Origin of the sequence: Mycobacterium sp. ACS4054, from assembly GCF_001667275.1 — a bacterium.
Lineage (GTDB): Bacteria > Actinomycetota > Actinomycetes > Mycobacteriales > Mycobacteriaceae > Mycobacterium.
In genome coordinates this window covers 1-46944 of sequence record NZ_LZHV01000008.1, presented here as the reverse complement: position 1 = coordinate 46944, position 46944 = coordinate 1, and the positions used below count along the sequence as shown (strand labels likewise).

38 protein-coding genes are annotated in these 46944 nt (G+C 70.0%); 17 read left to right on the top strand and 21 right to left on the bottom strand.

Annotation, left to right across the window (positions count from 1 at the left end):
* From A5730_RS01210 to A5730_RS01190, 5 genes are all read left to right on the top strand, one after another.
* Positions 1-1060: hypothetical protein (locus tag A5730_RS01210; RefSeq protein WP_067894507.1), on the top strand; the 1060-nt coding region annotated here is incomplete at its 5' end.
* A gap of 14 nt (positions 1061-1074) precedes the next feature.
* A complete protein-coding gene (locus A5730_RS01205; protein ID WP_067894496.1) occupies positions 1075-1728 on the top strand; it encodes a DUF4129 domain-containing protein in 654 nt (217 codons plus the stop codon).
* The gene (locus tag A5730_RS01200; protein WP_067894493.1) at positions 1728-2873 is read left to right on the top strand and encodes a DUF4350 domain-containing protein; all 1146 of its coding nucleotides are present in this window, start codon (positions 1728-1730) and stop codon (positions 2871-2873) included. The genes A5730_RS01205 and A5730_RS01200 overlap by 1 nt, the downstream gene beginning before the upstream one ends.
* Positions 2870-3850, top strand: a complete 981-nt coding sequence (locus A5730_RS01195; RefSeq protein ID WP_055399904.1) for a MoxR family ATPase — start codon at positions 2870-2872, stop codon at positions 3848-3850. Before A5730_RS01200 ends, A5730_RS01195 begins: the two co-directional genes overlap by 4 nt.
* Positions 3851-3899: 49 nt before the next feature.
* A complete protein-coding gene (locus A5730_RS01190) occupies positions 3900-5222 on the top strand; it encodes a DUF58 domain-containing protein (protein WP_067894486.1) in 1323 nt (440 codons plus the stop codon).
* A gap of 5 nt (positions 5223-5227) precedes the next feature.
* Here A5730_RS01190 and A5730_RS01185 read toward each other — a convergent pair whose 3' ends face one another.
* Positions 5228-6220 (bottom strand): stage II sporulation protein M, encoded by a 993-nt coding sequence (locus A5730_RS01185; RefSeq protein ID WP_055399900.1) that lies wholly within the window; start codon positions 6218-6220, stop codon positions 5228-5230.
* A gap of 36 nt (positions 6221-6256) precedes the next feature.
* Here A5730_RS01185 and A5730_RS01180 point away from each other — a divergent pair, with 36 nt between their 5' ends.
* Positions 6257-7123 (top strand): RDD family protein, encoded by an 867-nt coding sequence (locus A5730_RS01180; RefSeq protein WP_067894482.1) that lies wholly within the window; start codon positions 6257-6259, stop codon positions 7121-7123.
* Between the two features lie 6 nt (positions 7124-7129).
* Here the strand turns inward: A5730_RS01180 and A5730_RS01175 are convergent, their stop codons facing one another.
* Entirely contained in the window at positions 7130-7531 is a 402-nt protein-coding gene (locus A5730_RS01175) for a hypothetical protein (RefSeq protein ID WP_067894480.1), read from the bottom strand.
* Positions 7532-7738: 207 nt separating this feature from the next.
* Between A5730_RS01175 and A5730_RS01170 the strand changes: the two genes are divergently transcribed.
* The gene (locus A5730_RS01170) at positions 7739-8443 is read left to right on the top strand and encodes a PadR family transcriptional regulator (protein ID WP_067894478.1); all 705 of its coding nucleotides are present in this window, start codon (positions 7739-7741) and stop codon (positions 8441-8443) included.
* Between the two features lie 24 nt (positions 8444-8467).
* Here A5730_RS01170 and glpK read toward each other — a convergent pair whose 3' ends face one another.
* Positions 8468-9985, bottom strand: a complete 1518-nt coding sequence (gene glpK, locus A5730_RS01165) for a glycerol kinase GlpK (protein ID WP_082946661.1) — start codon at positions 9983-9985, stop codon at positions 8468-8470.
* An 84-nt stretch (positions 9986-10069) separates the two neighbouring features.
* On the opposite strand from glpK, the gene A5730_RS01160 reads away from it, so the two are divergent.
* Positions 10070-11551 carry a glutamate-cysteine ligase family protein gene (locus A5730_RS01160; protein WP_067894476.1) on the top strand — a complete coding sequence of 494 codons (1482 nt, stop codon included), beginning with the start codon at positions 10070-10072 and terminating at the stop codon, positions 11549-11551.
* Positions 11552-11555: 4 nt separating this feature from the next.
* Positions 11556-12236 (top strand): class I SAM-dependent methyltransferase, encoded by a 681-nt coding sequence (locus A5730_RS01155; protein WP_067894474.1) that lies wholly within the window; start codon positions 11556-11558, stop codon positions 12234-12236.
* A 4-nt stretch (positions 12237-12240) separates the two neighbouring features.
* Here A5730_RS01155 and egtE read toward each other — a convergent pair whose 3' ends face one another.
* From egtE to A5730_RS01110, 9 genes are all read right to left on the bottom strand, one after another.
* Positions 12241-13389, bottom strand: a complete 1149-nt coding sequence (gene egtE, locus A5730_RS01150) for an ergothioneine biosynthesis PLP-dependent enzyme EgtE (protein ID WP_067894472.1) — start codon at positions 13387-13389, stop codon at positions 12241-12243.
* Positions 13386-14351, bottom strand: coding sequence for an L-histidine N(alpha)-methyltransferase (egtD, locus tag A5730_RS01145; protein WP_067894471.1), 966 nt, complete (start codon positions 14349-14351; stop codon positions 13386-13388). Before egtD ends, egtE begins: the two co-directional genes overlap by 4 nt.
* Entirely contained in the window at positions 14348-15049 is a 702-nt protein-coding gene (egtC, locus tag A5730_RS01140; RefSeq protein WP_067894469.1) for an ergothioneine biosynthesis protein EgtC, read from the bottom strand. The genes egtD and egtC overlap by 4 nt, the downstream gene beginning before the upstream one ends.
* Positions 15049-16338 carry an ergothioneine biosynthesis protein EgtB gene (gene egtB, locus A5730_RS01135; protein WP_067894467.1) on the bottom strand — a complete coding sequence of 430 codons (1290 nt, stop codon included), beginning with the start codon at positions 16336-16338 and terminating at the stop codon, positions 15049-15051. The genes egtC and egtB overlap by 1 nt, the downstream gene beginning before the upstream one ends.
* Entirely contained in the window at positions 16335-17609 is a 1275-nt protein-coding gene (egtA, locus tag A5730_RS01130) for an ergothioneine biosynthesis glutamate--cysteine ligase EgtA (RefSeq protein ID WP_067894465.1), read from the bottom strand. Before egtA ends, egtB begins: the two co-directional genes overlap by 4 nt.
* A gap of 168 nt (positions 17610-17777) precedes the next feature.
* Complete coding sequence (locus A5730_RS01125; RefSeq protein WP_156745638.1) at positions 17778-18425, bottom strand: sensor domain-containing protein; 648 nt, start codon at positions 18423-18425, stop codon at positions 17778-17780.
* Between the two features lie 39 nt (positions 18426-18464).
* Positions 18465-19913 (bottom strand): catalase, encoded by a 1449-nt coding sequence (locus A5730_RS01120; protein WP_067894447.1) that lies wholly within the window; start codon positions 19911-19913, stop codon positions 18465-18467.
* 50 nt (positions 19914-19963) lie between these two features.
* On the bottom strand, positions 19964-20392 hold the full coding sequence (locus tag A5730_RS01115; RefSeq protein ID WP_067894501.1) for a hypothetical protein: 429 nt from the start codon (positions 20390-20392) through the stop codon (positions 19964-19966).
* Between the two features lie 153 nt (positions 20393-20545).
* Positions 20546-20926: a hypothetical protein gene (locus A5730_RS01110; protein WP_067894444.1), complete on the bottom strand. Its 381-nt coding sequence runs from the start codon at positions 20924-20926 to the stop codon at positions 20546-20548.
* 254 nt (positions 20927-21180) lie between these two features.
* On the opposite strand from A5730_RS01110, the gene A5730_RS01105 reads away from it, so the two are divergent.
* Positions 21181-22551 (top strand): hypothetical protein, encoded by a 1371-nt coding sequence (locus A5730_RS01105; RefSeq protein ID WP_067894439.1) that lies wholly within the window; start codon positions 21181-21183, stop codon positions 22549-22551.
* 23 nt (positions 22552-22574) lie between these two features.
* Here the strand turns inward: A5730_RS01105 and A5730_RS01100 are convergent, their stop codons facing one another.
* From A5730_RS01100 to A5730_RS01085, 4 genes are all read right to left on the bottom strand, one after another.
* Positions 22575-23735 (bottom strand): DUF4185 domain-containing protein, encoded by a 1161-nt coding sequence (locus tag A5730_RS01100; RefSeq protein WP_197506088.1) that lies wholly within the window; start codon positions 23733-23735, stop codon positions 22575-22577.
* Positions 23736-23743: 8 nt separating this feature from the next.
* Entirely contained in the window at positions 23744-24778 is a 1035-nt protein-coding gene (locus A5730_RS01095) for an aspartate-semialdehyde dehydrogenase (RefSeq protein ID WP_067894433.1), read from the bottom strand.
* Complete coding sequence (locus A5730_RS01090) at positions 24779-26044, bottom strand: aspartate kinase (RefSeq protein WP_055399861.1); 1266 nt, start codon at positions 26042-26044, stop codon at positions 24779-24781.
* A gap of 94 nt (positions 26045-26138) precedes the next feature.
* The gene (locus A5730_RS01085) at positions 26139-26936 is read right to left on the bottom strand and encodes a C1 family peptidase (protein ID WP_067894430.1); all 798 of its coding nucleotides are present in this window, start codon (positions 26934-26936) and stop codon (positions 26139-26141) included.
* Positions 26937-27283: 347 nt separating this feature from the next.
* On the opposite strand from A5730_RS01085, the gene leuA reads away from it, so the two are divergent.
* A complete protein-coding gene (gene leuA, locus A5730_RS01080) occupies positions 27284-29083 on the top strand; it encodes a 2-isopropylmalate synthase (RefSeq protein ID WP_067894428.1) in 1800 nt (599 codons plus the stop codon).
* On the opposite strand, the gene A5730_RS01075 is transcribed toward leuA, so the two are convergent.
* Genes A5730_RS01075 through A5730_RS01065 form a run of 3 tightly spaced genes read right to left on the bottom strand, consistent with a single transcriptional unit; the run spans position 29080 to position 31131 of the window.
* A complete protein-coding gene (locus A5730_RS01075; protein ID WP_067894425.1) occupies positions 29080-29646 on the bottom strand; it encodes a TetR/AcrR family transcriptional regulator in 567 nt (188 codons plus the stop codon). The genes leuA and A5730_RS01075 overlap by 4 nt on opposite strands.
* The gene (locus tag A5730_RS01070) at positions 29646-30095 is read right to left on the bottom strand and encodes a hypothetical protein (RefSeq protein ID WP_067894423.1); all 450 of its coding nucleotides are present in this window, start codon (positions 30093-30095) and stop codon (positions 29646-29648) included. The genes A5730_RS01075 and A5730_RS01070 overlap by 1 nt, the downstream gene beginning before the upstream one ends.
* A gap of 43 nt (positions 30096-30138) precedes the next feature.
* Entirely contained in the window at positions 30139-31131 is a 993-nt protein-coding gene (locus A5730_RS01065) for a DEDDh family exonuclease (RefSeq protein WP_067894421.1), read from the bottom strand.
* 215 nt (positions 31132-31346) lie between these two features.
* Between A5730_RS01065 and A5730_RS01060 the strand changes: the two genes are divergently transcribed.
* The 3 genes from A5730_RS01060 to A5730_RS01050 are packed head-to-tail and all read left to right on the top strand — an operon-like array spanning position 31347 to position 33715.
* The gene (locus tag A5730_RS01060) at positions 31347-32576 is read left to right on the top strand and encodes a Mur ligase family protein (protein WP_067894420.1); all 1230 of its coding nucleotides are present in this window, start codon (positions 31347-31349) and stop codon (positions 32574-32576) included.
* Positions 32569-33276: a type 1 glutamine amidotransferase gene (locus tag A5730_RS01055; protein WP_067894417.1), complete on the top strand. Its 708-nt coding sequence runs from the start codon at positions 32569-32571 to the stop codon at positions 33274-33276. Before A5730_RS01060 ends, A5730_RS01055 begins: the two co-directional genes overlap by 8 nt.
* Before the next feature lies 1 nt (position 33277).
* On the top strand, positions 33278-33715 hold the full coding sequence (locus A5730_RS01050; RefSeq protein WP_082946660.1) for a hypothetical protein: 438 nt from the start codon (positions 33278-33280) through the stop codon (positions 33713-33715).
* 6 nt (positions 33716-33721) lie between these two features.
* Here A5730_RS01050 and recR read toward each other — a convergent pair whose 3' ends face one another.
* Together recR and A5730_RS01040 are read right to left on the bottom strand one after the other, a co-directional pair.
* Complete coding sequence (recR, locus tag A5730_RS01045; RefSeq protein WP_067894414.1) at positions 33722-34333, bottom strand: recombination mediator RecR; 612 nt, start codon at positions 34331-34333, stop codon at positions 33722-33724.
* A gap of 7 nt (positions 34334-34340) precedes the next feature.
* Entirely contained in the window at positions 34341-34688 is a 348-nt protein-coding gene (locus A5730_RS01040; protein WP_067894411.1) for a YbaB/EbfC family nucleoid-associated protein, read from the bottom strand.
* A gap of 98 nt (positions 34689-34786) precedes the next feature.
* Here A5730_RS01040 and A5730_RS01035 point away from each other — a divergent pair, with 98 nt between their 5' ends.
* The 3 genes from A5730_RS01035 to A5730_RS01025 all read left to right on the top strand — a co-directional run.
* On the top strand, positions 34787-35560 hold the full coding sequence (locus A5730_RS01035; RefSeq protein WP_082946659.1) for an Rv3717 family N-acetylmuramoyl-L-alanine amidase: 774 nt from the start codon (positions 34787-34789) through the stop codon (positions 35558-35560).
* A 658-nt stretch (positions 35561-36218) separates the two neighbouring features.
* Positions 36219-42431, top strand: coding sequence for a type I polyketide synthase (gene pks2 / locus A5730_RS01030; protein ID WP_067894404.1), 6213 nt, complete (start codon positions 36219-36221; stop codon positions 42429-42431).
* Between the two features lie 14 nt (positions 42432-42445).
* Positions 42446-46944: non-ribosomal peptide synthetase (locus tag A5730_RS01025; RefSeq protein ID WP_156745636.1), on the top strand; the 4499-nt coding region annotated here is incomplete at its 3' end.

Sequence of the window (46944 nt, the reverse complement as noted above, 5' to 3'; positions counted from 1 at the left end):
TAAGAGACAGGGTTACGGCCCACCCCCCGGCTACGGCCCCCCGCCGGGCTATGGTCCGCCGCCGAGTTACGGTCCGCCGCAACTGGTTCCGGGAGCGGTCAAGCCCGGCATCATCCCGCTGCGACCGCTGACCTTGGGTGACATCTTCAACGGCGCGGTCGGCTACGTCCGGGCCAACCCCAAGGCGACGTTGGGGCTGACCGCCATCGTGGTGGTGATCATCCAGATCGTCACGAAGGTGGCCGTCTTCGGGCCGTTGGCGGCCTACGGCCGGTTTTCGAGCGGCCACGGCAAGGAGCTGACCACTGGAGTGATCGGCGCCTGGTTCACGTCGATGGGCGCCGGCGTGGTGGTCGCCTGGCTGGGCGGCATGCTGCTGTCGGGCATGCTCACCGTCATCGTCGGGCGGGCGGTGTTCGGGTCGCCGATCACCATCGGGGAGACCTGGGCCAAAATCCGGGGCCGGCTGCTGCCGTTGTTCGGTCTGGCCGTGCTGGAAGGCGCCGCATTGGCGGTGGTCGCGGGCCTGGTGGCGGTGATCGTCGCCGTGCTGGCGGCGATCGGCAGCGCCGCGGCGGTGATCGTCCTGGGGCTGCCACTCGCACTCGCCGTGATCGCGCTGGTGGTGTGCCTGTACACGCTGGTGTTGTTCGCGCCCGTGCTGATCGTGCTGGAGCGGCTACCGGTCCTCGACGCCATCACCCGATCGTTCGCGTTGGTCCGCAACGGCTTCTGGCGGGTGCTCGGCATCCGGGTGCTGACCCTGCTGGTGACATCCGTTATCGCCGGCGCGGTCGCGGTGCCGTTCAACATCGCCAGCCAGGTCTTCCTGGTCAGCACGTCCACCGCGGGTTTCGTGGTGAGCACGGCGATCGCGTCGGTGGGCGCGGCGATCGGCGAGATCATCACCGCGCCTTTCAATGCCGGCGTCATCGCGCTGCTCTACACCGACCGCCGCATACGCGCGGAGGCCTTCGACCTGGTGTTGCAGACCGGCGCGGCCGGCGGACCGTACGCGGCCGCCTCCACCGACGACCTCTGGCTGACCCGGCCGGTCTGAGGACGAGTGACACGGTGCCCTCCATCGACATCGACCACGATGCCGCCCATCAGGCCGCCCAGGACGAGCTCAACAAGCCGATCTATGCGAAGGGCTCGGTCGGCCAACAGGTAGCCGAATGGCTGAACGAGGTGCTTTATCGGCTGCTGCAGAAGACCGCCCAGCTGCCGGGCGGATGGCTCACGGCCACGGTGCTTTTCATCCTGCTGGGGATCGCGCTGGTGGCCGCCGTTTACGTCGGGCGGCGCACGATGCGCACCAACCGCGGCGGCGACTACCAGCTGTTCGAAGCCGCCCAGCTCACCGCGGCCCAGCATCGCGCGACCGCCGAAAACTATGCGGCACAAGGTGACTGGGCCGCGGCGATCCGGCACCGGCTGCGCGCGGTCGCGCGCCAGCTCGAGGAGACCGGGATCCTCAACCCGGCGCCCGGCCGCACCGCCAACGAACTGGCCTCCGACGCCGGTGCCGTGTTGCCCCATCTTGCCGGTGAATTATCCGGGGCCGCAACGGCTTTCAACGACGTCACCTACGGGGAGCGACCCGGCACGCAGGGCGCATACCAGATGATCGCCGACCTCGACGATCATCTGCGGTTCCGCTCGGCGGCCGGGCCCGGCGCACCGGGGCAAACCGCCACGCCCGACTCGTGGGCGCAGGTGCGGTGATGGCCACCATCGGCCGTCGCGAACCCACCGCCTCAACGGCGGTGCAGCGCTGGCGATCCGGGCGCTGGGTGGTCCTCACGCTGATCGTCCTCGCCGTCATCGCCGGCGTCGATGCCTACCTGACCGCCCCGCGACCCGGCCCGCGGATGGATCCGGCGTCGACGAGTCCCGACGGCACCCATGCGCTGGTGGCGCTCCTGCGCGACGGCGGCGTCGACGTCGTGGTCGCCGGCAGCATCGCCGACGTCGAACGGGCGGCACGCCCCGACGCGCTGATCCTCGTGGCCCAGAGCCAGTATCTGACCGACCCGCTGCTGGACCGGCTGGCGAAGGCGCCCGGCGACCTGCTGCTGGTGGAACCGACGGCGCGCACCCGCAAGGCACTGCTGCCCGGCGTACGCGTCTCGGCCGCGGACACCTTCGACTCCGACCCCGACTGCACGCTGCGCGAGGCCACCCGGGCCGGGCCGGTTCACTTCGGGCCCAGCGACACCTACCACGCCACCGACGGCCGGGCGATGACCCGCTGCTACGGCGGGGCGCTGATCCGCTTCCGCGACGGCGGGCGGACCGTCACCGCGGTCGGCAGCACCGACTTCCTTACCAACGGCGCGCTGTTGGAGGCCGGCAACGCCGCCCTGGCGATGAACCTCGCGGGCGCGCGGCCGCGGCTGGTCTGGTACGCGCCGCACCGGGTCGAGGGTGAATCACCGCCACCGGGTTCGATTTCCGACCTCATCCCGGCGAACGTCACGTGGATCGTCTGGCAGCTGTGCCTGGTGGTGCTGCTGGTCGCGCTGTGGCGGGGCCGCCGGCCCGGCCCGCTGGTCGCCGAGGAGCTGCCCGTCGTGGTGCGCGCGTCGGAGACCGTCGAGGGCCGCGGCCGGCTGTACCGTTCGCGCCGCGCCCGCGACCGCGCCGCCGCGGCGCTGCGCACCGCCACCTTGCAGCGGCTGCTGCCCCGGCTGGGCCTGAATCTCGGGGCGTCGCCGCCCGCGGTGGCGGCCGCGGTGGCCGGCCGCAGCGGGGCCGATCCCGCATTCGTTTCCTACCAGCTGTTCGGGCCACCCCCGGCGACGGACCACGACCTGCTACAACTTGCCCGTGCGCTCGACGACATCGAAAGGCAGGTCACACGGACGTGACACAGTCTCCTTCCCCCGCCCAGACCCCCACCGCCGAGGCGGCGCGAGATGCGCTGCTGGCGTTGCGCGGTGAGCTCGCCAAGGCCGTCGTCGGACAGGAGGGGGTGGTCAGCGGCCTGGTGATCGCGCTGCTCTGCCGAGGCCACGTGCTGCTGGAAGGCGTTCCGGGAGTGGCGAAGACGCTGCTGGTGCGGGCGCTGGCCGCCGCGCTGCAATTGGAGTTCAAGCGCGTGCAGTTCACCCCCGACCTGATGCCCGGCGACGTCACGGGCTCACTGGTGTACGACGCGCGCACCGCCGCGTTCGCGTTCCGGCCCGGGCCCGTGTTCACCAACCTGCTGTTGGCCGACGAGATCAACCGAACCCCGCCGAAAACCCAGGCCGCGCTGCTCGAGGCGATGGAAGAGCGTCAGGTCAGCGTGGACGGGGTGCCGCAGCCCCTCCCCGACCCGTTCATCGTCGCCGCGACCCAGAACCCCGTCGAGTACGAGGGCACCTACCAGCTGCCCGAGGCACAGCTGGATCGCTTCCTGCTGAAACTGAATGTGACTCTGCCGCCCCGTGATTCGGAAATCGCCATCCTCGGTCGGCACGCCCAGGGTTTCGACCCCCGCGACCTGTCGGCGATCAAGCCGGTGGCCGGGCCCACCGAGCTGTCGGCCGGGCGCGACGCGGTGCGGCAGGTGCTGGTCGCCGACGAGGTGCTGGGCTACATCGTCGACATCGTCGGGGCCACCCGCTCGTCGCCCGCGCTGCAGCTGGGCGTGTCGCCGCGCGGGGCGACCGCGCTGCTGGCCACGGCCCGGTCCTGGGCCTGGCTGTCCGGCCGCAACTACGTCACCCCCGACGACGTCAAGGCGATGGCCCGGCCGACGTTGCGGCACCGGGTGATGCTGCGCCCCGAGGCGGAGCTCGAAGGGGCCACCCCCGACGGCGTGCTCGACGGAATATTGGCGTCGGTCCCGGTGCCGCGCTAGTGATCGCGCCGGCGACGATGCAGAGCGGAGCGATGAGGAGCGGCGCCCAGTGATCCTGACCGGACGCACCGGGCTGGTCGCGCTGATGTGCGTCCTGCCCATCGCGTTGTCGCCTTGGCCGGCAAGGACTTTCGGCGTTCTGTTCGTCGCGCTGGCGATTGCGGTGGCCGCGGACGTCGCGCTGGCGGCCAGCACCCGCAAACTGCGCTACATTCGGTCCCCGGACCGCTCCGCCCGGCTCGCCCAGCAGGTGGACGTCGGGCTGTTGATCCACAATGACGGCGGGCGGCGGTTTCGCGGCCAGGTTCGCGACGCCTGGCCGCCCAGCGCCGGCGCGCAGCCCCGCATCCATCCCGTGCGCATCCCGGCGGGGCAGCACCAGCACGTCCAGTCCCAGCTGCGACCCGTCCGCCGCGGCGAGCAGCGCGCGAAGGTGGTCACCGCCCGGTCCATCGGCCCGCTGGGGCTGGCGGGACGGCAGGGCTCGCAGGCGGTTCCGGGCCTGCTGCGGGTGCTGCCGCCCTTCCTGTCGCGCAAGCACCTGCCGGCGCGGCTGGCCAAACTGCGCGAGATCGACGGCCTGCTGCCGACGCTGATCCGCGGGCAGGGCACCGAATTCGACTCGCTGCGCGAGTATGTCGTCGGGGACGACGTGCGGTCGATCGACTGGCGTGCCACCGCGCGCCGCGCCGACGTCGTCGTCCGCACCTGGCGTCCTGAACGCGACCGGCGCGTGGTGATCGTGCTCGACACGGGCCGCACCGCCGCGGGCCGTGTCGGCGTCGACCCGACCGCCTCCGACCCCGCGGGCTGGCCCCGGCTGGACTGGTCGATGGATGCCGCCCTGCTGCTGGCGGCGCTCGCGTCGCGGGCCGGCGACCACGTTGACTTCCTCGCCCACGACCGGGTCACCCGGGCCGGCGTGTTCGGCGCCTCGCGCACCGAGCTGCTCGCCCAGCTCGTCGAAGCGATGGCTCCCTTGCAGCCGGCACTGCTCGAACCCGACTGGACCGCAATGGTTTCCGCCATTTCGCGGCGGGCGCGCCGCCGGTCGCTGGTGGTGCTGCTGACCGACCTGAACGCGACCGCCCTCGACGAGGGGCTGCTGCCGGTGCTGCCGCAGCTGTCGGCGAAACACCACCTGATGGTGGCCGCGGTCGCCGACCCGCGGGTCGACCAGATGGCCGCGGGGCGTTCGGATCCGGCCGCGGTGTACGACGCGGCGGCCGCCGAACGGTCCCGCAACGACCGCCGCGCGATCGCCACGCGGCTGCGTCGCGGTGGGGTGGAGGTCGTCGACGCCCCGCCCACCGAGCTCGCGCCCGCCCTGGCCGACCGCTACCTGGCGATGAAGGCCACCGGGCGGTTGTAACCGCTTCAGCCCGTGGGGATCACGTCGGGCGCGTCTTCGATGTCGCCGGTCTCACCGGCCCTGGCCGCGCGGCGACCGAAGTACACGATGTAGAACAAAAACGCCGCCTCGGCGACGATCCCGATGCCGACCCGAACGAAGGTGGGCAGCGGCGAAGGCGTCACCAACGCCTCGATCAACCCCGAGACCAGCAGGACGCCCACCAGCCCGATCGCCACCGAAACGACGGCGCGGCCCTGTTCGGCCAGCACCTGTCCGCGGGGCCGGTCGCCGGGCGAAATCACCGACCAGCCCAGCCGCATCCCCGCCGCCCCCGCCAAGAACACCGCGGTCAGCTCCAGCAGCCCGTGCGGCAGCAGCAGCCCGAGCAGCAGGCCGCCCTTGCCGGCCTGGAACATCAGCCCGGAGATCAGCCCCAGATTGGCGGCGTTCTGGAACAGCACGATCGGGATCGGCAGCCCCAACAGGACGGCCAACGCGATGCATTGCGCGGCCACCCAGGAGTTGTTCACCCAGATCTGCAGGGCGAACGCCGCGGCGGGGTGTTCGCTGTAGTAGGAGGCGATGTCGTGGTTGACCAATTGCTCGATGTCGCTTGGCGTTCCGACGACCGACTGCACCTCGGGACTGCCGGCCACCCAGAACGCGATGACGACGACCACGGCGTAGAAGGCCACCGCGGTGCCCAGCCACCACCGCCAGGACCGGTACGCGACCACCGGGAAGGACACCGTCCAAAACCGCGTGAAGGTGCGGGTCAACGGCGCGTGGGCGCCGGTCACGACAGATCGGGCGCGCGCGACCAGGCTGGAGAGCCGACCGATCAGCAGCGAGTCCGAGGAGGCCGAGCGCAGCATCGACAGGTGGGTGGACACCCGCTGGTACAGCTCGACGAGTTCGTCGACCTCGGCGCCGGTCAGCGAGCGACGCCTCCCGACCAGCCGGTCGAGGCGGTCCCAGGTACCGCGATGGGCCAGCACGAATGCGTCGACGTCCACCCTGCGCAGCCTAATCGCCCTGTACCGTTCGGTGTTATGTCGGAGGTGGTGACCGGCGACGCCGTCGTGCTCGATGTACAGATCGCCCAGTTGCCGGTGCGGACGCTGAGCGCGCTGATCGATATCGCCGTGCTCGTCGTCTGTTACGTCCTCGGGCTGATGTTGTGGGCCGCCACGCTGACCGAGTTCGACCCGGCGCTGAGCACCGCGGTGCTGCTCATCTTCACGGTGGTGGTGATCGTCGGTTACCCCGTGGTGCTCGAAACGGCAACGCGCGGACGCTCGGTGGGCAAGATCGCGATGGGCCTGCGGGTGGTGTCCGACGACGGCGGCCCAGAACGCTTCCGGCAGGCCCTGTTTCGGGCGCTCGCGTCGGTGGTGGAGATCTGGATGCTGTTCGGGAGTCCCGCCGTCATCTGTAGCCTGCTGTCGCCCAAGGCCAAGCGGGTCGGCGACATCTTCGCCGGCACCATCGTCGTCAACGAACGCGGACCCCGGCTGGGTCCCCCGCCGATGATGCCACCCGCGTTGGCCTGGTGGGCCTCGTCGCTGCAGCTGTCCGGGCTGTCCCCCGGGCAAGCCGAGGTCGCGCGCCAATTCCTCTCGCGCGCAACACAACTCGATCGGCAGTTACGCCAGCAGATGGCATATCGCATCGCCGGAGACGTGATGTCCCGCGTCGCCCCGCCCCCGCCGCCCGGCGCCCCGCCTGAGCTGGTGCTCGCGGCCGTCCTCGCCGAACGGCACCGCCGCGAGCTGGCCCGGCTTCGGCCCGCCACGCCGCCGGGCCCCGCGCCGTGGCCATCCTGGCCGCAACCGCAGGCGGTCCCGTGGCCGGAGCAGGCGCCACCCGCGCAGGCGCCCCCCAATCCCACGCCGGGCGGTTTTTCGCCCCCGGGGTGACGCCCGCTAACCGGAGACGCTGAGCGCCATCAGGGCGACGTCGGCGATCAGCAGCGCCCACCCGAACAGCGGAACGGCAATGCCGCCGCGGCGCTTCGCGGTGAACAGCGAGATGACGATCACCACGACGGCGACCGCGGGTGCGCCGTAGAACGCCACCCCGAAATCGATGCCGCCGCGGCCCAGGTTGGGGCAACTGCGGTCGGCGCAGCCGGCGGTACTCATCACCGCGCCGAGCGCGAACAGCATCACGATGGCGGCGGCGGGCACGGTGGCCAGCGCCAACGCCCAGTTGACCCACGACCACGCGTTGCGGCTACCACTTCCGCGACCGCTGTCACCCCGCCCGGGGCCGGTCGCGGCGGAGGTCCCGCCGCCCACCGTCAGGTTGGAGTTATCGGCGTTCATCCCACAGTTCCTACCCGCCGCCTGGGCGGCGCAAACCGGCCCGGCCATCACAGCCGCAAGTGCGTCGGCGCAGGTCAACGGGATCGCGGCGGCGGCGCGCGGCGGCTGCCGCAACTCAGACGTTGCATCGCGATAGTTTCCGATATATCGTGATATTCCGTAAGCGCGCAGATCGCGCGCTTCCCCGAGAACGTGAGGACTACAACCATGAGCAACCCATTCACACCCCCCAACGGACCGTTCGTCGGCGGATTCGGCTTCGCCCCCGGCCCGGCGCAACGGCGCGCCCTGCACGGCGCCGGGCAGCAGGCCCGGCGCGAATTCTTGGAAAACCTCCGCGACCAGGCGGGTGACCACGGCTTCGGCCCGGGTTTCGGCCCTGGCTTCGGCCCCGGCTTCGGACCCGGGTTCGGCCCGGGATTCGGCTTCGGGCCGGGCGGCCGGCGCGGCGGATGGCGCCGTGGCGGCCCCGGCCGCGGTAAGCGCGGCGACGTCCGCGCGGCCATCCTGGCGCTGCTGGCCGAGCGGCCGATGCACGGCTACGAGATGATCCAGCAGATCGCCGAACGCAGCAACGGGCTCTGGAAGCCGAGCCCCGGCTCGGTCTATCCGACGCTGCAGCTGCTGACCGACGAGGGGCTGATCACCGCCAGCGAGAGTGAGGGCAGCAAGAAGCTGTTCGAGCTCACCGACGAGGGTCGCGCGGCGGCCGAGAAGATCGAGACCCTGCCGTGGGACGAGATCGCCGAAGGCGCCGACCCGGGTCAGATGAACCTACGGGCCGCCGTCGGCCAGTTGTTCGGCGCGGTCGCGCAGTCCGCGCACACCGCCACCGCCGAGCAGCAGCAGCGCATCGTCGAAATTCTCAACAACGCCCGGCGCGAGGTCTACGGCATCCTCGGCGAGGACTGAGCCCCACCCGCAGCGGGCCATGGATCAGGACACGTCGACCCAGTCCAGGGTCCGCTGCACCGCCTTGCGCCACCCCTCGTAGCCGGCGGCGCGCTGCTCGTCGCTCCAGGCCGGCGTCCAGCGCTTGTCCTCGTGCCAGTTGGCGCGCAGGTCGGACGGGTCGGCCCAGAACCCCACCGCCAATCCCGCCGCGTAGGCCGCGCCCAGCGCAGTGGTCTCGGCGACCACCGGGCGGACCACGTCGACGCCGAGCACATCGGCCTGGATCTGCATGCACAGGTCGTTGCCGGTGACGCCGCCGTCGACCTTCAACACCTCAAGGCGCACACCGGAATCCGCCGCCATCGCGTCCACCACGTCGCGGCTCTGGTAGCAGATCGCCTCCAGCGTCGCGCGGGCCAGGTGCGCGTTGGTGTTGAACCGGGACAGCCCCACGATCGCCCCGCGGGCGTCGGAGCGCCAGTAGGGCGCGAACAGCCCGGAGAACGCCGGGACGAAATACACCCCGCCGTTGTCGGCGACCTGGCGCGCCAGCGACTCGCTCTGCGCGGCGCCGCTGATGATGCCCAGCTGGTCGCGCAGCCATTGCACCGCGGCCCCGGTGACCGCGATCGAACCCTCAAGCGCGTAAACGGGTTTGGCGTCGCCGAACTGGTAGCAGACGGTGGTCAGCAGCCCGTTGTCAGATCGCACGATCGTTTCACCGGTGTTGAGCAGCAAGAAGTTTCCCGTGCCGTAGGTGTTTTTCGCCTCACCCTCCGACAGGCACACCTGGCCCACCATCGCCGCGTGCTGGTCGCCGAGGACGCCCGTGACCGGCACCTCGCCACCGACCGGCCCGGTCTGCGCCGAGACGCCGTAGGGCTGCGGCGACGACGACGGGGCGATGGACGGCAGCATCGCCCGCGGGATCGCGAAGAACGACAGCAGCTCGTCGTCCCAGTCCAGCGTCTCCAGGTTCATGAGCATGGTCCGGCTGGCGTTGGTCACGTCGGTGACGTGCACGCCGCCGCGCGGGCCCCCGGTCAGGTTCCACAGCACCCAGGTGTCCGGGGTGCCGAACAGGGCGTCACCGCTCTCGGCGGCCTCCCGCACCCCGTCGACGTTCTCCAGGATCCACTGCAGCTTGCCGCCCGAGAAGTACGTCGCCGGCGGCAGGCCCGCCTTGCGGCGGATCACCTCACCGCGGCCGTCCCGCTCCAGCGCCGACGCGATCCGGTCGGTGCGGGTGTCCTGCCAGACGATCGCGTTGTAATAGGGCCGGCCGGTGCGCCGATCCCACACCAGCGTGGTCTCCCGTTGGTTCGTGATGCCAAGCGCGGCAATGTCTTTGGCGGACAGATTGGCCCGGTTCAACACCGACAACAGCACCGAAGAGGTGCGCTCCCAGATTTCCACCGGGTCGTGCTCGACCCAGCCGGCGCGGGGCAGGATCTGTTCGTGCTCGAGTTGATGGCGCGCCACTTCGGCCCCGTCGTGATCGAAGATCATGCAGCGGGTGCTGGTGGTTCCCTGGTCGATGGCGGCTACAAACTCGGGCACGTCAGGAGTCCATCATGGTCTGCCCCACTCGACAAGCGGCCGCGCTGCTTGCGTTACCGCTGGCAACCCTGTTCCATCGGCGGTGTGGGCGAAGAGGTCAAGCGCACCACGTACGACAGCGCGCAACGGCGGGAATACCAGCGCAAGCTCGAGCTTTGCCTGGACGTCCTGGAAACGATGCTGGCGCGGTCGCACTTCGACTCCGACAAGCCGCTCACCGGCATGGAGATCGAGTGCAACCTCGTCGACGCCGACTACCAGCCGGCGATGTCCAACCGCGACGTGCTGAACGCCATCGGGGACCCGGCCTTCCAGCCGGAATTGGGTGCCTACAACATCGAATTCAACGTGCCGCCCCACGCCCTGCCCGGTCACACCGCGCTCGATCTGGAGGGCGAGGTACGGGCCAGCCTCAACGACGCCGAGATCAAGGCCGGCACGGGCGGCGCACACATCGTGATGATCGGGATCCTGCCCACCCTGATGCCCGAACACCTGGCCACCGGCTGGATGAGCGACTCGAGGCGGTACGCGGCGCTCAACGAATCGATCTTCACCGCCCGCGGCGAAGACATTCCGATCGACATCTCCGGCCCCGAGCCGCTGAGTTGGCACGCCGTGTCCATCGCGCCCGAATCCGCTTGCACCAGCATCCAATTGCACCTGCAACTGGCCCCGGAAAAGTTCGCCGCCAACTGGAACGCGGCCCAGGTACTGGCCGGCCCGCAGTTGGCGCTGGGGGCCAACTCGCCGTACTTCTTCGGCCATCAGCTGTGGGCCGAGACCCGCATCGAGCTGTTCACCCAGTCCACCGACACCCGGCCCGAGGAGCTCAAGTCGCAGGGCGTGCGGCCGCGAGTGTGGTTCGGCGAACGGTGGATCACCTCGGTCCTGGACCTCTACCAGGAGAACATCCGCTACTTCCCGCCCCTGCTGCCCGAGGTGTCCGACGAGGACCCGGCCGCCGAGCTGTCCGCCGGGCGGGCGCCGCGGCTGTCCGAAATGCGGTTGCACAGCGGCACCGTGTACCGGTGGAACCGGCCGGTCTACGACGTGGTCGACGGGCGCCCGCACCTGCGGCTGGAGAATCGGGTGTTGCCGGCCGGACCGACCGTCGTCGACATGGTGGCGAATGCGGCCTTCTTCTACGGCGTGCTGCGCGTTTTGTCCGAGGACGACAACCCCGTGTGGCACGGCATGGATTTCGCTGCGGCGCAAGCGAATTTCCTCGCCGCGGCGCGCAACGGCATCGACGCCCGGCTGCGTTGGCCGGGCCCGGGCGAGGTGGCGGCGACCACGCTGGTGCTGGACACGTTGCTGCCGCTCGCCGACGAGGGACTGCGCCGCTGGGGCATGGACGCCGAAGTGCGCGACCGCTTCCTCGGTGTCGTCGAGGGCCGCGCCCGAACGGGCCGCAACGGCGCCAGCTGGCAGGTATCGACCGTGCGCGCGCTGGAAGCCGGCGGGATGACCCGCCCCGCCGCCTTGGCCGAGATGCTGCGCCGTTACTGCGAGCACATGCACGCCAACGAGCCGGTGCACACCTGGGAGTCGCGGGTAGGTTGAAACCATGACGGGCGATCAGGTCATGGACTGGGACAGCGCATACCGCGAGCAGGCGCACTTCGAGGGCCCGCCGCCGTGGAACATCGGTGAGCCGCAACCCGAACTGGCCGCGCTGGCCGCCGCCGGGAAGTTCCGCAGCGACGTCCTCGACGCGGGCTGCGGGGTCGCCGAGCTGTCGTTGGCGCTGGCCGCGCAGGGCTACACCGTGGTGGGCGTCGACCTCACGCCGACGGCCGTCGCGGCGGCCACCGAGGCCGCCCGGGAGCGCGGCCTGACCACTGCCAGCTTCGTCCAGGCCGACATCACCACGTTGCGCGGCTACGACGGCCGGTTTTCCACGATCGTCGATTCCACGCTGTTTCACTCGCTGCCGGTCGAGGGCCGCGACGGTTACCTGAGCTCCATCCACCGCGCGGCCGCGCCGGGGGCCGGCCTGTTCGTGCTGGTGTTCGCCAAGGGCGCCTTCCCCGCCGAGATGGAGCCCAAGCCCAACGAGGTCGACGAAGACGAACTTCGCGCCGCGGTGAGCAAGTATTGGGAGGTCGACGAGATCCGGCCGGCCCATATCCTGTCGAACGTCGTCGAGATCCCCAACGCTCCCTTCGAATTCCCGCCGCACGAACGCGACGAGAAGGGCCGAGTCAAGATGCCCGCCTACCTGCTGACGGCGCACAAGGCGGACTGATCTCTCAGGCAGACGTTGCCGCCGTCGCGGCGATCAGTGCCTCGGCGAAGGTCTGCAGATCGTCGGCCGTGGTGTCGACGTGCGGCGAGATCCGCAGCACCGGCCCGGCCAGTTCCAGGGGCGCCCGCTGCACGCCCACGAAGGTGGTGAGAATCCGCCGCTCGGCGAGCAGCCACGCGCGCACCGCCTGCGGATCGGCGCCGTCGACCGGGGCGAGGGTGGTGATGGCGCTCGGCTCGTCCACCTCTTCGACCACCGCCCAGCCGGCCACGTCGGCCAGCGCCCGGCGGCTGGCGGCGCCCACCTCGGCCAGCCGCGCCCGCACGGCCTGCGGCCCGTACGCCAGATGCTCCCCCAAGGCCAGTGAAAAGCCCACGCGCGCAGCGATATTGGCTTCGCCGAACTCGAGTTGCTGGGCCACCGTGAACGATCCCCCGAGCCAATCCGGCGCCGCCAGCCTGGGCCGCAGGGTTTCCATCAATTCCCGGCGCACCGCCAGCGCCCCGACGCCGCGCGGCCCGGCGATCCACTTGCGCGACGACGCGTAGGTCACGTCGGCGCCCACCGCGCAGTCGACCTGGCCCAGCGCCTGGGCGGCGTCGACGACCAGCGGCAGCCCCAGTTCGCGGCACAGCCGGGCGATCATCGACAGCGGTTGCACCACACCGCTGTGGCTGCCGACCGCGGTCAGGTGGACCAGATCCGGCGGTTCGTCCGCCAGCGCCAGCGCCGCGTCGTCCAGCAGGACGCGGCCGTCGTCGAGCGTCGGCAACAGCTGACGGTCGAATCCGTGGGCGGCCAACAGCGCCAGGTTCGGGCCGTATTCGCCGGGCAGGCACGCGACCCGGCGGCGATCCGCCGGCCAGGCGCCGAGCAGCAGGTCCAACGCGTTCAGCGAGCCCGTGGTGAACACCACCTCGGCGTCGGGCAGGCCGGCCAGCGCGGCGAACGCGACCCGCCCGGCGTCGAGCGCGGGCACGGCCGCCTCGGCCGCGACGTAGCCGCCGACCTCCGACTCGTTGCGCGCGTGCTGGTCGGCGGCCGCGATCACCGCGAGGCTCTGCCGCGAACAAGCCGCGCTGTCCAGATGCAGTCCGGCCACGGGCAGGCGGGCCGCCCGCCATCGCTGCGCCAACGACCCGTCGGCCGTCACTTCACGGCCAACGACAACCCGAAATCGCCCGCGGCGTCCGTCCACCACCGGGTGCGCCGCAGTCCGGCGCCGGCCAGTTCGGCGCTCACCCCATCCGGGCGGAACTTGCACGACACCTCGGTGAGCATCTCCTCGCCGGCCGCGAAATCGACGGCCAGGTCGAGCGCATCGACGCGGACCCGCTGGTCCCGGCTGGCGCGCAACCACATTTCGATGCGTTCCTCCCCGGCGTTCCAGCGCGCCACATGCTGATACGCCTCGACGTCGAAATCGGCGTCGAGTTGCCGGTTGATCACGGCCAGCACGTTGCGGTTGAACGCCGCCGTCACCCCGGCCGAGTCGTCATAGGCGCGCACCAGCCGGCCGGTGTCCTTGACCAGATCCGTGCCCAGCAGCAGGCTGTCCCCCGGCCGCATCTGGGCCGCCAGGCTGGCCAGGAACTCGGCCCGCGGACCGGGCGTCAGGTTGCCGATCGTCGATCCCAGGAACACGAACAGGCGCCGCCCGCCGGTCGGGATCTCGGTCAGGTGTTCTTCGAAATCGCCGCAGACGGCGTTGATTTCGACGCCGTCGTACTCGCGCTGGATGGCCGCCGCGGCCGTCGACAGGATGCCGGCGTCGACGTCGAACGGGACGAAGCGCCGCAGCGCCCCGCGTTCGCGCAGCGCGTCGAGCAACAGCCGGGTCTTCTCCGACGTCCCGCTGCCCAGCTCCACCAGGGTGTCGGCCCCGCTGGCCGCCGCGACCTCGGCCGAGCGCGCGCGCAGGATCTCGGCCTCGGCGCGGGTCGGGTAGTACTCGGGCAACCGGGTGATCTGGTCGAACAGATGACTGCCCAGCGAGTCGTAGAACCACTTGGGCGGCAACGACTTCGGCGTCTGCTGCAGCCCCTCCAACACGTCCCGGCGCAAGGCCTGGTACGCGGAGTCGGCGGCCAGGTGGTTGGACAGTGTCAGCGTCATCGAGAACCTTCCGGGTGATCCAGCGGGGTCAGCGTGACACCCGTCGCGGTGACTTCGACGAGGTGGCGATCCGGCACATCCTCCCAATCGGAGTCGTTGTCATAGGGTTCGCTGGCCAGCACGACACCTTCCGGGCGGCGCAGGAGCGACAACGTGTCACCCCAGGCCGTCGCCAGCAGGCGAGAGCCGTTGCCGGCCAGGATGTTCAGCCGGGCGTTCGGGTCGGCCGCCGCGATCTCGGTGATGGTTTCACCGAGCGCGTCGAGGCCGCGTTCGAAGATGACGGCCGCGAGAATCGCACTGTCGCAGACCGATTCGGCCCGAGCGGCGACGGGCAGCACCGCGCGGTCGACGATCCCGTTGTGCGAAAGCAACCACCGGCCGTCGGTGAACGGGGCCGTCGCGCTGACTTCGATAGGCATGCCCACGGTCGCCGAGCGCACCGCGGCCACCACGCAATGGCTGCGCAGGGCTGGCGCGATGGAGTCGAACGACACGTCGCCCCACAACGGCGCCTGGCTGCGCCAGCGCCGGGGCACGTTGCCGTCGAAAAAACCGATGCCCCAACCGTCGGCGTTCATCAGGCCGTGCTTCTGGCGGCGCGGGGCATACGACTGCACCCGCAGCCCGCACGGCGGGTCCAGCACCAGCGAGGAGACGCTCACGTCGGCCCCGAGCCAGCCGAGGTGACGGCACATCAGGCGAAATCCTCGACGTCCCAAGCCAATCGGACGCCGGAGAAGATCTGGCGCCGGATCGGATGATCCCAGTTCCGAAAGCTCGGCCGCAGGATGGCGGACTCCACCGCCCACGAGCCACCGCGCAGCACCCGGTAGTCGCCGTCGAAGAACGGCTGCGAATACCGCTCGTAGATCATCGGGACGAAACCCGGCCACGGCCGCAGCGGCGAGCTGGTCCACTCCCACACATCGCCGAGCATCTGCTCCGCCCCGTACGCCGACGCGCCGGCCGGATAGGCCCCGACGGGTGCGGGACGCAACGACGTGCCGCCCAGGTTCGCGAGGGCATCCGACGGCGGCTCGGCACCCCACGGGTAGCGCCGCCGGGTGCCGGTGGCTGGATCCCAGGCACAGGCCTTCTCCCACTCCATCTCGGTGGGCAGCCGGGCGCCGGCCCAGGCCGCGTAGGCCTGCGCCTCGAAGTAGGTGACGTGCTGCACCGGCTCGTCGGCGGGGACGTCTTCGACGTGGCCGAACCGGGTGCGGGTCCGCCCGTCGGCGCTCCAGAACTGCGGCGCGGTCAGGCCGGCGCGCTGGCGATGGTCCCAGCCACGCTCGGACCACCACCGCGGCTCGAGGTACCCGCCGTCGTCGATGAAGTGCCGCCACTCGCCGTTGGTGACCGGCACCCGGCCGATCCGGAACGCCGGCAACTCGACGACGTGGGCCGGACGCTCGTTGTCCAGCGAATACGGTTCGCTAGCGGCGTCCACGCCCAGCACGAACGGGCCGGCGGGCACCAGCACCGAGGTTCCGGCCAGCCCGGGCCGGCCGGCCGGCAGCGCCGCCCCCTCGCGCAGCAGCGGCGCGCCGCTGCGCAGGTTCAGCGCCTGCAGCATGGTCTCGTCGTGCTGGTTCTCGTGGCTGACCACCAACCCGAACGCGAAGTCGTCGCTTTCCTCGGGCAACGCGTCGAGGGCATCGAGCACCGCCGACCGCACGGTGCGGCAGTACGCCCGCGCGCGGTCGGGGGACAGCAACGGCAACTCGACCCGGCTCGCGCGGGAGTGCACGAAGGCGTCGTAGAGGCCCTCGACGGCCGGCGGCAACATGCCGGGCCGGGCCGGGTCACCGGCGCGGAGCAGCCAGAACTCCTCCTGCTGCCCGATGTGCGCGAGGTCCCACACCAGCGGGCTCATCAGCGGGTCGTACTGCCGGTACAGTTCGTCGTCGTCGAATTCGACCAGGCGCAGCGTTCGTGCGCGCGCCCGCGCCAAATCGTCGGCAAGCCTTTGCGCGGACGTCACAGCTCCCCTTGCGCCAGTCGCGCCACCGTGGCCGCGATGCCGTGCCGAATCACGTTGTCGGAGAAGTCGTCACCCGGACATCGGCCCCGTTCGACGGCGTCGAGCAGACGCTGCATCGAATCGCCGAGTTCGGGTGGGGCCAGCCGGGCGGCGACGGCCACGCACTTGGTCGCGGCGCTGTGCAGTCGCCGGTCCCGCAGCCCCAGCCGGGCCGCGGTGTCCCACGCGGTGGCCACCGCCTGGACCGCCTCGGTCGCGGCGGCGGCGGCGTCGGGGTCGTCGAGCAGGGCCACCAACGTGAACACCACGGCCGGCCAGAGTTCGTCCGGCAGGCTGTCGAGATAGCGGATCTCCAGCCACTGCCTCGGGCGGACGGGCGGAAACAGCGTGGTCAGGTGGTATTCCAGGTCGGCGACGGTGGGACGGCGGTCGCCGAGAAGCACGCGCCCGTCCACCCAGTCGGCGAACGGCACCCACTCCATGACCGGCACGGCGTCCGGGGCGTGCACCAGCATGACCGGGGCCTTGAGCGCGTAACGCGCCCAGTCGGTGCCCGGGTCGTCGCCGCTGGCGCCCAGGATGGGCCCGCACCGCGCCGAGTCCATCTGGCCCCAGACCCGCTGCCGAGTGGACGCCCACCCGGTGAAGTCCCCGCACAGCATCGGGGAGTTCGCGGCCAGCGCGATCATGGTCGGCCCGAGGGCGTGCGCCAGCCGCACCCGGTCCGCCCAGCCGGCCCGCGGCCCGGCGTCCAGGTTGACCTGGATGGATGCGGTGGACGTCATCATCGCCGCGCCCGCCTCGCCCGAGCGGCTGGACGCGAAGAACTGCTCCATGGCGCGGTAGCGCGCGCCCGGGTTGATGCGCTGCGGTGCCCGCAGCGGGTCCGCCCCGAGGAAAACCAGACCCAGCCCGGCGTCGGCGAACGCCGACCGCAGCACGGCCTGGTCGCGCCGCATCGCGTCGATCGCGGCAACCACTCCGTCGGCCGGCGGGCCGGACAGCTCGACCGCGCCGCCGGGTTCCACCGTGACCCGGCTGCCACCCGGCAGCGCCGGCAGCACCCCGAGAACCTCGGCGATCTCCTCCCAGCCGGGCCTGCGGTGCGGGTCGGCCGGGTCGTGGCAATGGGCCTCCACCTCCAGGCCGACGCGACCCAGGGGCGCGTCCACGAGGCAGGCGTCGGCGATGAAGCGCGCGGCGGCCTTGGAATCGGCCATGGCCGCGCTGTCCAGCTCGGAGCCCGCGGTAGTGATAGCGGCGAACGTCATATCACGATCCCTTCGGGCCCGAACAGCCTGAACACGCGCCGGCGAACCGCCTCCTCGCGGGGAGCTAAAGGGACGATAACCGCCACTACTTCATCTAGCAGATGGCCCCGACATATTCCCGTTCGTGCCGACTTTCAAGCGTGCTCAGAACGGGCCCCGAAACCCGATTCATTGACCCAGCGCATTCTGCATCGCCCCGGCCAGCACGTTGACCGCCGGTCCGGCGTTGCCAGATTGGCAGACCTTGGCCTGCAACAACACGTTTTCGCGCAGCCTGGTTTGATTGAAACACCGCCGATCGGTGCCGGCCTCCTGCTTGGTCCAGTTCGCGTCGGCCGCACCCGGCGGCCCGCCGTCGAACGACCACACCTGGGTGACGCCGTTGTCCAAATGCACCGCGGTGGTCTGGCGCGAGCAGCCCACCGTCCGGTCCACCACGCGGTGGAACGCGCGACCGGCGGCGTCGCCGGTGGCGAACACGCCGACCGCCTGCTTGACGAAGTGGGTCTGATCGGTGGCCGACGTCTGGGTGACCGCGCCGTTGAAGGACGCCAGGTCCGGGTCGTTGTACACCTCGGGCAGCCCGATGTCGGCCCAGTTGTTGCACACCGGCACGTCCACCCAATCGCCTTGCCCCGGTTGGGTGAACACCGATTCCCAGCCCATCGGGCCGCCGACGATGTTGCCGACCGAGCCCTTGCCCAGCACCGCGTAGTTCACCACCCCGGGTTCCGACGGGTGGGCGGCCGCAACGGGCAGGTCGGCCGCGGCGTCGATGGCGAGAGCGATGGCGATCGCGGCCGCGCGGACCCACATGGTCATTCCAGCGATCATGCCAGGAACGCCGGGGCGCGGTCAGCCCCCTTCTGCCCGCACGCCCTCTTCCACCTTCTTGCCCAGATCGGGATCGACGTTGCGCCAGTACTCGAACACCCGCGACAGCACCGGCTCCTTCACACCCTTGGAAACGTGCCCAATGATGTTGTGCGCCAACCGGTCCCGCGCGGCGTCGTCCAGGACGTCGCGGACCATGGTGCCGGCCTGCCCCCAGTCGTCGTCCTCGGCGTGCAGCGTGTACGCGGCGCGGACCATGTCGCCGTCCGCGTGCCAGCGCACCTCCGCGGCGCGTGCCGGGTCGGCGTGCGGGCCACCGTAGGAATTGGGCGCGTAGACGGGGTCGGACACGTTCTTCATCCGCATGGCACCGTCTTTGGAGTAGCTGTTCACCTCGACCTTCGGCTCGTTGACCGGGATCTGCCGGTAGTTGGTCCCCAGCCGGGCGCGGTGCGCGTCGGAGTAGGAGAAGCCGCGGGCCTGCAGCATCTTGTCCGGGCTCAGCCCGGTGCCGGGCACCGTGTTGTTCGGCTCGAAAGCGGCCTGCTCGATCTCGGTGTGGTAGTCGGTGACGTTGCGGTTCAGCGTCATCTTGCCGACGTCGATCAGCGGGTAGTCGCCGTGCGGCCACACCTTGGTCAGGTCGAACGGGTTGAACCGGTAATTGCGGGCCTCCTCGTACGGCATGATCTGCATCTTGAGCGTCCAGCTGGGGTGCTGGCCGCCCTCGATCGCCTCGTAGAGGTCGCGCTGGTGGTAGTCGCCGTCCTCGCCGGCCAGCCGGTCGGCGTCCTCCTGGGGCAGGAAGTCGATCCCCTGGTCGGTGATGAAGTGGTACTTCACCCAGAAGATCTCGCCGGCGGCGTTGATCCAGCTGTAGGTGTGGCTGCTGTAGCCGTTCATGTGTCGCCACGTCTTGGGGATCCCCCGGTCGCCCATCAGCCAGGTCACCTGGTGGGCCGACTCCGGCGAGAGCGTCCAGAAGTCCCACTGCATGTTGTGGTCGCGGACGTTGCTGGCCTGCAGACGCTTCTGGGACCGGATGAAGTGCTGGAACTTCAGCGGGTCCCGCATGAAGAAGACCGGTGTGTTGTTGCCGACCATGTCGAAGTTGCCTTCGCTGGTGTAGAACTTCAGCGCGAAGCCGCGGGGGTCGCGCCAGGTGTCCGGGCTGCCCCGCTCGCCGGCGACGGTGGAGAACCGCGCCAGCATGTCCGTCTTGGTGCCGGGTTGAAACACCGCGGCCCTGGTGTACTTGCTGACGTCGTTGGTGACCTCGAAGGTGCCGAAGGCGCCGCCGCCCTTCGCGTGCGGCTGACGCTCCGGGATGCGCTCCCGGTTGAACTGGGCCATCTGCTCGATCAGGTAATGGTCCTGCAGCAGGATCGGGCCGTCGGGACCGATCGTCAACGACTGGTCGTCACTGGGGGCGGCGATGCCCGCGTCGTTGGTGGTGAAGCGTTCCGTCATTTCGCTGTCTCCTCGTTTGGTGGGTCGCGCCGGTTATCCGAAGCGGTCGGTTAGGGACGCGGTGCGGGCGCGGCGGGCGGCCTCATCGACGGCCCGCCGGGGCCGCTGACGCCCGGGCCGCTGACCGGTCCGCCGGGGCCGCCCGGTCCGCCGGGCGGCATGGGCACGATCAACCCGGGGCCGCCACCCCACGGGCTGGCCGGGGTGGGTCCGGGCCCAAAGGGGCCGTTGCCCGGTCCGGGGCTGCCGCCCGGCCGGAACATCTGGCCGTGGTGATGGTGGCAGTGGTGGTAATACCCGAACACGAAGGCGCCGGCGAAGAACACCGTGGAGATGATGAAGACGACGCCGGCGACGATGATCACCCAGGCCGCCGCCGTGTAGAGTCGCGGCGGCCGCACCCGCTCCGGGGGCGGCGGCGGGGCCGCGGTTGCGGCGGCGGGCGTCGGGGGGGTCGTCGGCTCGGGTGTCTGGCTCATGCCTTGAATATTGCCCAGGGCCGCGCCGGGCATAACAGGTTGCGCCGACAAACTTGCTGTGAATCGATACCCGCCGGTTAGTCGCCGGCGACGAAGCGACACGCAGCCCGGTGCTCTGGTGAGCACCGGGCTGCTGATTGATCGGGGATTGGGCTACCGGGAGGGGGCGACGGACGACGGAATCTGGCTGGGGCCGGGCGCGCCGGGGGTCGCCGACGCGGGTCCGCCCTGCTGTGCGCCGGGTCCGCCCTGCTGGATGCCGCCTGGGCCGCCCGGGCCGCCCATGCGGTGCTGGTGCATCCACGCCGCGTGGTGCTTGTGGTGGTGATGGCCGCCGTGGTGTCCGCCGCGGTGGCCGAGGATGAAGCCGGTGAAGAAGACGACCGCGACGATGAACACGATCCCGGCGACGATGGCGACCCACGCGGCGAGTTGGAAGACCCGCGGGGCGCGGTACGCCGCCACGGCTTCCGCGGCGGCCGGTGCAGTTGCGGTGGACGACCGCACGGTGGGGGTTTCAGCTGTTTCACTCATGAGACAAATGATGAAGCCGTTAACAATAGTTCGGGCTATGCATTGGTTATGTAGCAGCTGTGAGCCCAGCCCCGTCTGAAACGGCGGGCCGCGCCGGCCGCCGACATCGCCTGGCCCGCTGCGCATTCCTGCCGTTCCCGCGCCGCGTGGCCCGCGCAAATAAGCGCATACCGGGCCACACTCGCGGGCTTAGGATTGCTCTGGTGGTGACCGGCGCCACCGCACCGCCCGCGGCACAAGGAGTACGAGCGGCTATGACGCAGACGCTGAACGTCGAGTATCAGGAGCTCCTCGCGCGCGCCGCCGAGATCGAGCAACCGCTGCCGCCCGTCCCGTCCACCAACCCACCGGGGCCGTGTGGCCTCACGTTCGTCACCGACGCGGCCGCACGCCTCGCGCTCAACGCCGACAACGTGCGGATGTACCTCAAAGGCCTCGAACGAGAGTGGAAGGCCCTGGCTAAGTCGCTGCGGAACGCGGCCAAGGCCTACGAGCAGGTCGAGACCGAGGGCGCGGAGGCGATCGCGAGCACGATGAACAGCGGTTCGTCCGCGTCGACGGTGGCGCCGGCGGTGGTCGTCGCCGAGGAAGAGCCGTGGACCGCGCCGCCGCCCTTGGGGGCGGCGTCGACGATCGAGCTGCCGTACTACGAGGTCCGGCAGGCGGCGGCGGAAATCGAAGCCGGCGACCAGGGCACCGCATTCAGGGCGTTCGCGCAGGAGTGGCAAACCTTCCAGCGGGCCCTTCTCGAGCAGACCAATCGATTCCGGCTGTTCAACAATTGGGAGGGTGAGGCCAGGGACACCGTCGAGCAGAACTTCCAGAAACAGCGGGAGTACGTCATAACCATGGCGGCGCTGTGCGGCGACCTCGCCAAACAGGCCAACCGCGTCGTCGACGTGCACAAGAAAGCGGCCGGCAAGACCGGATACGACGACCAGTACGCGTTGGACGGCGCGCACCCGACGTCCTACGAAGTGGCGCTCTGCGATTACTGGTACTCGTATTACGCGACGAACAACCAGGCCTACTTGCCGTCGGCCATCGACTGGTACGAGAAACTGCAGGCGCAATCGGAATCGGCGCTGAGCTATTACGTGAAATACGCGAACTTGCCGCTGCCGCCGCTGAATCCCCCGCCTCCCCCCAAGGCCACCGTCATCCACGCCCCCGGCGAAGGACCCAAGCCCGAGCCCAAACCCGACCCGAAGCCCGACCCCAAGCCAACGCCGACGCCCGGCCTGACCACGCCGCAGCTTGGCCAGCTCGCGGGAGGCCTGCAGGGCCTCGGCCAGGGGATGCAGGGCGTGATGCAGGGCGTACAGGGCGCCGCGCAAAGCTTCCAGGGCCTCGGGCAGGGGGCCGCGGCCCCCGCGCAGCTCGCCTCGGACACCGCGCCGGTGGACGAGGAAAAGAAGAAGGACGACGAAACGACGGCCGAAGAGGAAGCGAAAGCCGCCGAGGAAGCGAAGGCCCAAGACGAAGCGAAGGCCGCCGAGGAAGCCCAGCGGCAAGCGCCCCTCGCCGAGGGCGCCGCGCCCGGTACACAGACCGCCGGCCCCGTCCCGACCGAGCCCCCGCCCCCCGGCCGGCCGGAAGCGCCGCCGAAGGAGATCGTTCTCTAACCGGCCACGCCGCGGCCCGCGATTCAGCCCGCCGATTCCGGCTTGAACGGGTTGACGGCGAATTGGATGACCCGGTACGGCGCGGCCACCCGGGCGCGGGTGTCCCATTGGCTGACGAAGATTCGTAGCTCGTCAAGGGTTGAACCGGGCGAGATGTACCCGCCGTACGGCTGCGCAAGCCGGTTGTCGTAGGCCGGCGGCAGGCTCTCGGCCGGCTCGGGCCACTCGTCGTGCTGCACCACCGTGGTCACCGGGGCGTCACCCAGCGCCGTCGGGTCGTCGGCGACGCGGACCTCCATGTTGCCGGTGACGGCGTTGAAATAGGACAACACCGCCTTGCCGTCGATCTGCCGCACGCACAGCTCGCCCACCGCGTCGGCCCACAGCGGGGTCGGGGGCTTACCCCAGCCGCCACCCGGTCCGGCCGCCCAGCCCTGCCAGCGGGACCGGTCGGTAAACGATTGCGGGGGCACCCGATACAGCACGACCGGCTCCCTGCGGGTGAAGCTGTCGGCCACGATGTACACCCACCCGGTGGGCGAGTCCGGGGTGGGGATCGGGTCGTAGTAGCCACTGATCTGCGTCTGCGAGCCGCCCTGATACGAGGCCGGTCGCCGCGACCCGGCGACGGTCTGCCACCCCGCCCGCGCGGGCTCGGCCGTCACCAGCCGAGAGCTCTGCGGCTCGAGGTTCTTCGTCGTCGTCACCATCACGTAGTTGCGCCGGTTGATCTGCACCACCCCGGCGGGCAGTTGCGAGGAACCGGTCGGGGTGGGATCGGCCAGCAGCGGATTGCCGATCCCGGTCACCCCGGTGTAGCGGACCCCGGCCGGGTCGTCGACGGACGCGGTGTCCACATGCAGCGCCACCGGCGCATACCAGCCGCCGAACCCCACCCCCTGCCCGGCGAAGCTGTCCCCGCAGACCTGCAGTAGCTCGGTGGGAAACTCCACGAACTCACACAGGTCGGTCGCGCCGATGCCGTAGTCCCCGGTGGGGGTGCCGGTGCCGGCGGTGGGGCCGATCCGCAGCACCTGCCCGGGCGCCAGCGGCTGCACGATGGGCTCGGGGGCCGGCGCCGGCGGGTCGGCGTGCGCCACCCAAAACCATTGCGGCGCAAGCAGAATCAGTGCAAGCGAGCACCGCGCGACCAGTCGGGTGTGGGCTGAGCTCGATGAGCCCACCCGCCGATTCACAGCTGGGCGGCCAGCAGCTCGGCGATCTGGATGGTGTTCAGCGCCGCCCCCTTGCGCAGGTTGTCTCCCGACACGAACAGGGCCAGGCCGCGCCCGTCGGGCACACCCGGGTCGCGCCGGATGCGGCCCACCAGGGAGTCGTCGACGCCCGCCGCCGCCAGCGGGGTCGGCACGTCGACCACCTTGACGCCGGGCGCGCCGTCGAGCAGCGCTCGCGCGCGCTCGGGCGACAGCGGTCGGGCGAATTCGGCGTTGATCGACAGCGAGTGTCCGGTGAACACCGGCACCCGCACGCAGGTGCCGCTCACCGCCAGGTCGGGGATGCCGAGGATTTTGCGGCTCTCGTGCCGCAACTTCTGGTCCTCGTCGGTCTCCCCGGAGCCGTCGTCCACCAGCGAGCCGGCCAGCGGCACCACGTTGAACGCAATGGGCGCGACGTAGGTCTTGGGCGCCGGGAACTCGGCCGCGGAGCCGTCGTGCACCAGCTGCTCGGCGTCCTCGATGACCGCGCGCGCCTGCGTCGCCAGCTCCTCCACCCCGGCCAGCCCGCTGCCGGACACCGCCTGGTAGCTCGAGACCACCATGCGCACCAGCTCGGCCTCGTCGTGCAGCACCTTGAGCACCGGCATCGCGGCCATCGTGGTGCAGTTCGGGTTGGCGATGATGCCCTTGGGTCGGTGGTGGGCGTCCCTCTCGAAGTTCACCTCGGACACCACCAGCGGCACCTCGGGGTCCTTGCGCCAGGCCGACGAATTGTCGATCACGGTCACCCCGGCCGCGGCGAAGCGCGGCGCCTGCACCAGCGACATCGTCTTGCCGGCCGAGAACAGCGCGATGTCCAGGCCCGCGGGGTCCGCCGTCGCGGCGTCCTCGACCTCGATCTCCTGCCCGCGGAACTCCAGCTTGCGGCCCTGTGAACGGGCCGACGCGAAGAACCGCACCGACGTCGCGGGGAAGTCCCGCTCGTCGAGCAACCTGCGCATCACCTGGCCGACCTGGCCGGTGGCGCCTACAACTCCGATCGCAACCATTTACCTGCCCGTTCCCGCATACACCGTCGCCTTCTCGTCACCGCCGAGCCCGAACGCCTCGTGCAACGCCACGACGGCCTTATCTAGTTCGGTGTCCCGGCACAGCACCGAGATCCGGATCTCGGAGGTGGAGATCAGCTCGATGTTGACGCCGACCGCGGCCAGGGCCTCACAGAAGGTCGCGGTGACACCGGGGTGGCTGCGCATACCCGCGCCGATCAGCGACACCTTGCCGATGTGGTCGTCGTAGAGCAGCTGGGTGAATCCGATCTCGTCGGAGAGCGCGTCCAGCTTGGCCACCGCCGTGGGCCCGCTGTCGCGCGAGCAGGTGAAGGTGATGTCGGTCTTGCCGTCCTCGATCTTGGAGACGTTCTGCAGCACCATGTCGATGTTGACGTCGGCGTCGGCGACTGCCCGGAACACCCGGGCGGCGTACCCCGGGATGTCGGGGATGCCGACGACGGTCACCTTGGCCTCGCTGCGGTCGTGCGCGACTCCGGTCAGGATTGGGTCTTCCATGGCTATGTCCTTGATCGATCCGACGACGACGGTGCCGGGCTTGTCCGAGTAGGACGAGCGGACGTGCACCGGAATGTTGTAGCGGCGGGCGTATTCCACGCAGCGCAGCATCAGCACCTTCGCACCGCAGGCCGCCATTTCGAGCATCTCCTCGAAGGTCACCTTGTCCAACCGGCGCGCGTTGTGCACGATCCGCGGGTCCGCGGTGAAGATGCCGTCCACGTCGGTGTAGATCTCGCAGACGTCGGCGTGCAGCGCGGCGGCCAGCGCCACGGCCGTGGTGTCCGAGCCACCCCGGCCCAGCGTGGTGACGTCGCGGGTGTCCTGGCTGACGCCCTGGAATCCGGCGACCAGCACGATGCGCCCCTCGTCGAGCGCGTCCTGCAGCCGCCCGGGCGTGACCTCGATGATCTTGGCGTTGCCGTGGGTGCCGGTGGTGATGACGCCGGCTTGGGAACCGGTGAACGAGCGCGCCTGCGCGCCCAGCGATTCGATGGCCATGGCCACCAGCGCGTTGGAGATGCGCTCGCCGGCGGTCAGCAGCATGTCGAGTTCGCGCGGCGGCGGTGCCGGGCAGACCTGCTGGGCCAGGTCCATCAGGTCGTCGGTGGTGTCGCCCATGGCGGAGACCACCACGACGACGTCGTTGCCCTGCTTCTTGGTCGCGACGATCCGCTCGGCGACACGGCGGATCCGGTCGGCGTCGGCCACCGAGGATCCGCCGTATTTTTGTACGACGAGCGCCACGTTTCTCTTTCCGTTCGCGGACATAGGTCGCAAACAGAATACGTGGGTCCGCGCGCTCGGGTCCGTTCGCCGTCGCCGGGCTACCGGCCGGCCGCTACGACGACACCAGCTGGATCGCCCAGAAGTCGCTGGCCAGGTGGGCCCCGTTGATGGGCGCGCTGTCGGACGCCGACTTGGCCCCGGTCAGGTACTGATAGGGCATGTAGAAGTAGCCGTGGTCACCCCACGAGTCTCCCCACGAGTTGCGAACGATCAAGTGTCCCTTGGGATCCGAATAGCCGACGGCGAGCACGGCGTGGGCCGCGACGGTCGACTCACCCGGTTTGGGCATGGGCATGACGCCCGTGTGCGCGACGGCCTGCGACTCGAAGCTCTCGTAAACGGTGAAGCCGAACACCACGGGCAGTGCCGAGGAGATCGCGTCCTTCAGGTCGCCCAGCGTCTGGATCGCCTCGTATTGCATCGCCTTGTCCGTGAGCGCCGCCACGTAGCAACGCTTCGGCGGCTTGACCGTGAACATCCCGAGGTCATAGGGCCACAGCGTCTCCTGGCAGACCCCGTCGGAGTTCACCGTTTTGATGCCGTCCCTGATGACCGCACCCGAGTCGCTGGAAACGGTGCCTTCGAGCGCGCGTTCGTTGTAGTAGATGAACAGCCGCGACGGCACGAAGTCCGGCAGACCCTGCCGGTCCCGCTCGTACTCCATCGCGGCGGCAATCGCGTTGCCGGTGCAGGAGCCGAGCTGCCCCTGGTCGTAGACCGGTGGCATCGACGGCCGCAGGTCGGCTTCGGCGGGCGCCGGCGTCCGCAGCCTCGCCGTGTACACGCGGTCGCGTACGTCCGGAAGCTGCGGCCGCCAGCCGTAACCGCGAACGTGACTCCAATCAAGCATTGCCTCAACGTCTTTGACGCGTGGGGACTCTCGTAAAGCCGTCATGACACCCTCCTGTTTGTGTGGCTTCCCCGACCGTAGGGCCGGAAGACGCGGGTTGGCGTGAGTAGTGCGGTACTCGATTTCGGCGGCTTGCGGGCTACCCGGGGGCCGGCGGGAGCCGGGCGGCCGCCGCCGTCGCAGCCAGCAGATTTCGATCGACGCGTCAATCGCGGTAGAGTGCTCCTCGTGCAGCGGGTGCTCCTCCTCGGACGCCGCGACGGGGTCTGATCCAGACCGGCCTCCCGTCGCGGGTGTTCGCGATGCGCCGGTCTGAGGTTCCTTCTGACACCCCCGGAGCAAATACCGTGACTTCCAATCCCGACTCCTTCACCTCGACACGATCGATCGTCAAACCCGCGGGCCCGCCGGGGCCCGGCCAGCCCGCGTGGAATCCGCAGCGCGGTTCGGCGATGCCGGTCAACCGGTACCGGTCCTTCGCCGAGGAAGTCGAAACCATCCGCCTGCCCGACCGCACCTGGCCCGAGCGGGTCATCGACCGCGCCCCGCTGTGGTGCGCGGTCGACCTGCGCGACGGCAACCAGGCGCTGATCGACCCGATGAGCCCCACCCGCAAGCGCCGCATGTTCGATCTGCTGGTCCGGATGGGTTACAAGGAGATCGAGGTCGGGTTCCCGTCGGCCAGTCAGACCGACTTCGACTTCGTCCGCGAGATCATCACCGAGGGCGCAATTCCCGACGACGTCACCATCCAGGTACTGACGCAGTGCCGCCCCGAGCTCATCGAGCGCACCTTCACCGCGTGCGAGGGTGCGCCGCGCGCCATCGTGCACTTCTACAACTCGACGTCAATCCTGCAGCGCCGCGTGGTTTTTCGCGCCGACCGGGCCGCAGTGCAGGCCATCGCCACCGACGGCGCCCGCAAGTGCGTCGAGGAGGCCGCCAAATACCCTGGCACCCAATGGCGTTTCGAGTATTCGCCGGAGTCCTACACCGGAACGGAGCTGGAATACGCCAGGCAGGTGTGCGACGCCGTCGGCGAGATCATCGCCCCGACGCCCGACAATCCGATCATCTTCAACCTGCCCGCCACGGTGGAGATGGCCACCCCCAACGTGTACGCCGACTCGATCGAGTGGATGAGCCGCAACCTGGCCAACCGGGAGTCGGTCATCCTGAGCCTGCATCCGCACAACGACCGCGGAACCGCCGTCGCCGCAGCCGAATTGGGCTTCGCCGCGGGTGCCGACCGCATCGAGGGTTGCCTGTTCGGCAACGGCGAGCGCACCGGCAACGTGTGCCTGGTGACGTTGGGGCTCAACCTGTTCTCCCGCGGCGTGGACCCGCAGATCGACTTCTCCAACATCGACGAGATCCGTCGCACGGTGGAGTACTGCAACCAGCTGCCGGTGCACGAGCGTCACCCCTACGGCGGCGACCTGGTCTACACCGCGTTCTCCGGCAGCCATCAGGACGCCATCAACAAGGGCCTGGACCAGATGAAGATCGACGCGGACGCCGCGGACTCCGACGTCGAGGACATGCTGTGGCAGGTGCCGTACCTGCCGATCGACCCCAAGGACGTCGGGCGCACCTACGAGGCGGTGATCCGGGTCAACTCGCAGTCCGGCAAGGGCGGCGTGGCCTACATCATGAAATCCGACCACGGCCTGGCCCTGCCCCGGCGGCTGCAGATCGAGTTCTCCCAAGCGATCCAGAAGATCACCGAGGGCGAGGGCGGCGAGGTCTCGCCCAAGGAGATGTGGGACGCGTTCTACGAGGAGTACCTGGCCCCGGTGTGGCCGCTGGAACGGATGAAACAGCGGGTCGAGGCCTCGGAGGAGGACAGCGGCACCACCACGATCTCGGCGACCGTGAAGGTCAACGGGAAGGAAACCGAGATCAGCGGCGCCGGCAACGGCCCCCTGGCCGCGTTCGTCCACGCGCTGGACGGTGTCGGGTTCAACGTCGCGGTCCTGGACTACTCCGAGCACGCGATGAGCGCCGGTGACGACGCGCAGGCCGCCGCATACGTGGAGGCATCTGTGAACGGCCGCACCGTCTGGGGCGTCGGCATCGCGCCGTCGATCACCACCGCGTCGCTGCGCGCCGTCGTGTCGGCGGTCAACCGCGCATCCAGGATCTAGCCGTCGAAGTACGCCCCCAGCAACCGGTGCACCAGGCCGGCGGGGTCGCCGGGTGCGGCCCCGATGGTGAGGTTGCTGAACACGTAGCCGTTGAGCAGGCGGCTCAGCTCCTCCATCTGCTCGGGCTCGGGCGTATAGCCCGCAGCCTCGAAGACCAGCGTGGCGCTCTTCACCGCGGCGGCCTGGAGGTCCTTCAGGAATGGCCGCAGTTCGGGCCGGCGGGTGCCCTCCATGAACAGCTCGAACCTTGCCAGCGTGAACCGACGGAACTGCTCGTCGGGCACCGAAAGCAGTTGCGTCATCAGCGCTTTGACGCCGTCGCGGGTGAGCGATCCGATCGCCGCCCGGAGGGCGTCGACGCGACGCCAGTGCAACTCGACGGTGCGGGCGGCCGTGGCTTCCAGCAAGGACTGGCGCGTCCGGAAGTAGTTGGAGGTCGTCCCCGCGGGCAGACCGGCGCGGTCGTCGACCTGGCGATGCGTCAGCCCGCCGACACCCACGTCGGCCAGGATGTCGATCGCGGCGTCGAGCAACTGCGCGCGGCGCTCCGGGTTGGGCGGCATCAGTCTCGCAAGCGCAGTCGCCAGAACATGGTCAGGAACGCCGGATAGACGACGAGCAGCAGCAAATAGCTGAACCACATCGGAAACCACGTCACGAACTTCAGGTCCTTGATCACGTAGTCGAGGTAGATGTGCAGCGGCACGCTGCCGGCGATGTAGACGACCGATGCGGTGAACAGTGCCCGATGCCGATTGCTGGAAAATTTGACGCGCCGCCACACCAGGATGCCGGTGATGCCGGCGTAGGTCATGGGCACCAGCAGGATCCGGTCGTTGGTCAGCGTCGCGGCGTGCTGCAGGGTGAGGGCGTCGCCGAAGATCACCCGGTAGAGATGCAGGGCGAACCCGAGCGAGATGGTCAGCATGGCCGCCTGCCGGAAGAAGTAGCCGTGCCCGCGGAAGGACGCCCACCACGATCGCCCGTGTACTACATCTGTAGTGGTACTCATGCCCCGACGCTAGCACTACGGGCGTAGTGGTGCAAGGGGTACTTCAGAACAGCGCGAGCTGCTGGTGCACCTCGGTGGTGTCGGTGAATTCCTCCATGCTGGTGCCGCCGAGGACGACGCGGATCGAGTCCATGAACTGTGCGTCGGAGATCACCGGCACCCCGAGCTGGCGAGCCAGGTAGCCCTTGCCCTGATCCGGCGCCGGATCGTTGCACACCACCAGCGACGTCTCGCCGTCGACGGCGTCGGTGTAGGCCAGCCCGGCATGCAGGATGCGCTCGACGAGTTCCTCGTGGGTGCGGCCGACCTCGGCCGCGAGGGCCACCCGCATCCCCTGGACCAGCGGCCTGCCGCACACATACAACCCGGGGTTCAGATACGGGCAGGGCATCCGCGAGGCGAGCACCTTCAACGGGCGCAGCTCGTCGTGGGTGACGCGGCCGTTGGGCCAGCGGCGGCGGGTCACCGGGTGCACCGGCAGCCAGATGTCGCGTTCGCGCGCCCGCTCGAGCGCCGAGGCGAGCACACCGGTCAGCACCATCGCGTCGTCGAAGGCGTCGTGCGGCCGTTCCTGGGTCACGCCCCAGTGCGCCGCGAGCGTCTCCAACCGCAGATTCTCGATGCCGAGGTCCAACCGCCGGGCCAGCTCGACCGTGCACATGACGGATTCGATGGGAAGTTCCGCCTCGGCGAGCTCGGCTTCGGCGGCCAGGAACGCGTAGTCGAATGCGACGTTGTGCGCCACCAGCGTGCGGCCGTCCAGCACCTTGATCACGTCGTCGACGACGTCGGCGAACTGCGGCTGGTCCTCCAGCATGGCGGCGGTGAGCCCGTGCACGTGGGTGGGACCAGGGTCCACGCCGGGGTTGAGCAGGCTGACCACGGATTGTTCGACGCGACCGTCGCCGTCGAGACCGAGCACCGCCAGGCTGATGACCCGCGCCTGGCCCGGGCGGAAGCCGGAGGTCTCGACGTCGATGACGGCCCAGCCCCCGTCCGGCTCGCTGGCCGGCCGCCCCCAGGACACCCGGTTCATGAATTGAGAATGGCACGTCCGACCGACATCGACTGGTCGCTGCGCTGCCGTGTCGGTCGGCAATTCGATCGTGATCGCGATGCCACTTATTCGATGAGGGCGACCCGCAGCGCCCGGCGCTCTGCACCGCGCTCGCGATCGCCCTGATTCGATGAGGGCGACCCGCAGCGCCCGGCGCTCTGCACCGCGCTCGCGATCGCCCTTAAACTGCCCGGGTGATCACCACCCGCGCCCGCCTTGCCCTCGCCGCGGGAGCGAGCGCGCGCTGGGCCTCGCGGGTGACCGGCCGCGGGGCCGGGGCCATGATCGGTGGCCTGATCGCGATGACCCTCGACCGCTCAGTGCTGCGTCAGCTCGCGACCGGACGCCGCACCGCCGTGGTCACCGGCACCAACGGCAAGTCGACCACCACCCGGATGACCGCCGCCGCCCTGGGCACGCTGGGCTCGGTGGCCACCAACGCCGAGGGCGCGAACATGGACGCCGGGCTGGTGGCCGCGCTGGCGGCCAACCGCGCGGCGCCGCTGGCGGCCCTGGAAGTCGACGAGATGCACGTGCCGCACGTTTCGGACGCCGTCGAGCCGGCCGTCATCATCCTGCTCAACCTGTCCCGCGACCAGCTGGACCGCGTCGGCGAGATCAACGTCATCGAGCGCACGCTGCGGGCCGGGCTGGCCCGGCATCCCGGGGCGGTCGTGGTCGCCAACTGCGACGACGTGCTGATGACGTCGGCGGCCTACGACAGCCCCAACGTGGTGTGGGTGGCCGCCGGCGGCTCCTGGGCGAACGACTCGGTCAGCTGCCCACGCAGCGGCGAGGTCATCGTCCGCGACCAGGGCCACTGGTACTCGACGGGGGCCGACTTCAAGCGGCCCAGCCCGCAGTGGTGGTTCGACGAAGAAACGCTGTACGGGCCCGACGGGCTGGCCCTGCCGATGCGGTTGGCGCTGCCGGGCGCGGTGAATCGCGGCAACGCCGCCCAGGCCGTCGCCGCCGCCGTCGCGCTGGGTGCCGACCCGGCGAAGGCGGTGGCGGCCGTTTCGGGCGTCGACGAGGTCGCAGGCCGCTACCGGACCGTCCGAGTGGGCGCGCACGAGGCGCGAATCCTGCTCGCCAAGAACCCAGCCGGTTGGCAGGAGGCGCTGTCGATGGTCGACAAGCAGGCCGCCGGGGTGGTGATCTCGGTCAACGGGCAGGTGCCCGACGGCGAGGACCTGTCCTGGCTGTGGGACGTGCGCTTCGAGCACTTCGAAGAGACCGCCGTGGTCGCCGCCGGCGAACGCGGCACCGACCTGGCGGTGCGCCTCGGGTACGCGGGGGTCGAACACACGCTGGTGCACGACACCGTGGCGGCCATCGCGTCGTGCCCGCCCGGGCGGGTCGAGGTCGTCGCCAACTACACCGCCTTCCTGCAGCTGCAACGGGCGTTGGCGCGCCATGGCTGACTCGACCGTGCGGATCGGGCTGGTGCTGCCCGACGTGATGGGCACCTACGGCGACGGCGGCAACGCGCTGGTGCTGCGCCAGCGGCTGCGGTTGCGGGGCATCCCAGCCGAGATCGTGGAGATCACGCTGGCCGACCCGGTGCCGGATTCGCTGGACCTCTACACCCTGGGCGGGGCGGAGGATTACGCGCAGCGGTTGGCCACCCGGCACCTGATCAAACATCCGGGGCTGCAGCGCGCCGCGGAGCGGGGGGCGCCCGTGCTGGCGATCTGCGCGGCCGTCCAGGTGCTCGGCCGGTGGTATGAGACGTCGGCGGGCGAACGGGTCGACGGTGTGGGCATGCTCGACGCCACCACCTCGCCGCAGGATGCCCGCACCATCGGCGAGCTGATCACCAAGCCGCTGCTGCCCGGGCTGACCCAACGGCTCACCGGTTTCGAGAACCACCGGGGCGGCACCGTTCTCGGTCCCGCGGCGTCGCCGCTGGGCGCGGTGACCAGGGGCGCGGGCAACCGGGCGGGCGACGGCTTCGACGGCGCGGTGCAGGGCAGCGTCGTCGCCACCTATATGCACGGGCCGTGCCTGGCCCGCAACCCCGAACTGGCCGACCTGTTGCTGGGCAAGGTGGTGGGTGACCTGGCGCCGCTGGACCTGCCGGAGGTGGAGTTGTTGCGCCGGGAGCGATTGGGGGCGCGCTGACGTGAGGAAAGACATCGCCAGGAGCAGTCGGCCGGGGTTGGCAGGCGGCAGCGCCCTGCTCGTCACGGCCGCATTGATCGCGCCGGTGCCCGCGCACGCCGCCCCGGAGGTGCCCAGCGGCCGGTACACCGTGCTCTATACCGACAGCGACAAGTCGACCAATTGGATGTTCGCCCCGTGCGGGTCTGATTGCACGCTGGCGACCTCGCAGGACGGCGGGACGTTCGTCATCAGCTGGGAGTTCGACCTCGCGAACGGACGCTGGACCCACAGCGGCGCGACGCAGGCGCCGTGCGCGAACGGAGCCTCCGTCCCGGCAACCGTCGACTACAGCTTCGACGCCGTGTCCCTCGCGGGTGAGGGCCGGACGACCACGGCGGACGGGTGCGGCGGTCCTGGCTCGACCGTCACGCGCCCGTTCCGGTTGATCAAATCCTGAGCGACCTCAGACCATCGCCCGGCGGCCGGCGAGCGCGCGACCGAGCGTGAGTTCGTCGGCGAACTCCAGGTCGCCGCCCATCGGTAGGCCGGACGCGATCCGGGTGACCGCCAGCCCCGGGATGTCGCGCAGCATCCGGACCAGGTAGGTGGCGGTGGCCTCGCCCTCGGTGTTGGGGTCGGTCGCGATGATCACCTCGGTGATGTCGACGCCGTCGACCCGCTCCCCGATCCGGCTCAGCAACTCGCGGATCCGCAGCTGCTCGGGCCCCACTCCGGACAGCGGATCGAGCGCACCGCCCAACACGTGGTAGCGGCCGCGGAACTCTCGGGTGCGCTCGACGGCCTGCACATCCTTGGGCTCCTCGACGACGCAGACCAGGGAGCCGTCCCGACGCGGATCCGAGCAAATCCGGCAGCGCTCGTTGTCGGAGACGTTGCCGCACACCGCACAGAACCGCACGCCGTCGCGCACCTTCCCCAGCGCCGCGGTCAGCCGGTCGATGTCCGGCGGTTCTACCGACAACAGGTGGAAGGCGATGCGCTGCGCACTCTTGGGCCCGATACCCGGCAGCTTGCCGAGCTCGTCGATCAAATCCTGGACGGGTCCTTCAAACATGAACGATCTAAAGCCCCGGCGCCGGAGCCGGTGGCTGGCCCGGCGGGGGCCCGCCGAATCCGCCGGCCAGCGCCCCCAGCCGCTCCTGCGCCATGCGGGTGACCTGCGTGGAGGCGTCGGACATGGCCCCGACGATCAAGTCTTGCAGCGTCTCGACGTCGCCGGGGTCGACCACTTTGGGATCGATCTGCACCGCGACCACCTCGCCGCTGCCCTTCACCGTCACCCGGACCAGGCCGCCGCCGGCCTCGCCGTGCACCTCGGCGTTGGCGAGTTGTTGCTGGGCTTCCATCAACTTCTGCTGCATCTGCTGCGCCTGGGCCAGCAGCGCCGACATGTCGCCTCCGGGTTGCATGACAGTCCCCTCGCATCTTGGTCTCGAGTTGGTTTCGCCTGCGGGTGTCCGGCGATTCGAAACACCCAGCGTAGACCGCGCGAGGCTACCTTTGCGCCGTGGACCTACGAGCGAGCAGGCGTGTCGGCATCAGGTTGGTCATCGGTGTGCTGGTTGCCGCTGCGGCGGCGATCACCCCGTCCACGGCGCCCGCCGCGTGGGCGGTCCCGTCCAACATCGCCGGCATGGTGGTCTTCATCGATCCCGGCCACAACGGTTCGAACGACGCCTCCATCAACCGGCAGGTGCCCACCGGCCGCGGCGGAACCAAGGACTGTCAAGCCAGCGGGACGTCGACCAACAGCGGCTATCAGGAACACACCTTCACCTGGGACACCGCCCTGCGGGTCCGCGCGGCGTTGAACGCCCTGGGCGTCCGGACCGCGATGGCGCGGGGCAACGACACCGGCCTGGGCCCCTGCGTCGACGAGCGCGCCAACATGGCCAACGCGCTGCACCCCAACGCGGTTCTGAGCATCCATGCCGATGGCGGACCGGCGTCGGGCCGGGGGTTCCACGTCAACTACTCCGCCCCGCCGCTCAACCAGGTGCAGGCCGGGCCGTCGGTGCAGTACGCCCGGATCATGCGCGACCAGATGCAGGCCTCCGGGATCCCGCCGGCCAACTACATCGGGCAGAACGGGCTGTACGGGCGCTCGGACCTGGCCGGGCTCAACCTGGCGCAGTACCCGTCGATCCTGGTCGAGTGCGGCAACATGAAGAACCCCGCCGATTCTGCGCTGATGGAGTCGGCCGAGGGCCGGCAGAAATACGCCGACGCGATGGTCCGCGGCGTCGCCGGTTTCCTGGCCTCCCAGGGCCAGGCGCAGTAGAGCGCCCGCCGCGGAAGCGGTTCTCCGCCGGGCCGTCCGACCAATCCCGGCTTAACACCTGGCTAACACACCGATCGCTTCGAGGAATTTGCCTCAACGCGGCGCGCGCCCAGGTCACCTTCTGTATGGTTTGTTGCACGCATGTCGACTTGCGGTGTGGGAGAACCGATGATCGTCACTCTGTCGACAACGACAATGACAACGCGCTCGCCGCGGCCGGTGCCAACCGGCGCGGGACGGGTCGGGGCGGGGCTTCGCCGAGGCTTCGGCCACCTGCCGGACGGGCGAGAACGCGCCCATCTGCGCTGCATGCGTGCGCCGCGGCCGGCCCAATTGAATATCGAAGCCGACGAAGGAGCGACAGCGGCCGCCCCGGCGCGGCCACCGGGATATAGGGCTTCGAGGCTGGGCAAGGCCGGATGAAATTAGCGGGCCGGACGCGTCCACTGCTGGGGCGGCAAACGGGAGCGTGGCCTTCGCGGGCATCGGGTCACTCCCGCGCGTACTGGCGGCCCGTTCTGTCGGTGGAGAACGGTGCCCATTTGCTTAGGAAGGTCACGAGCAAAGCACGGCGAGAGCACGAACGGCGGGGATTCACCAACCGATTTGGGCTCGAACGCGCGTACCGCCCCGTCGGATAAGGAGAGGGTGAACGGCCGTGGAGCTAGCGGGTGCCACTTCCACTGCTGTCATCGGCATGGCCTGTCGACTGCCGGGCGGAATCGACTCTCCCGAGCGGTTGTGGGAAGCGTTGCTGCGGGGGGATGACCTCGTCACCGAGGTGCCCCCGGAACGGTGGGACGCCGAGGAGTACTACGACCCGCAGCCGGGGGTGCCGGGTCGCTCGGTGACCAAGTGGGGCGCCTTCCTCGACGACGTCGCCGGGTTCGACTGCGACTTCTTCGGGATCACCGAGCGCGAGGCCGTCGCGATCGACCCACAGCACCGTTTGCTACTGGAAACCTCTTGGGAGGCAATGGAACACGCGGGGCTGACGCGCGAGACCGTGGCCGGCTCGCTCACCGGGGTGTTCGTCGGCTTGACGCACGGCGACTACCAGCTGCTGGCCGCCGACGCGCATGCCGTGGAGGGCCCGTACGGATTCTCGGGCAGCAGCTTCAGTTTGGCGTCCGGCCGCATCGCGTACGCGTTGGGCGTCCACGGCCCGGCGATGACCGTGGACACCGCATGTTCGTCGGGGCTGACGGCGGTGCACCTGGCTTGCCAGAGCCTGGGCAACGGGGAAAGCGACCTCGCCCTCGCGGGCGGCGCCACCGTGATCCTGGATCCGCGAAAGTTTGTGGCGGGCTCGGCGGAAGGCATGCTGTCCCCCTCCGGGAGATGTCACGCGTTCGACGTCGCGGCCGACGGGTTCGTCTCCGCCGAAGGCTGTGTGGTGGTGCTGCTCAAGCGGTTGTCCGATGCGCTGCGCGACGGTGATCGCGTCCTTGCCGTGATCCGCGGCTCCGCCGCCAATCAAGACGGCCACACCGTGAACATCGCGACCCCGTCGGTCGCCGCGCAGACCGCGGTGTACCGGGCGGCGCTGGCCGCTGCCGGCGTCGACGCCGGCAGCATCGGCATGGTGGAGACCCACGGCACCGGAACGCCGGTCGGTGACCCGGTCGAATACGCAAGCCTGGCAGCGGTTTACGGCGCGGACGGCCCCTGTGCGCTGGGCGCGGTCAAGACCAATCTCGGGCATGCCCAGGCGGCGGCCGGCCCGATCGGCCTGATGAAGGCGATTCTGGCCGTGCAGCACGGCGTGGTGCCGAAGAATCTGCACTTCACCAACCTCCCCGACGAGATGGCCGCGATCGACACCAATCTTTTCGTGCCGCAATCGATTACCCCCTGGCCCGACATCGGCCGGCATCCCCGGCGGGCGGCGGTGTCCTCCTATGGGCTGTCGGGAACCAACGCTCACGTCATCGTCGAGCAGGCGCCCGAACCCCTTGCCGATCAAATCGTTTCGCCCGAGCCGGTGGCGGCGGCCCCGCTGGTGTTTCCGCTGTCATCGAGCTCGGCCGGTGAACTGCGCCGCACCGCAGGCAGGCTGGCCGACTGGCTGGCGGCACGCGAGGACGTGAAGTTACCGGACCTGGCCTACACGCTGGCGCGTCGGCGCGCGCACCGCCCGGTGCGCGGCGCCGTCATCGCGGGCGGCCGCCCGGAGCTCATCGAGGCCTTGCGTGAGATGGCCGCCGGCGACAGTCCCTGCCAGGCCGCGACCGGCCAGGACGACCGCGGCGCGGTGTGGGTTTTCTCGGGGCAGGGCTCGCAATGGGACCGGATGGGCGCTGAATTGCTCACGGCTGAACCGGTTTTCGCCGCGACCGTCGCCGCCGCCGAGCCCCTGATCGCCCACGAGTCGGGATTTTCGGTGACCGAGGCGCTGGCCGGCTCGCAGCCCGTCACCGGTATCGATCGGGTTCAGCCAACGCTGTTCACCATGCAGGTCGCGCTGGCCGCCACCCTGCGCGCGCACGGCGCGCACCCCGGCGCGGTCATCGGACATTCCCTGGGCGAGGTCGCCGCCGCCGACGCCGCCGGGGCCCTGTCGCTTCAGGACGGGGCGCGTGTCATCTGCCGGCGCTCGCGGCTGATGTCCCGCATCGCCGGAGCCGGCGCCATGGCGTCGGTGGAACTGCCTGCCCAGCAAGTGCTTTCGGAGTTGGTCGCCCGTGGCGTCGACGACGCCGTGGTGGCGGTGGTGGCCTCGCCGCAGTCCACGGTGATCGGCGGTGCCACCCAAACGGTCCGCGACATGGTCGCGGCCTGGGAACTTCAGGACGTGATGGCCCGCGAGATCGCCGTCGACGTCGCCTCGCATTCCCCGCAGGTCGATCCGATCCTCGATGACTTGGCCGACGCGCTCGCGGAGCTGCGTCCGATGCCGCCGGACGTCCCCTTCTTCTCGGCGACGTTGTACGACGCGCGCGAGCGGCCGGTGTGCGACGCCGAGTATTGGGTGCAAAACCTCCGCCAGATGGTGCGGTTCGCCCCGGCGGTCCGCGCCGCCCTCGAGGAGGGGTACCGGGTCTTCGCGGAACTGGCGCCGCACCCGTTGCTCACCCATGCGATCGAGCAGACCGCCCGCAGCCTCGAGATGCCGCTGGCCGCGCTGGCCGCGATGCGCCGCGGCCAGCCGATGCCGCACGGGCTGCGCGGCTTCGTGGCCGAGCTGCACAGCGCGGGCGCCGCGGTCGACTTCGCCGTGCTCTCCCCGAGTGGCCGGCTGGTGGATGCGCCGCTGCCGACCTGGACCCACCGTCGGCTGTTGTTGGGCCGGGGTGAGCGGGAACCGTCGACGCGGGGAGGCACCATTGCGGTCCATCCCCTGCTGGGCGCGCACGTGCGCCTCCTGGAGGAACCCGAACACCACGTCTGGCAGGCCGAGGTCGGCACCGCCGCCCAGCCGTGGCTGGGCGATCACCAAATCCGCGACGTCGCCGTGCTTCCCGCGGCGGCGTACTGCGAGATGGCGCTGGCCGCCGCGCGCACCGTGCTCGGCGACCCCGCCGAGGTGCACGACCTGCGCTTCGAACAGGCGCTGCTGCTGGACGAGCAGACCACCGTCAGCGCCTCGGCGACGGTGTCATCGCCGGGCACCGTCGCGTTCGCCGTCGAAACCAAACAGCAAGGGCCCCATGCGACGGCGGTCCTGCGCGCCGCCGCCGACGAGCGGCCGTCCACCCGCGACGTGCCCGCGCTGCTTGCCGCCCACCCGTGCCGCGAGGACGGCGCAGAGGTGCGCGCACGCCTCGACCGGCGCGGTCTTCGGTACGGCCAGGCATTCAGCGGCCTGATCACGTTGCACACCGGTGAGCAGGAAACCGAAACCGTGCTGGCCGAGGTCACCCTGCCCGGCCAAATCCGTTCACAACAACAGGCTTACGGGGTGCACCCGGCGTTGCTCGACGCGTGCTTCCAGTCGATCGCGGCCCACCCGCGGGTGCAGGCCCTGGGCCAGGACGTGTTGGCGCTGCCGCTCGGCATCGGACGGATTCGTTCCCACGGCGCGGCCAAGACCGCCCGCTACTGCTACACGCGGGTGACCAGAGCCGACACCTCCGGGGTGGAGGCCGACCTCGACATCCTCGATGGTGATGGGGTGACCCTGCTGACGTTGCAAGGGCTGCGGTTGGGCACCGGGGCATCCGCCGCCGAGCACCACGATCGCCTGTTGGCGCAGCGGTTGCTGAGCATCGAATGGCGACAGCGGGACTTGCCCGAGGCGCAGTACGCCAACGCCGGGACCTGGCTGCTGGTCAACACCGCGAGCGATCTGGGTTTGACGGATGCGCTGAAACGCGCTGGCGGGCAATGCATCACCATGTGCTGGCCACCTGGCGCCGATCACGTCGCGGCCGCCACGGAGCTCCGCGATCAACTGCGCCGTGGCGGATTCAGCGGGATGGTGGTGCTGGCGGGATCGCGAACCGACGCAACCGATGACGAATCCCCGCGGGTGGGCTGTGAATCCGTGCAGCATCTGGTCCGCATCACCCGCGAATTCGCGGACTTCCCCGCGGCCCTTCCGCGTCTCTACGTCGTGACACGTAACGCCCAGACGGTGGTGGCCGGTGACGTGGCCAACCTGGAGCAGGCCGGGCTGCGCGGCTTGGTGCGGGTGATCGGCACCGAAAATCCGCACCTGCGCGCCACGCAGATCGACGTGGACCAAACCACCGACCCCGAGCACCTGGCCCGGCAACTGCTCAGCGGGTCGGACGAGGACGAGACGGCGTGGCGAGAGGACACCTGGTATACGGCGCGGTTGTCCCCCGCCCCGCTGCGCCCCGAGGAGCGGCGCACCTCCGTCGCCGACCTCGGGCAGGACGGGATGCGTCTGCAAATCGGCGCCGCAGGTGACCTCGGGTCAATGGAACTCGTCTCCTGCGAACGCGTTTCGCCCGGGCCGGGTCAGATAGAGGTCGCGGTCAGCGCTTCGGGAATCAACTACCACGACCTGCCGGCCGCGCTGAACGGTGACCCGCGGCGGCCGCCGGGTACCGACTTCGCCGGAGTGGTGACCGCGGTCGGCCCCGGCGTCGCCGGGCCCAAGGTGGGCGATCGCGTCGGGGGTCTGTGCGACGGGGGCTGTTGGGGCACCTTCGTCACCTGTGACGCGCGCCTGGCGGTCACCCTGCCGGCCGGGCTGTCCGACGAAGCGGCGGCGGCGGTTCCGACGTCGCACGCCGTCGCGTATCACGGATTACACCAGCTGGCCCGCATGAAGGCCGGTGATCGGGTTTTGATCCACTCCGCGACCGGTGGGGTCGGGCAGGCGGCGATCGCGATGGCCCGCGCCGCGGGCGCCGAGGTCTTCGCCACCGCCGGCAGCGAGGCGCGCCGGGAACTGTTGCGAGACAACGGCATCGATCGCGTGTACGACTCGCGAGACACCGCTTTCGCCGAACTGATACGCCGGGACACCGATGGGTACGGCGTGGACATCGTGCTCAACTCGGCGCCCGGCGCAGTCCAACGGGCCGGAATCGAATTGCTCGCGCCCGGAGGGCGATTCATCGACATCAGCGGGCACGAGGCCCGCCTAAGCCAATTCCCCGCGCGCAACCTCGCCTTCCACAGCGTGGATGTCAAGTTGCTGGCGGCCAGCCAGCCAGACCACGTACATGCCCTGCTGACAACGGTGTACCGGCTGATAGCGGACGGCGCGCTCCCGACGCCGAGCAGCACGCACTGCCCGCTTGCCGAGGCCGACAGCGCCCTTCGCATGATGCAGAGCGCCCGGCACATCGGCAAACTCGTGCTCGACGTACCCCACAGCGGCATGCGCCGGGTGGTGGTGCCGCCGGCCCAGGTCCCCGTCTTCCGACGCGATGGCGCCTACCTCATCACCGGCGGGCTCGGGGGCCTGGGGCTATTCCTGGCGGAGAAGATGGCGGCCGCTGGCTGCGGCTGCATCGTGCTGTGCTCGCGATCCCAGCCAACACAGGACCAACTGGAGACCATCGAGCGCATCCGGACGAGCGGTACCGACGTCGCGGTGGAGTGCGGCGACATCGCCCAGCCCGGCACCGCGCAGCGTCTGGTCGCCGCCGCGACCGCCACCGGCCTTCCGGTGCGTGGGGTGCTCCACGCGGCCGGGGTTGTTGAGGATGCCACGCTGGGCAACATCACCGACGACCTTGTCGAGCGTGGCTGGACGCCAAAGGTTTACGGCGCATGGCACCTGCACACCGCCACCGCCGGCCAACCCGTGGACTGGTATTGCTCGTTTTCCTCCGCCGCGGCGCTGGTGGGCTCCCCGGGGCAGGGCGCCTACGCCGCGGCCAACAGCTGGCTCGACGCCTTCACCCACTGGCGGCGGGCTCAGGGCCTGCCGGCCACCACCATCGCCTGGGGCCCCTGGGCGCAGATCGGGCGGGCCACCGCCCTGGCCGAAAGTTCCGACCTGGCAATCCATCCCGACGAGGGCGCCTACGCATTCGAAGCGCTGCTGCGCCACGACCGCGCCTACACCGGGTACGCGCCCGTCACCGGCTCCCCATGGTTGCAGCTCGTGGCCGAGCGCAGCCCGTTCGCCGAAGCGTTCCGGTCCGCGGGGAACCCCACGGGCACAAGCAAGCTGCGCGCCGAACTCGACGGGTTGCCATTGGATGAATGGCCCACCTCGCTGCGTCGCCTGATCTCCGACCAGGTCAGCCTGATCCTGCGCCGCAGCGTCGACCCCGATCGCCCGCTCTCCGGATACGGCATGGACTCACTCGGTGCGCTCGAACTGCGCACCCGCATCGAATCCGAAACGGGGGTGCGCATCCCATCCGCTGACATCTCCACTATCACGATCCGTGGTCTGGCGGCCCTGCTGTGCGAGAAGCTCGCGCCCGCGGAGGTCGCCTGATGTCGAGCACATCGATGCAAGCCGACGAGCGCCGACTTCCGCTGACACCGGGACAGCTGGACATCTGGCTCGCCCAGGAAACGGGCCGCTCCGCGACCGACTGGCAACTCGGCCTGTTCGTGAAGATCGAGGGCCGGGTCGAGCGGAAACCCCTTGAGTGGGCGATCCGCCGAGCGCTGCGCGAGGCCGAGCCCGTCAGGGCCACGTTCTTCACCGAGGACGGCCAGGTTCTGCAGAAGACGATCGATGAGCCCGACGTCGAGCTCGCTTTCCATGACCTGCGCGGCTCGGATCACGCCGTACAGGAGGCCCGCGAAATCGCGGCATCGATTCAGCGGGCGCCCATGCCCCTCACCGGGCCGCTGTTCAAATTCGCGCTCTTTCAGACCGCACCCAACGAGTTCTATTGGTTCACTTGCTGTCACCACATCGTCGTCGACGCCTCCGGCATCGCGCTGATCGGCCATCGGATCGCCACGCTCTACTCCGCGGTCATGTCGGGTGCACCGATGCCACCGGCGTTCTTCGGTTCGCTCGAGGACTTGGTCAGCTCCGAGGCGGAATACGAGGCCTCGACCGATTACCTGAAGGATCGAGACTATTGGGCTGAAAACCTGCCAACGACAACGGGGTTCGATAGGTTTGCGCGCGACGGCGGTGAGCGCGGCCCATACCGGTCCTCCGCCCCGGTTGCGCTCGATCCGGTGGTCCTCCGCCGCGTCGACGAGCTGTCGCACGCGTGGGATATGCCCCGCTCGTCAGTAATCACCGCCGCGTGCGCCCTGTTGATGCGCGCGTGGTGCGGCGACCGCTCGGAGGTGGTGCTCGACTTCCCGGTGAGTAGGCGGGTTTCCCCGGAGTCCAAGACCCTTCCCGGAATGCTCTCCGGGGTCGTTCCGCTGGTCTTGAACGTTGCGCCGGAAGCTACGGTGAGCGATTTCTGTCGCCACGTCGACACCAGAATTCGGGAAGCGCTGCGGCATCAGCGCTTCCCGGTAGGAGCGCTGGAACGCAAAGCCCGGCCCGGTGACCCCCGCCAGGTCACCCAGCGAGTGAGCATCAACTTCCTTCCCGCTGCGATGGCGCTGGACTTCGCCGGCCTGGCGGCGTCGGCCTCGTACACCAATTCGGGCCTCGCGGACGGCCTGGGGTTGTTCTTCTCCGCCGCCGGTGACCAACTCTTGTTCGGCATCGAAGGCGCCGGACAACAATTCCCGGACTTTGCCGTCGCGGACATCGCGGAGCGGCTGCGGCGGGTGCTGGCGGCGATGACCACCGACCCGGGGCGGGGCCTGTTGTCGATCGACCCATCCGACGCCGAGGAGGCCGCGCGGCTGGACGGGTGGGGCAACCGCGCGATATTGACCCGGGCCACGGTGCCGGCGACGATTCCGGAGTTGTTCGCCGGCCAGGTGGCGCGGGCCCCGGAGGCGGTGGCGGTGACCTTCGAGGGCCGCTCGACGACCTACCGGGAGCTCGACGAGGCCGCTAACCGGTTGGCGCACCGGCTGATTGACCACGGGGCCGCACCGGGCGGCTGCGTCGCACTGCTGTTGCCCCGGTGCGCCGATGCGGTTACGGCGATGCTTGCGGTGCTCAAAACCGGTGCGGCCTACCTACCGATCGATCCGGGTCTGCCGGACGCCCGAATCGGGTTCATGCTGGCCGACGCCAGCCCCGTCGCCGTCCTGACGACCGTGGGCTTACGGCCACGGGTGGACGGCCGCGAGGTGACCGTCATCGACGTCGCCGATCCGGCGGTGGAGGCCCGGACCGGCACCACGCTGCCCGCGCCCTCGGCGGACGATGTCGCCTATCTCATTTACACCTCCGGGACCTCCGGCGCGCCGAAGGGTGTTGCGGTCACGCATCAGAACGTGACGCAGCTCTTGCGATCGCTGTATTCGGACCAGCCGGGACGGGCGTGGGCGCAGTGGCATTCGTTGGCCTTCGACGCCTCGGTGGAAGAGATCTTCAGTGCGCTGTTGTTCGGGGGGCGGCTGGTGGTGGTCCCCGAAACGGTGGCCGGCTCACCGGACGAGCTCCGCGCCCTGCTGGAGGCCGAGCGGGTCGACGTGTTGAGCCAAACCCCCTCCGCCTTGGCGGTTCTGCCGGCCGAAAGTTTTCCGGCGGCAGCGCTATTGGTCGCAGGCGAGGCATGCCCGGGCGAGATCGTGGACCACTGGGCGCCGGGACGGGAAATGGTGAACGGCTACGGCCCCACCGAGACCACGGTGTGCGCGTCCAGGAGCGCGCCGCTGGCGCCGGGCTCGGGTGCGCCGCCGATCGGCGCACCGGTGCCGGGGGCGGCGCTGTTCGTCCTCGACGGCTGGCTGAGGCCGGTGCCGGTCGACGTGGTCGGCGAGTTGTATGTCGCCGGCCGCGGTGTGGGCGTCGGGTATTGGCGCCGGACCGGCCTGACTGCGTCACGGTTTGTCGCCTGCCCGTTCGGGCCACCCGGAACCCGCATGTACCGCACCGGGGACCTGGTGCGGTGGGGCAGCGACGGGCAGCTGCACTACCTCGGTCGTGCCGACGAACAGGTCAAGATCCGTGGCTACCGTGTCGAACTCGGCGAGATACGGGCCGCGTTGGCCGGGCTGGACGGCGTCGATCAGGCGGCGGTGATCGCCCGCGAAGATCAACCCGGCGCCCAGCGCCTGGTCGGCTACGTCACCGGGACGATCGACCCGGCCGCTGCGCGAGCCGAGCTGGCCGATCGGCTGCCCGGCTACATGGTGCCCGCCGCGGTGGTGGTACTGGAGGCGCTGCCGCTGACCGTCAACGGCAAGCTCGACACCCGGGCGCTGCCGGTGCCGGAATTCGCCGATGCCAATCGATTTCGCGCACCCGCCACCGCCGTGGAAGAGGTGCTGGCCGGGGCCTACGCCCAGGTGCTGGGGCTCGAGCGGGTCGGCGTCGACGAGTCGTTCTTCGACCTGGGCGGCGACTCGCTGTCGGCCATGCGTCTCGTCACCGCCGTCAACAAGTCGTTGAATGCCCGCCTTTCGTTGCGCACCCTGTTTGACGCGCCCACGGTCTCGCTGTTGGCACCCCACCTCGCCGAGGACGGGACCGCGCGTCAACCGTTGGTGGCGGGCGAACGGCCGTCCGTGATTCCGTTGTCGTTTGCGCAGAGCCGGCTTTGGTTCCTCGCGCACTGGCAGGACCGCGCCGCCACCTACAACATGCCCACCGCGTTCCGCATCAGCGGGCCGTTGGATCTCGAGGCGTTGGCTGGTGCCCTCGACGATGTCATCGAGCGCCACGAATCCCTGCGAACCGTGTTTCCCGACACCGGCGGTGTCCCGTTCCAGCGGGTGTTGCCGGCCGAACGCGGCATGTGGCATCGCGGGGACGCGGCGGTGGTGCCGTTGCCGGAGGACGAGCTGGGCGCCGAGTTGATTGCGCTCGCCGGTTATCGGTTCGACCTGTCGACGGACATCCCGATTCGTGTGCGCGTCTACTCGGTCGGTGCAGGCCGGCATGTGGTGGGAATCGTCCTACACCACATCGCCTTTGATGGGTTATCGCTGGCGCCGATGGTGCGGGACATCGGCGCGGCGTATGAGGCTCGGCGGCAGGGCCGCGCGCCCGACTGGGCTGATTTGCCGGTGCAGTACGCGGATTACACGCTGTGGCAGCGGGCCCAGTTCGGTGACCTCGAGCAAGGCGGCGGTCCGATCGCCCGCCAGTTGGCGTTTTGGCAGGATGCGCTGGCCGGGATTCCCGAACGCGTGGAGTTGCCGACGGATCGGCCGTATCCGGCGGTGGCCGATCAGTGCGGGGATACGGTGGCGGTGGATTGGCCCGCGGAGCTGCAGCAGCGGGTGCGCGCCGTAGCACGCGAGTGCAACGCGACGAGTTTCATGGTGGTCCAGGCCGCGATGGCGGTGCTGCTCTCGCGTCTGAGCGCGAGTCCCGATGTGGTGCTCGGCTTTCCGACCGCCGGTCGCGACGACCCGGCGCTCGACGATTTGGTCGGGTTCTTCGTCAATACGTTGGTGCTGCGGGTGGATGTGACGGGTGATCCCACCGTCAGCGAGTTGCTCGGTCAGGTACGCCTGAAAGGGCTTGCCGCGCTTGAGCATCGAGACGTGCCGTTCGAGGTGTTGGTGGAGCGGCTCAATCCGGTGCGGTCGTTGGCGCATCATCCGCTGGTGCAGGTGATGTTGGCCTGGCAGAACCTGCCCGGTGATCCCGGGGCTGAGTTGGCGTTGGGTGATTTGCGGGTGACCCAGTTGCCGGTCGACACCCGGACCGCGCGGATGGATCTGACGTTCAACTTGGCCGAGCGTTACACCGATGCCGGTGAGCCGGGCGGGATTTCGGGGGCGGTCGAGTTCCGCACCGACGTGTTCGATCCGGGCACCGTGAGCATGTTGGTGGAGCGGTTGCGGCGGGTGTTGGTGGCGATGACCGCTGATCCGGGCACCAGGTTGTCGGCGATTGATGTGCTCGAGGAGGGTGAGCGGGACCGGCTGGATGGGTGGGGTCATCGGGCGGTGTTGGG

Coding starts and splice junctions, on each gene's coding strand:
- A5730_RS01200 (WP_067894493.1), top strand. CDS start 1,728: ATGGCCACCATCGGCCGTCGCGAACCCACCGCCTCAACGGCGGTGCAG.
- A5730_RS01180 (WP_067894482.1), top strand. CDS start 6,257: ATGTCGGAGGTGGTGACCGGCGACGCCGTCGTGCTCGATGTACAGATC.
- A5730_RS01175 (WP_067894480.1), bottom strand. CDS start 7,531: ATGAACGCCGATAACTCCAACCTGACGGTGGGCGGCGGGACCTCCGCC.
- A5730_RS01170 (WP_067894478.1), top strand. CDS start 7,739: ATGAGCAACCCATTCACACCCCCCAACGGACCGTTCGTCGGCGGATTC.
- A5730_RS01155 (WP_067894474.1), top strand. CDS start 11,556: ATGACGGGCGATCAGGTCATGGACTGGGACAGCGCATACCGCGAGCAG.
- egtD (WP_067894471.1), bottom strand. CDS start 14,351: ATGACGCTGACACTGTCCAACCACCTGGCCGCCGACTCCGCGTACCAG.
- egtC (WP_067894469.1), bottom strand. CDS start 15,049: ATGTGCCGTCACCTCGGCTGGCTCGGGGCCGACGTGAGCGTCTCCTCG.
- egtA (WP_067894465.1), bottom strand. CDS start 17,609: ATGACGTTCGCCGCTATCACTACCGCGGGCTCCGAGCTGGACAGCGCG.
- A5730_RS01125 (WP_156745638.1), bottom strand. CDS start 18,425: ATGTGGGTCCGCGCGGCCGCGATCGCCATCGCTCTCGCCATCGACGCC.
- A5730_RS01120 (WP_067894447.1), bottom strand. CDS start 19,913: ATGACGGAACGCTTCACCACCAACGACGCGGGCATCGCCGCCCCCAGT.
- A5730_RS01115 (WP_067894501.1), bottom strand. CDS start 20,392: ATGAGCCAGACACCCGAGCCGACGACCCCCCCGACGCCCGCCGCCGCA.
- A5730_RS01110 (WP_067894444.1), bottom strand. CDS start 20,926: ATGAGTGAAACAGCTGAAACCCCCACCGTGCGGTCGTCCACCGCAACT.
- A5730_RS01105 (WP_067894439.1), top strand. CDS start 21,181: ATGACGCAGACGCTGAACGTCGAGTATCAGGAGCTCCTCGCGCGCGCC.
- A5730_RS01095 (WP_067894433.1), bottom strand. CDS start 24,778: ATGGTTGCGATCGGAGTTGTAGGCGCCACCGGCCAGGTCGGCCAGGTG.
- A5730_RS01085 (WP_067894430.1), bottom strand. CDS start 26,936: ATGCTTGATTGGAGTCACGTTCGCGGTTACGGCTGGCGGCCGCAGCTT.
- A5730_RS01075 (WP_067894425.1), bottom strand. CDS start 29,646: ATGCCGCCCAACCCGGAGCGCCGCGCGCAGTTGCTCGACGCCGCGATC.
- A5730_RS01070 (WP_067894423.1), bottom strand. CDS start 30,095: ATGAGTACCACTACAGATGTAGTACACGGGCGATCGTGGTGGGCGTCC.
- A5730_RS01065 (WP_067894421.1), bottom strand. CDS start 31,131: ATGAACCGGGTGTCCTGGGGGCGGCCGGCCAGCGAGCCGGACGGGGGC.
- A5730_RS01055 (WP_067894417.1), top strand. CDS start 32,569: ATGGCTGACTCGACCGTGCGGATCGGGCTGGTGCTGCCCGACGTGATG.
- recR (WP_067894414.1), bottom strand. CDS start 34,333: ATGTTTGAAGGACCCGTCCAGGATTTGATCGACGAGCTCGGCAAGCTG.
- A5730_RS01040 (WP_067894411.1), bottom strand. CDS start 34,688: ATGCAACCCGGAGGCGACATGTCGGCGCTGCTGGCCCAGGCGCAGCAG.